Origin of the sequence: Pseudomonas sp. UBA5666, assembly GCF_002420785.1 — a bacterium.
GTDB classification, from domain to species: Bacteria; Pseudomonadota; Gammaproteobacteria; order Pseudomonadales; family Pseudomonadaceae; genus Aquipseudomonas; species Aquipseudomonas fulva.
In genome coordinates, this window is record NZ_DIIQ01000015.1 from 1 (window position 1) to 53,621 (window position 53,621).

Annotated in this window: 55 protein-coding genes and 1 pseudogene; 30 read left to right on the forward strand and 26 right to left on the reverse strand. The window is 63.1% G+C overall.

Annotated elements, in window-relative coordinates:
• Positions 1-4: 4 nt before the first annotated feature.
• Positions 5-418, reverse strand: a pseudogene (locus B2Y33_RS09440) (DUF2076 domain-containing protein); the annotation flags it as partial.
• Positions 419-585: 167 nt separating this feature from the next.
• Between B2Y33_RS09440 and B2Y33_RS09445 the strand changes: the two are divergent.
• Positions 586-1,242 (forward strand): membrane protein, encoded by a 657-nt coding sequence (locus tag B2Y33_RS09445; protein ID WP_027915224.1) that lies wholly within the window; start codon positions 586-588, stop codon positions 1,240-1,242.
• Positions 1,243-1,258: 16 nt separating this feature from the next.
• Here the strand turns inward: B2Y33_RS09445 and B2Y33_RS09450 are convergent, their stop codons facing one another.
• Complete coding sequence (locus tag B2Y33_RS09450) at positions 1,259-2,038, reverse strand: helix-turn-helix transcriptional regulator (protein WP_028687140.1); 780 nt, start codon at positions 2,036-2,038, stop codon at positions 1,259-1,261.
• A 130-nt stretch (positions 2,039-2,168) separates the two neighbouring features.
• Here B2Y33_RS09450 and B2Y33_RS09455 point away from each other — a divergent pair, with 130 nt between their 5' ends.
• From B2Y33_RS09455 to B2Y33_RS09475, 5 genes are all read left to right on the forward strand, one after another.
• Positions 2,169-2,324: a hypothetical protein gene (locus B2Y33_RS09455; protein WP_154665194.1), complete on the forward strand. Its 156-nt coding sequence runs from the start codon at positions 2,169-2,171 to the stop codon at positions 2,322-2,324.
• Positions 2,321-3,145, forward strand: coding sequence for a carbon-nitrogen hydrolase family protein (locus B2Y33_RS09460; RefSeq protein WP_027915226.1), 825 nt, complete (start codon positions 2,321-2,323; stop codon positions 3,143-3,145). The genes B2Y33_RS09455 and B2Y33_RS09460 overlap by 4 nt, the downstream gene beginning before the upstream one ends.
• Before the next feature lie 83 nt (positions 3,146-3,228).
• Positions 3,229-4,551 carry an APC family permease gene (locus tag B2Y33_RS09465; RefSeq protein WP_027915227.1) on the forward strand — a complete coding sequence of 441 codons (1,323 nt, stop codon included), beginning with the start codon at positions 3,229-3,231 and terminating at the stop codon, positions 4,549-4,551.
• Between the two features lie 364 nt (positions 4,552-4,915).
• Positions 4,916-5,644: an RHS repeat-associated core domain-containing protein gene (locus tag B2Y33_RS09470; RefSeq protein WP_081728210.1), complete on the forward strand. Its 729-nt coding sequence runs from the start codon at positions 4,916-4,918 to the stop codon at positions 5,642-5,644.
• A 242-nt stretch (positions 5,645-5,886) separates the two neighbouring features.
• Complete coding sequence (locus B2Y33_RS09475) at positions 5,887-6,102, forward strand: hypothetical protein (RefSeq protein WP_206405552.1); 216 nt, start codon at positions 5,887-5,889, stop codon at positions 6,100-6,102.
• Here B2Y33_RS09475 and hrpB read toward each other — a convergent pair.
• The gene (gene hrpB / locus B2Y33_RS09480) at positions 6,092-8,611 is read right to left on the reverse strand and encodes an ATP-dependent helicase HrpB (RefSeq protein WP_206405551.1); all 2,520 of its coding nucleotides are present in this window, start codon (positions 8,609-8,611) and stop codon (positions 6,092-6,094) included. The two genes, B2Y33_RS09475 and hrpB, sit on opposite strands and share 11 nt — an antisense overlap.
• Positions 8,612-8,730: 119 nt before the next feature.
• On the opposite strand from hrpB, the gene B2Y33_RS09485 reads away from it, so the two are divergent.
• Together B2Y33_RS09485 and B2Y33_RS09490 are read left to right on the forward strand one after the other, a co-directional pair.
• The gene (locus tag B2Y33_RS09485) at positions 8,731-9,150 is read left to right on the forward strand and encodes a hypothetical protein (RefSeq protein ID WP_027915231.1); all 420 of its coding nucleotides are present in this window, start codon (positions 8,731-8,733) and stop codon (positions 9,148-9,150) included.
• A gap of 21 nt (positions 9,151-9,171) precedes the next feature.
• Positions 9,172-10,041 (forward strand): cation diffusion facilitator family transporter, encoded by an 870-nt coding sequence (locus tag B2Y33_RS09490; protein WP_027915232.1) that lies wholly within the window; start codon positions 9,172-9,174, stop codon positions 10,039-10,041.
• 4 nt (positions 10,042-10,045) lie between these two features.
• On the opposite strand, the gene B2Y33_RS09495 is transcribed toward B2Y33_RS09490, so the two are convergent.
• Positions 10,046-10,879: a DUF6515 family protein gene (locus B2Y33_RS09495; protein WP_206405550.1), complete on the reverse strand. Its 834-nt coding sequence runs from the start codon at positions 10,877-10,879 to the stop codon at positions 10,046-10,048.
• 396 nt (positions 10,880-11,275) lie between these two features.
• Here B2Y33_RS09495 and B2Y33_RS09500 point away from each other — a divergent pair, with 396 nt between their 5' ends.
• Together B2Y33_RS09500 and B2Y33_RS09505 are read left to right on the forward strand one after the other, a co-directional pair.
• Positions 11,276-11,752: an Lrp/AsnC family transcriptional regulator gene (locus B2Y33_RS09500; protein ID WP_023534579.1), complete on the forward strand. Its 477-nt coding sequence runs from the start codon at positions 11,276-11,278 to the stop codon at positions 11,750-11,752.
• 54 nt (positions 11,753-11,806) lie between these two features.
• Positions 11,807-12,010: a DUF2788 domain-containing protein gene (locus B2Y33_RS09505; RefSeq protein WP_023534618.1), complete on the forward strand. Its 204-nt coding sequence runs from the start codon at positions 11,807-11,809 to the stop codon at positions 12,008-12,010.
• A gap of 36 nt (positions 12,011-12,046) precedes the next feature.
• Here the strand turns inward: B2Y33_RS09505 and B2Y33_RS09510 are convergent, their stop codons facing one another.
• From B2Y33_RS09510 to B2Y33_RS09520, 3 genes are all read right to left on the reverse strand, one after another.
• On the reverse strand, positions 12,047-12,685 hold the full coding sequence (locus B2Y33_RS09510) for a pseudouridine synthase (protein ID WP_088523404.1): 639 nt from the start codon (positions 12,683-12,685) through the stop codon (positions 12,047-12,049).
• A 6-nt stretch (positions 12,686-12,691) separates the two neighbouring features.
• On the reverse strand, positions 12,692-14,155 hold the full coding sequence (gene amn / locus B2Y33_RS09515) for an AMP nucleosidase (RefSeq protein WP_049696675.1): 1,464 nt from the start codon (positions 14,153-14,155) through the stop codon (positions 12,692-12,694).
• 102 nt (positions 14,156-14,257) lie between these two features.
• Complete coding sequence (locus B2Y33_RS09520; protein ID WP_104925749.1) at positions 14,258-15,901, reverse strand: acyl-CoA dehydrogenase family protein; 1,644 nt, start codon at positions 15,899-15,901, stop codon at positions 14,258-14,260.
• 297 nt (positions 15,902-16,198) lie between these two features.
• Between B2Y33_RS09520 and B2Y33_RS09525 the strand changes: the two genes are divergently transcribed.
• From B2Y33_RS09525 to B2Y33_RS09535, 3 genes are all read left to right on the forward strand, one after another.
• Positions 16,199-17,605 (forward strand): PAAR domain-containing protein, encoded by a 1,407-nt coding sequence (locus B2Y33_RS09525; protein WP_050587335.1) that lies wholly within the window; start codon positions 16,199-16,201, stop codon positions 17,603-17,605.
• Positions 17,598-17,984 carry a hypothetical protein gene (locus B2Y33_RS09530; protein WP_027915238.1) on the forward strand — a complete coding sequence of 129 codons (387 nt, stop codon included), beginning with the start codon at positions 17,598-17,600 and terminating at the stop codon, positions 17,982-17,984. The genes B2Y33_RS09525 and B2Y33_RS09530 overlap by 8 nt, the downstream gene beginning before the upstream one ends.
• A gap of 327 nt (positions 17,985-18,311) precedes the next feature.
• Complete coding sequence (locus B2Y33_RS09535) at positions 18,312-18,689, forward strand: hypothetical protein (RefSeq protein ID WP_206405549.1); 378 nt, start codon at positions 18,312-18,314, stop codon at positions 18,687-18,689.
• Positions 18,690-18,762: 73 nt separating this feature from the next.
• On the opposite strand, the gene B2Y33_RS09540 is transcribed toward B2Y33_RS09535, so the two are convergent.
• The gene (locus B2Y33_RS09540) at positions 18,763-20,748 is read right to left on the reverse strand and encodes a sensor histidine kinase (protein ID WP_206405548.1); all 1,986 of its coding nucleotides are present in this window, start codon (positions 20,746-20,748) and stop codon (positions 18,763-18,765) included.
• 262 nt (positions 20,749-21,010) lie between these two features.
• On the opposite strand from B2Y33_RS09540, the gene B2Y33_RS09545 reads away from it, so the two are divergent.
• The 8 genes from B2Y33_RS09545 to lnt all read left to right on the forward strand — a co-directional run bounded on the left by B2Y33_RS09545 (position 21,011) and on the right by lnt (position 28,658).
• Positions 21,011-21,808 (forward strand): hydroxymethylpyrimidine/phosphomethylpyrimidine kinase, encoded by a 798-nt coding sequence (locus tag B2Y33_RS09545; RefSeq protein ID WP_027915241.1) that lies wholly within the window; start codon positions 21,011-21,013, stop codon positions 21,806-21,808.
• A 12-nt stretch (positions 21,809-21,820) separates the two neighbouring features.
• Positions 21,821-22,444 carry a thiamine phosphate synthase gene (thiE, locus tag B2Y33_RS09550; protein ID WP_027915242.1) on the forward strand — a complete coding sequence of 208 codons (624 nt, stop codon included), beginning with the start codon at positions 21,821-21,823 and terminating at the stop codon, positions 22,442-22,444.
• 16 nt (positions 22,445-22,460) lie between these two features.
• Positions 22,461-23,744 carry a glutamate-1-semialdehyde 2,1-aminomutase gene (gene hemL, locus B2Y33_RS09555; protein ID WP_027915243.1) on the forward strand — a complete coding sequence of 428 codons (1,284 nt, stop codon included), beginning with the start codon at positions 22,461-22,463 and terminating at the stop codon, positions 23,742-23,744.
• A gap of 254 nt (positions 23,745-23,998) precedes the next feature.
• A complete protein-coding gene (locus tag B2Y33_RS09560; protein ID WP_027915244.1) occupies positions 23,999-24,544 on the forward strand; it encodes a tetratricopeptide repeat protein in 546 nt (181 codons plus the stop codon).
• Between the two features lie 258 nt (positions 24,545-24,802).
• Complete coding sequence (locus B2Y33_RS09565) at positions 24,803-25,801, forward strand: PhoH family protein (protein WP_027915245.1); 999 nt, start codon at positions 24,803-24,805, stop codon at positions 25,799-25,801.
• On the forward strand, positions 25,794-26,267 hold the full coding sequence (gene ybeY / locus B2Y33_RS09570; protein ID WP_027915246.1) for an rRNA maturation RNase YbeY: 474 nt from the start codon (positions 25,794-25,796) through the stop codon (positions 26,265-26,267). The genes B2Y33_RS09565 and ybeY overlap by 8 nt, the downstream gene beginning before the upstream one ends.
• A 25-nt stretch (positions 26,268-26,292) precedes the next feature.
• On the forward strand, positions 26,293-27,132 hold the full coding sequence (locus tag B2Y33_RS09575) for an HlyC/CorC family transporter (RefSeq protein WP_023534628.1): 840 nt from the start codon (positions 26,293-26,295) through the stop codon (positions 27,130-27,132).
• Positions 27,133-27,140: 8 nt separating this feature from the next.
• Positions 27,141-28,658, forward strand: a complete 1,518-nt coding sequence (lnt, locus tag B2Y33_RS09580; RefSeq protein WP_027915247.1) for an apolipoprotein N-acyltransferase — start codon at positions 27,141-27,143, stop codon at positions 28,656-28,658.
• Positions 28,659-28,705: 47 nt separating this feature from the next.
• On the opposite strand, the gene B2Y33_RS09585 is transcribed toward lnt, so the two are convergent.
• Both B2Y33_RS09585 and B2Y33_RS09590 read right to left on the reverse strand, forming a co-directional pair.
• Positions 28,706-29,467, reverse strand: coding sequence for a YdcF family protein (locus B2Y33_RS09585; protein WP_206405547.1), 762 nt, complete (start codon positions 29,465-29,467; stop codon positions 28,706-28,708).
• Positions 29,468-29,581: 114 nt separating this feature from the next.
• Complete coding sequence (locus B2Y33_RS09590) at positions 29,582-29,896, reverse strand: hypothetical protein (protein WP_027915249.1); 315 nt, start codon at positions 29,894-29,896, stop codon at positions 29,582-29,584.
• A gap of 224 nt (positions 29,897-30,120) precedes the next feature.
• On the opposite strand from B2Y33_RS09590, the gene leuS reads away from it, so the two are divergent.
• From leuS to B2Y33_RS09615, 5 genes are all read left to right on the forward strand, one after another.
• Positions 30,121-32,727, forward strand: a complete 2,607-nt coding sequence (gene leuS / locus B2Y33_RS09595) for a leucine--tRNA ligase (protein ID WP_111475495.1) — start codon at positions 30,121-30,123, stop codon at positions 32,725-32,727.
• 61 nt (positions 32,728-32,788) lie between these two features.
• Positions 32,789-33,394: an LPS assembly lipoprotein LptE gene (lptE, locus tag B2Y33_RS09600; RefSeq protein WP_027915251.1), complete on the forward strand. Its 606-nt coding sequence runs from the start codon at positions 32,789-32,791 to the stop codon at positions 33,392-33,394.
• 41 nt (positions 33,395-33,435) lie between these two features.
• Positions 33,436-34,473, forward strand: a complete 1,038-nt coding sequence (holA, locus tag B2Y33_RS09605) for a DNA polymerase III subunit delta (protein WP_023534580.1) — start codon at positions 33,436-33,438, stop codon at positions 34,471-34,473.
• 159 nt (positions 34,474-34,632) lie between these two features.
• Positions 34,633-34,797, forward strand: coding sequence for an alternative ribosome rescue factor ArfA (gene arfA, locus B2Y33_RS09610; RefSeq protein WP_027915252.1), 165 nt, complete (start codon positions 34,633-34,635; stop codon positions 34,795-34,797).
• A 60-nt stretch (positions 34,798-34,857) separates the two neighbouring features.
• Complete coding sequence (locus B2Y33_RS09615; RefSeq protein ID WP_027915253.1) at positions 34,858-36,168, forward strand: lytic murein transglycosylase; 1,311 nt, start codon at positions 34,858-34,860, stop codon at positions 36,166-36,168.
• 86 nt (positions 36,169-36,254) lie between these two features.
• Here the strand turns inward: B2Y33_RS09615 and B2Y33_RS09620 are convergent, their stop codons facing one another.
• The 13 genes from B2Y33_RS09620 to B2Y33_RS09680 form a co-directional block, all read right to left on the reverse strand.
• Positions 36,255-37,193, reverse strand: a complete 939-nt coding sequence (locus B2Y33_RS09620; RefSeq protein WP_088523395.1) for a S66 peptidase family protein — start codon at positions 37,191-37,193, stop codon at positions 36,255-36,257.
• A 108-nt stretch (positions 37,194-37,301) separates the two neighbouring features.
• Positions 37,302-38,318, reverse strand: a complete 1,017-nt coding sequence (lipA, locus tag B2Y33_RS09625; protein WP_027915255.1) for a lipoyl synthase — start codon at positions 38,316-38,318, stop codon at positions 37,302-37,304.
• 2 nt (positions 38,319-38,320) lie between these two features.
• Positions 38,321-38,968 carry a lipoyl(octanoyl) transferase LipB gene (lipB, locus tag B2Y33_RS09630; protein WP_027915256.1) on the reverse strand — a complete coding sequence of 216 codons (648 nt, stop codon included), beginning with the start codon at positions 38,966-38,968 and terminating at the stop codon, positions 38,321-38,323.
• Positions 38,968-39,243: a DUF493 domain-containing protein gene (locus B2Y33_RS09635; protein WP_027915257.1), complete on the reverse strand. Its 276-nt coding sequence runs from the start codon at positions 39,241-39,243 to the stop codon at positions 38,968-38,970. Before B2Y33_RS09635 ends, lipB begins: the two co-directional genes overlap by 1 nt.
• A 72-nt stretch (positions 39,244-39,315) precedes the next feature.
• A complete protein-coding gene (locus B2Y33_RS09640; protein WP_023534573.1) occupies positions 39,316-40,476 on the reverse strand; it encodes a D-alanyl-D-alanine carboxypeptidase family protein in 1,161 nt (386 codons plus the stop codon).
• Between the two features lie 266 nt (positions 40,477-40,742).
• A complete protein-coding gene (locus B2Y33_RS09645; RefSeq protein WP_027915258.1) occupies positions 40,743-41,750 on the reverse strand; it encodes a septal ring lytic transglycosylase RlpA family protein in 1,008 nt (335 codons plus the stop codon).
• Positions 41,750-42,760: a lytic murein transglycosylase B gene (gene mltB, locus B2Y33_RS09650; protein ID WP_027915259.1), complete on the reverse strand. Its 1,011-nt coding sequence runs from the start codon at positions 42,758-42,760 to the stop codon at positions 41,750-41,752. The genes B2Y33_RS09645 and mltB overlap by 1 nt, the downstream gene beginning before the upstream one ends.
• A gap of 17 nt (positions 42,761-42,777) precedes the next feature.
• Complete coding sequence (gene rodA, locus B2Y33_RS09655; RefSeq protein ID WP_042139378.1) at positions 42,778-43,881, reverse strand: rod shape-determining protein RodA; 1,104 nt, start codon at positions 43,879-43,881, stop codon at positions 42,778-42,780.
• A 38-nt stretch (positions 43,882-43,919) separates the two neighbouring features.
• A complete protein-coding gene (gene mrdA / locus B2Y33_RS09660) occupies positions 43,920-45,809 on the reverse strand; it encodes a penicillin-binding protein 2 (RefSeq protein ID WP_027915261.1) in 1,890 nt (629 codons plus the stop codon).
• 16 nt (positions 45,810-45,825) lie between these two features.
• Positions 45,826-46,293, reverse strand: a complete 468-nt coding sequence (gene rlmH / locus B2Y33_RS09665) for a 23S rRNA (pseudouridine(1915)-N(3))-methyltransferase RlmH (RefSeq protein ID WP_027915262.1) — start codon at positions 46,291-46,293, stop codon at positions 45,826-45,828.
• 10 nt (positions 46,294-46,303) lie between these two features.
• On the reverse strand, positions 46,304-46,723 hold the full coding sequence (gene rsfS / locus B2Y33_RS09670) for a ribosome silencing factor (protein ID WP_206405545.1): 420 nt from the start codon (positions 46,721-46,723) through the stop codon (positions 46,304-46,306).
• A 43-nt stretch (positions 46,724-46,766) separates the two neighbouring features.
• Positions 46,767-47,426, reverse strand: a complete 660-nt coding sequence (gene nadD, locus B2Y33_RS09675) for a nicotinate-nucleotide adenylyltransferase (protein ID WP_027915264.1) — start codon at positions 47,424-47,426, stop codon at positions 46,767-46,769.
• Position 47,427: 1 nt separating this feature from the next.
• Entirely contained in the window at positions 47,428-48,699 is a 1,272-nt protein-coding gene (locus B2Y33_RS09680; RefSeq protein ID WP_027915265.1) for a glutamate-5-semialdehyde dehydrogenase, read from the reverse strand.
• Positions 48,700-48,945: 246 nt separating this feature from the next.
• Here B2Y33_RS09680 and B2Y33_RS09685 point away from each other — a divergent pair, with 246 nt between their 5' ends.
• The gene (locus B2Y33_RS09685; protein ID WP_028687160.1) at positions 48,946-49,614 is read left to right on the forward strand and encodes a DNA-3-methyladenine glycosylase; all 669 of its coding nucleotides are present in this window, start codon (positions 48,946-48,948) and stop codon (positions 49,612-49,614) included.
• A gap of 3 nt (positions 49,615-49,617) precedes the next feature.
• Positions 49,618-50,934 carry a bifunctional DedA family/phosphatase PAP2 family protein gene (locus tag B2Y33_RS09690; protein WP_027915267.1) on the forward strand — a complete coding sequence of 439 codons (1,317 nt, stop codon included), beginning with the start codon at positions 49,618-49,620 and terminating at the stop codon, positions 50,932-50,934.
• Between the two features lie 13 nt (positions 50,935-50,947).
• Here the strand turns inward: B2Y33_RS09690 and B2Y33_RS09695 are convergent, their stop codons facing one another.
• From B2Y33_RS09695 to B2Y33_RS09705, 3 genes are read right to left on the reverse strand one after another with little or no spacing between them, the layout of a single operon-like run.
• On the reverse strand, positions 50,948-51,538 hold the full coding sequence (locus B2Y33_RS09695; RefSeq protein ID WP_110607094.1) for an LON peptidase substrate-binding domain-containing protein: 591 nt from the start codon (positions 51,536-51,538) through the stop codon (positions 50,948-50,950).
• 9 nt (positions 51,539-51,547) lie between these two features.
• Positions 51,548-52,264, reverse strand: coding sequence for an LrgB family protein (locus B2Y33_RS09700; RefSeq protein WP_027915269.1), 717 nt, complete (start codon positions 52,262-52,264; stop codon positions 51,548-51,550).
• The gene (locus B2Y33_RS09705) at positions 52,261-52,623 is read right to left on the reverse strand and encodes a CidA/LrgA family protein (protein ID WP_023534554.1); all 363 of its coding nucleotides are present in this window, start codon (positions 52,621-52,623) and stop codon (positions 52,261-52,263) included. Before B2Y33_RS09705 ends, B2Y33_RS09700 begins: the two co-directional genes overlap by 4 nt.
• 130 nt (positions 52,624-52,753) lie before the next feature.
• On the opposite strand from B2Y33_RS09705, the gene B2Y33_RS09710 reads away from it, so the two are divergent.
• Both B2Y33_RS09710 and B2Y33_RS09715 read left to right on the forward strand, forming a co-directional pair.
• Positions 52,754-53,209, forward strand: coding sequence for a MaoC family dehydratase (locus B2Y33_RS09710; RefSeq protein ID WP_059183423.1), 456 nt, complete (start codon positions 52,754-52,756; stop codon positions 53,207-53,209).
• 112 nt (positions 53,210-53,321) lie between these two features.
• The coding region (locus tag B2Y33_RS09715) for a 50S ribosomal protein L11 methyltransferase (RefSeq protein ID WP_288632882.1) at positions 53,322-53,621 on the forward strand (300 nt) is incomplete at its 3' end.

Genomic DNA, 53,621 nt, shown 5'->3' on the forward strand with positions numbered 1-53,621 from the left:
TCTAGAAGCCAGGTGCCGCCGGCTCGCGCCAGCCGCCACCGGCGGGTGCGGACGGCGCGACCGAGCGCTGGGGTTGAGGGGCAGGTGCCGGCGCCGAGCTGCGCCCACCAGCGCCGAAGATGCTGGACAGAAAACCGCCGCCGCCTGTGTTCTGCGAGGCGCCGGCCTGCGCAGCCTCGGCCTGGGCACGTGCCTGCTTGAGTTCGGCTTCGAGCTGTTTGTTCTGTTCGTCCAGGCGCTTGATGGCCGCTTCCTGCACCAGGATCGCCTGGGCCATGTAGTAAGGGGCCGCCGGCTGCTGGCGCACGTGCGCCTCGATACAGGCCTGTGCCTGCGCATCACGGGGCTGGCTTGGGTCTTCGGCCTGCTTGATGCGGCTGAACAGGCCATCGATCAGGGATTGTTCTTCGGTATTCATGGGGCGACCTCGTGGGTAGCGGGACAACGGACAGGCTCAAAGATGGGGCGTTAACGCGGCTGATTCAATCACTGGCGGGGTGAAACTTTTTTCAGCAAGTGACGGATCAGAGGTCGCTTTGGGCTAGAGTTAGACCCCCTGTTTCAACTGCCATGCGATGTTGACCCATGAATCCGCTGAGCGTTTTGCGCGACTCCCTCCACTTCTTCACCCGCCACCTGGCCGGTATTGCCCAACTGTGCCTGCCGCTGGTGGTGCTCGAAGCCGTGCTGACCCAGGTGCTGTATCGCCAGCTGGGCGAGCAGGCCTCGCCGGCCTACGGCATGCTGATCTACGTGCTGTGCTACCCGTTGTACAGCGCTGCACTGATCCTCTACCTCGATACCCGCAGCAATGGCCAGGCCATCGCCAAGCGCGACCTGTTTGCCCGTGCGGTGCAGCTCTGGCCGGCGCTGACGCTGCTGGTGCTGATCAGCTCGTTGCTGATCATGGCCGGCATGGCCTTGTTCGTGTTCCCAGGGGTGTGGATCATGGTCAACCTGGTGTTCGGCGAATACCTGCTGGTGCTGCGCGGCTTGCCCGTGGTGCAGGCGATGCGCGAAAGCGCCCGCATGACTACTGGCCATTTCATGCGCATTCTGGTGTGCCTGCTGGGGGTGCTGGCGTCGATCTGGCTGATCGAAGGCCTGATCCTGATGGCCATCCCCGATCCTTCCCCTGGCGTGCAACTGCTCGTGGATAGCCTGGCAGGCTTCCTGCAATTGTTCGGCACGGTGGTCATGTACCGGCTGTTCATGCTGCTCGAAGTCGAGCAGCGCACCTGAACGCAGCCGTTGGCTGCTAGCGCTGGGCCTTGAGGAACAGCGCGAACAGCTCCGACTGGGACTTGATGCCCAGCTTGCGGTAGATGTGCTTGCGATGGACCCGCACGGTTTCCGATGAAATGGCGAGTTTGCGGCCGATCTCCTTGCTGGAACAGCCGCTTAGCAGCATGCGGCCCACTTCCAGTTCGCGGGCGGTGAGCGGCGTTTCAAGGTGGCCAAAGCCCTCGGCCAAGTGGTTCTGCCACGCAGGCGCCGGGGTGACTTCGTCGACATCGTGCTCGAACCGAAAGCGCTGGCGCATGGTGGCCAGCACCCAGGGTTGCAAAAGGTGCAGCAACGCAATCTGCTCACCTGCAAAGCGTGAGCGGCTACCGAGCGACAGGCAAAGCGTGCGCCCTGCATCCAGGGCCACGTTGTACTGCACCTCGTCGGCCACCACGTTGAGGCGGAAATAACGCTGGTAGTAGTCGGTGCGCTCGAAGCATTCAGGGGCCACGTCGGCCAGTTGGACCAGGCCGCTTGCCGGTGCTTCCCGGCTGGCGATGTAGAACGGGTCCAGCAGGTAGAGGCCCTTGAGGTAATCCTGGAATAACGGGTCCAGCCCGCCGTCGCTGCCCGGGGATTCGGCATACACCAATGGGCGGTGCTCACTGAAAAGAAACGCGACCCAGCTGTCGAACGCCACGTATTGCTCCAGCAAACGCACCAGGCGCAGCCAGAAGCCGGGGTGGTCCAACGCATCGATCACCTGGCCGACCGAGCGATGCCAGGCAATGTCCTGAAGTGTAAGGTTCATGTCCGGGCTCTGTACCAAAAGGTGAGACGCAGGTCAGGGTGAATACAACCGAGCAGGCAAAGTGTACTGGAGTGCATCGGCATTGCGGCGCTGTTTTCAGCGCAGCGTCGACCAGTACCGACGGATTTGCATGGGGCTAACCCCTATGGGTTACCTCAAGGGCGTAATTACCCCGCCGCCGATGGCAGCGGCATACTCGGGCACTCACCGTGCGCCACAGCAGCTGGTTTCACGCCGCGTCGATCACCTGGCAGCCGTTGGGCTGCGCATTCAGGAGTTGCAATGAAAGTAGAACTCGTCCAGCTGGACGGTCGCGACGGCGACACCGCCTACAACCTGGAACGCACCCTCGAGGCGATCCACCGCGCAGCAGCGGATGTGGACCTGATCGTGTTCCCGGAAACCCAACTTATGGGCTTTCCAACCCATGACAACATCGCGGCTATCGCCGAGCCCCTGACCGGCCCGACGCTTGCCGCCGTCGCCCAAGCGGTGACCGACAAGGGCGTGGCAGCCGTGGTTGGCCTTGCCGAAGCGGGCGAAGACGGGCACTTCTACAACACCACCGTGTTGATCACCCCGGACGGTGTCGCGTTGAAGTACCGCAAAACCCACCTGTGGGCCTCCGACAAGGGCATCTTCACGGCGGGCGATCGCTACGCCACGGCGTTGTACAAAGGGGTGCGCGTAGGGCTGTTGATCTGCTTCGACATCGAATTCCCCGAAAGCGCCCGCGCCCTGGGCCAGCTGGGCGCCGAGCTGATCTTGGTGACCAACGGCAACATGGACCCCTATGGCCCCACGCACCGCACCGCCATCAGCGCCCGCGCCATGGAAAACCAGGCCTATGCGGTCATGGTCAATCGCGTCGGCCAGGGCGATGGCAACCTGGTCTTTGCAGGCGGCAGCGCGGTGGTCGACCCTTACGGCCAACTGTTATGCGAGGCAGGGCGCACCGCCTGCCGGCTGCAACTGGACCTCGACCTGGCGCTGATCGGGCAAGCGCGCCAGGACTACAGCTACCTGGCCGAGCGCCGCTTCGAACTGCCAGGCCAGCAGGTCGAGCACCCTGACGGCTTGCGAGAACTGATCCTGACCACCGTCTGAACCTTTGCGCCACGGCTGGCGCCCAGGGCCCAGGCCGGGCCCTGACATTGAACTCCATAAAAAACACAATCCGGAGTAACACCATGGCCCACTTGAAACGCACCCTGTCGCTGGGTGCGGTGACGCTGTTCGGCATCGCCTACATGACCCCCATCATTGTGCTGGGCACCTTCGGCATCCTCGCCGACACCACCCAGGGCGCCGTGCCCTCGGCTTATCTGGCCGCCTCCATCGCCATGCTGTTCACCGCCCTGAGCTACGGCAAGATGGCCAAGGCCTTCCCCGTCGCCGGCTCGGCCTACACCTACGTGCGCAAGTCCATCAGCCCCAAGCTGGGTTTTCTGGCCGGTTGGGCGGTGCTGCTGGACTACCTGTTCCTGCCCATGGCGATCTGGCTGATCGGCGCGGCCTACCTGCATTCGGCCTTTCCGGCGGTGCCGCACCCGGTGTGGGTGCTGGCCTTCATTGCCGTCACCACGGCCATCAACATCATCGGCCTGCAGCTGGCCAAGACCGTCAATGGCGTGCTTATGCTGCTTCAGTTCCTCGTACTGGCAGCCTTCGTGGGCCTGGCCGTGCATTACGCCACCGGCGAGCTGAACCAGCCGTTGTGGTCGCTGGCACCCTTTCATCAGGACGGTTTCCAGCTGCCCCTGATCATGAGTGGCGCCGCCATCGCCTGTTATTCGTTCCTGGGCTTCGATGCGGTCAGCACCTTGACCGAGGAGACCCATGAACCGCGCAAGACCATCCCTCGCGCCATCCTGCTCATCACCCTGCTGGGCGGTTTCATCTTCATCGTGGCCAGCTACTTCGTCCAACTCGCGCACCCAAGCGCGACCTTCAGCAACCCGGACTCGGCCGCCTACGAAATCGCGAAGGCCATTGGCGGGGACATTTTCGTGAGTTTCTTCCTGATCGGCCTGATCGTGGGCCAGTTCACCTCGGGGCTTTCCGCCCAAGCCAGTGCCTCGCGCCTGCTGTTCGCCATGGGCCGCGACGGTGTGCTGCCCAAGCGTTGGTTCGGGCGACTGAGTACGCGGTTCGGCACACCGGTCATCAGCATCGTCCTGTGTGGCGTAGTCGCGCTGCTGGCCTTGCGCATGGACGTGACGACCTCCACCTCGTTCATCAACTTCGGCGCTTTCCTGGCGTTCAGCCTGGTCAACCTGTCGGTGATCTTTCACTACTGGATCGCCCAGGGCGAGCGCGGGCTCAAAGCGGCAGCGGTGTACCTGGCCTTCCCCTTGGTCGGGCTGATGGCGGATCTGTGGCTGATGGCAAGCCTGGACCCCATGGCCATCTACCTTGGCGTGGCTTGGCTGGGCATGGGGTGCCTGTACCTGCTGGTCATCACCCGTGGGTTGCGCCAACAGCCGCCAGAGATGCATTTCGAGGAGGCTTGAGGTCGAGTGGGCAGTATGATTTGCGGGGCTTGGAGATATGCCCCGCAGGGCTTGGGTCAGGGTGGGGATCGGATGATTGCGGCCAGTGCGAAATCTGGAAAACTCGGTGGCGTTCTTCGCAGCTGGAATTCTATGAGGCTTCCGGCCGTCGACGGATAACAAATGCGTAATGGCATGGATCTTTATAACCGTTGGCATTCGTGGTTCGGCGATTGGGTTGCTCGCGATTTCGTGCGGGGCCCAAGGCCGTTCTCTAACACCTGTCAGTTTTGCCAGTGGCCGGGTGCGTACATCACCCGGATACTCAAGACGCCCGCCCTGCTAACGGGCGAAACGACAGTTCTCCAACCGCGAGCACAATCGCATGAACAGACTCGAGAGATCGGCGTACTCGCCTTACGGCTTTGCCGCAGAGATTCGATCTGCACACACGTTACTTGGCTTCAATGGTGAGCATGCGCAAGCGCTGACACCGCTCTACCTGCTTGGCTCCGGATACAGAGTCTACAACACGCGCTTAATGCGTTTTCTTTCACCTGATAGCCTAAGCCCGTTCGACGCGGGTGGCATGAATACCTACGCCTACTGTTCAAACGACCCCGTGAACCGCAGCGATCCCACTGGGCACTCTTTCCTATACCCCAACAAAAATGTGCGAAGACCAGCTATTACGCTGCCGAGTCGCGGCGAAGCAGGCAAGTGGCCGACACATCCCTCGGAGTTAGCGAAAAGGGATTTCAGCAATATGAAACTGAAGGAAATGTCCTATAAAGAGATTCAACACTGGTTCAAGATTTCCAAAGGGGAGTTAAAAGAAGCGAAACGCAATATACTGCGCAGCCCAAATGATGCTTCAGAGGCCATCGAGAAATATGTTAAAACTGAGAACCGCCACCATGTATTGACTGAAGCATTAAATTCAAAGATTACAGGACGCCTCGTACACGTTATTGAGTCGTTGTTGGAGGAAGGACTCTACAAACCAAGCATGCCGGTGGAGTCTAATGCAGAACTGGCGACATTGATGCGGAACGGCATGCCCGTTATTATCCCCAGTGTCCATGATTTTAGAACTGTCAAAATGCGTCACTAAGGCTGTACAAAACTTCGAGATACCCAACCGCTGCCCTCAAGCGCTAAGGTTCTTGAACCTTCCGCTATCGACGGAAAGGAATACTACGGCGGCTACGAACTTTGTGGGCGTCCGCTTGGATCAAGTACGAAGTCGGCACCCGTATGGTCTGCCCGCCTATGACACTGTTTTTCATCCACACGATGTCATGGGTCAGTGCTCCGACCTGCGCGCCGGTCAGGGGCACGCACAGGCTCAGATTGATGACATCCTGGCTGGCCAGGGCACTGTCCATCAGGTGGCGGCGCTGGCGTAGAGGGCTGTTTGCTGAGGACGATGTCGATGCCGACCACCGGCACCCCGGTCTGGTCGTCGCCCAGCTTGCCGGCGAGGATTTCCAGTGCGTTGTGCTCGCTCACCAAGCCGTTCTGCACACGGCGGGTGACGTTCAGTTACGTATGCGCATCGCTACTTCCTAGGCTTAGCCCTGGCAGTCGCTTCGGCCACCAGCGGGTCTTCAGGCCAATAGTGCTTCGGGTATCGCCCCTTCAGATCCTTCTTCACCTCCACGTAAGTGCTGCGCCAGAAGTTCGCCAGATCCTGGGTGACCTGCACAGGCCTGCGAGCCGGCGACAGGAGGTGCAGAACCAGCGGCTGCCTGCCCTGAGCGATGCGTGGGGTTTCTGCCAGGCCAAACAGCTCCTGAAGCCGCACGGCCAAAATTGGCGGATGCTGCGAATAGTCGATACGGATATTCGAGCCGGATGGCACCTGGATCGCCTGGGGTGCCTGGGTGTCCAGCTCCTGTGGAAGCGGCCAGGGCAGAAGGTTTCTGATGATCGAGGGCAGGTCCAGCTGGCTGAAGTGGCTGAGCCTCGTGACTTTACCCAGGTAGGGCGTGAGCCATTGGTCGAGCGTGTCCAGCAGATTGGCATCGCTCAGGTCAGGCCACTTGCTTTGTGCCTGCCCACGCTCGATATCCAGCTGGCGCAGCAGACCCACCCGGGCCTGCCACTGCCGCAGCTCGGGGTTCCAGGGCAGAAGCTCGATGCCCTTGCGCCTCACCAGGCTGACCAAGGCCAGCGAACGGGTTTGCTCGTCAAGGTTCGCCAGCGCTTTCGTCGACAGCACGAGCTGGCCTACCCGCCACTGCCGCTGCGCCTTGAGCACGCCTTCGCGCTCGTCCCAATCGACCTCATCGACCGACCTCACCAGGTCAGCCAGCTGGTTATCGAACAAGGCCGGATCGAGGTCACTCGCCAGGTAGATCCGCTCCTCGCGCTGTCCTTGCCGGCTACCCAGATCGGCCACCACCAGCCACTCATGTTTGGTGAGAGCATCGGGCTCTGAGAACACCGCAGCACGACCGTTGGAAAGACGGTATTCAGATGCAGTCGCCCGCCTCTGCAGGCCGATTCGATCAGGGTATGCGAACGCCAGCAGGCATCCTACCCACCGTGGGTGATCGAGCGCGTCTACAGGGCTCGAGGCCTTGCCACGCAGCAGCGACCGGTACTGCCGAGCAGACTGTTTCACGCGTTGCAGGGAACCGCCACTGCGACGGGCATGCTGCTCGCCCGACAGTGCGCTGAGCCGGGAGTGCAGGTCGGCACCGGCCCCACGCAGGATATCTTTCTCGCCCAGCAGAGCCGCGATGTTGCATGCCAGGTCATCCAGGCCCATCGCATTGCCCTTGATGAGCATGTGGGCGATCCGGGGGTGGGCTGGCAACGCGCTCATGGCCGCACCGTGTGGCGTGAGCTGTCCAGCATCGTCGAGCGCGCCCAGGCGCTTGAGCAGGTCTGTGGCTTGAGCGAAGGGCGCCGCTGGTGGTTGATCGAGCCAGGTCATCTCTTCCGGCTTCATGCCCCATCGAGCCAGCTGGAGCGCCAGGGCTGCCAGATCTGCCTGGAGGATTTCAGGGGTGCTGTAGCTGGCCATCTGCTCGTGCTGGGACTGCGACCACAGCCGATAGCAGACACCAGGCTCCAGGCGCCCCGCCCGTCCCGCCCGCTGGGTAGCGCTGGCCTTGGAAATGCGCTGTGTGTCGAGTCGGGTCATGCCGCTGCGGGGGTCGAACCTGGGTACTCGTTCAAGGCCACTGTCCACCACCACCCTGACCCCTTCGATGGTCAAGCTGGTCTCGGCGATGTTCGTGGCCAATACGACCTTGCGCGAGCCCTTGGGGGCCGGGTCTATCGCCGCACGCTGCGCCTGCAGGTCGAGGTCACCGTACAGCGGGCACACCATCACCTCTGGACGGCTGCCGAGATGTGCCTTGAGGTCCTCTGCCACCCGCCGAATTTCCGCCTGCCCAGGCAGGAACACCAGGATGCTGCCAGGTTGTTCATCGAGGGCGGCCAGGCACGTGTCCGTGATGCGCGCATCGATTCGCTCGCCCGGCTGATAGGGGCTGCCCCATACCGTCGAGACGGGATACATCCGCCCTTCACTGGTGACCACGGGCGCATCGTCGAGCACCTTCGAGAGGCGGGCACCCTCCAGCGTGGCAGACATCAACAGCAGCTTGAGCGGGGGCTCATCGCGCAGCAGTTCACGGGCGCTCAGGCACAGCGCCAGTGCCAGGTCGGAATCGAGGTTGCGCAGGTGGTACTCATCGAAGATGACCACGCCCACACCGTCCAGCGCCGGGTCCTCCTGAAGCCTGCGAGCCAGAATGCCTTCGGTGACCACTTCGATCTGCGTTCGCGGCCCTACCTTGCTTTCAAGGCGAATGCGGTAGCCGACCGTCTCGCCCACCTGCTCATCCAGCTCACTGGCCAAACGCTCCGCCGCTGCCCGCGCAGCCAGTCGGCGAGGTTCGAGCATCAGGATCTTTTGCCCGGCTAGCCAGGGCTCATGCAACAACGCCAGGGGCACCCGAGTGGTCTTGCCAGCACCCGGGGGCGCTTCGAGTATCACTTCATTGCGACTGGCCAGGGCCTGTCGCAGATCTGGCAATACACGGTCTATAGGTAATGAAATCATGGTGGCCCTCGAACAAGCAGGCGAGTATAACGGCGAACCGACGTTGTCCTATCATGGTCTTAACTGCGCGGGTTCAGGCGCCTTGCCTGGCCTGCCGAACGCCACGCCCGGAGATTTACATGCGCATTGCTTCCCGCCTGATCGGTGCTGCCCTCGTGGGCACCTTGCTGACGCAACTGACGGCTTGCGGCTCCATCTTCTACCCAGACCGTCGCGGCCAGATCGACGGCAAGGTCGACCCTGCGATCGCCGTGCTGGATGCCGTTGGCCTGCTGTTCTACGTCATCCCAGGGCTGATCGCCTTCGGCATCGACTTCGCCACCGGCGCCATCTACTACCCACCAGGGCAAACTGCGCAGGTGGACCCGGCCAAACTGAAGGACGCCGTCAATGCCGATGGCAGCGTGGACAATCTCAAACTGCAGGCCATTCTGGAAAGCGAACTGGGGCAGCGCCTGCCGCTGGACGACCCACGCTTGATCCAGCACCGCGGCAGTGCCGAACAATTGGCCAGCCTTGGGCTGGTACCTGCCGCCTGACGTCAAGGACGACCGCCTGAGATGACCACTTCGGCCGAACACAAACGGTTGCTCCGCCTGGCCACGCGCGCCTCCCTGGCGGTGGCCAGCATCCTGGTGGTCAGCAAGGCGCTGGCCTGGTGGTTGAGCGGCTCGGTTAGCCTGCTGGCCGGGTTGACCGATTCGGCCCTCGACGCCGTGGCGTCCTTCCTCAACCTGCTGGCTGTGCACTACGCCCTGCGCCCGGCCGATGACGACCACCGCTTCGGGCACGGCAAGGCAGAAGCCCTGGCTGGCATCGCCCAGGCGCTGTTCATCGGCGGCAGTGCCGTGCTGATTGCCTTGCAGGCGTTGGAGCGCCTGCGCAACCCGCAGCCGTTAGGCGATACCGCCATCGGCATCGGGGTGATGCTGTTGTCGTTGGTGCTGACCGTCGCGCTGCTGGCCGTGCAACGCAAGGTCATCCGCGCCACAGGTTCAACGGCGGTACGCGCCGATTCCCTGCACTACCGCTCCGACCTGCTGCTCAACGGCAGCATCTTGCTGGCGTTGCTGCTGGCGCGCTTCGGCTGGCCGCAACTCGATGCGCTGTTCGGGTTGGGCATCGCACTGTACATCCTGTGGAGCGCCCTGCAGATCGCGCGCGAAAGCACGGCGATTCTCATGGACAAGGAGCTGCCCGTGGATGTGAGCGAAGACATGGCCAGCCGCGTGCTGGCCATCGAGGGCGTGCTGGGCGTGCACGACCTGCGCACCCGGGTATCGGGCAACCAGTGGTTCGTGCAATTGCACATCGAGCTGCCTGGGCAACTGCCGCTGCATCACGCACATGGGCTGTGCGTGCAGGCGTCGGAAGTGATCCGCCAGCAGTACCCCAAGGCCGACGTGATGGTCCACGCCGACCCGGTGTAGCCCTCTAGTTGACGCTGTAGCCTCGCCCGGACAAGCACGCGCCAAGCGCCCGTTGGTAGGTACTTGCAACCGCAGGCGCCGGCGCGTAGGCCGCCATGGCAGGATCGAACCCCGACTGGCTGACCGCCCAGCGATGGCACTGGTAACGGTCCTGATCCTGCTGCTCCTGCCCCTGTCCATAGCGCGGATAAGCCACCACGTCATACCCCGACGCCGCTGTAGGCGCAGGTGCTGGGGGATTGACCACCACGTACTCGCGGCTGTTTTCCAGGTAGCGATAGTAGGTGTCGGCGACCAGGTAGATCATCGCGCCGTCCACGCGAAACTTGTGCGCATAGGGCGGCAGGTAGCTGACTCGCGCACCCGGGGGCGGCACCACGACCTGGTAACCCCTTTCCCAGGGGCGGTACCAGTACCCGCCGGAGTAGAAATAGTCCTGCCCCTGGTAGGGCACCTTCCAGAAACGGTCAACAAACCGCTCCACGGTCTGGCCAGGCCGGTAGTGCGGCCCGGGGCCCCAGCCTTCACCGTGGCCCCCAGGGCGGCCCTGCCAGCCCTCGTGAGGCGCGTAGCCAGGGCCTGGGCCATGCCAACGCGGGCCGTCATCGGGGCGGCGGGGAATGTCCTGGTAGAACCCCGGCCGTGGGGGCTGCGTCTGACCGACTTCGTCACGCGAATTGAGCGCACGCCCAGGCGCGGGCCCTGCCTCCACACCTGGCCCTGTAGCGGCGGGGGGCAAAGCACCTGGGCCGTCGTTGGGCCCGGCCGCCAGGGCTGCAACGCTGATGCCCATGCCCAGCAAACCAACACCTGCCCACTGCCAGATGTGCGACTTCATGGTAGTCCTCTCGACGGTAAAACGGCTGACTGCGCCAGTCTACCGCGCCCCATCACGCCGCCCATTAAATTTCAGCCATGAAAAAAGGGAGGCCACCTGGGCCTCCCTTCAGCAATTGTCGTCCGTGCTCGGCACTTGTGGCGCCGGCTCACCTCACACCGTCTTCTGGAAGGTGCGTAGCCCGGGGGCCTGGCCCATCCTGTTGGATGGCTTGGCCGCGAGCGCCCGTCTGGGGCGCATCGCCGTGGACTGATGTCCGGGCAGTGATTCTGGTGTTAACGATACCGGGCGCGCCCCGGCACAGGATTGCGAAGATTGCTCAGATAAATAGCACTTGCGCAATTTTTAACCCTGGATTGATAATTCGCCGCAATCCGAACAGAAAAGGCATGATTCATGAGCAAGCTGGACCGATACGACCTGAGCATTCTGGCTGAATTGCAGCGTGACGCGCGCATCTCCAACCAGGAGCTGGCCGAACGCATCGGCCTTTCACCCTCGCCCTGCTCGCGCCGCGTCAAGCAACTCGAAGACGACGGCTACATTTCCCGTCAGGTGGCCTTGCTCGATCGCAAGAAGCTGGGTTTGAGCCTGACTGCCTACGTACTCATCGGTATGGACCGGCACACCCCCGAGCGTTTCGAAACCTTCGAGGCCACCATCCGCAACCTGCCGCAGGTGCTGGAGTGCAGCCTGGTGACCGGGATGGACGCCGACTACCAGCTCAAGGTCGTCGTGCCCGACATGGACCATTACCAGAAGCTGCTGCTCGGTAGCCTCACGCGCATCGAGGGCGTCACCAGCGTGCGTTCAAGCTTCGTGCTCAACCAGGTGTTGGCCAGCACCGAGCTTCCATTGACCCACCTTCGCTGATCGGCTGCCACCTCACGGGTATACTTGCCCCCTCAACCCGCCTGGAGCACTGCAATGGATCCTGCCGTATTCGAAGAGTGGATGATGATCATCCTGGTGACCGCCTTGATCGGCTTCATGGGCTTCATCGTCTGGGACCTGGCGAAAAAATCCCAGGCGGGGCGGTTCGGCACCCTGATCCTGTTCTTCGTGCTCGGCCTGGGTGTGCTGGCGTTCATCATCAAGAGCGTGGTGGTGGGGTTCATCGAGGGGGTGTAGCCAGCGCGGTCGCCACGTGCCCGCTGGCCATGCCGCCTAGCGCCGCAGGGTCGGCGCCACCTCGCGCCAGCAGCCTTGCTCAAGCCCATCGAGTGTCCAATCGCCGATACGCACGCGCACCAGGCGCAAGGTGGGCAGGCCCACGGCGGCGGTCATTCGCCGTACCTGGCGATTGCGACCCTCGCGAATCACCAGCTCCAGCCAACAGGTCGGTACGCTTTTGCGAAAGCGTACTGGTGGGTTGCGCGGCCACAGAGCGGGGGCTTCGAGGCTGCGGGCCTCGGCGGGCAACGTTGGTCCGTCATTGAGCTGCACGCCTTCGCGCAGTTGGCGCAGCTGCTGCTCGGTGGGCTCGCCCTCGACCTGCACCCAATAGGTCTTGGGCAGCTTGTGCTTGGGGTCGGCAATACGCGCCTGCAGCGCGCCGTCATTGGTCAACAGCAACAGGCCTTCGCTGTCCCGGTCCAGCCGGCCGGCGGGGTAGACGCCCGGGATATCGATGAAATCCTTGAGCGTGGCCCGCCCCTCGCCGTCGCTGAACTGCGTCAGCACGTCGAAGGGTTTGTTGAACAGGATCAACCGCGGCTCGGCGGGTGGCGCCTTGGGCTGGCGGTGAGCGCCAGGCACAGGCCGCCCCTGAGGGCGGCGCGGCTTGGAACGGGGTGGCAGTGACATGGGTCCTCAGCGGAACGGCGGCTCGTCGAAGCTGCGCAGTTTACGCGAGTGCAGCGAATTGAGCTCGGTGCGCAACAGGTCCAGCGCCGCGATACCAATCTTCAGGTGCTGGCTGACCGCGCGGTTGTAGAACGCGTTGGCCGAGCCTGGCAGCTTGATTTCGCTGTGCAGCGGTTTGTCGGACACGCACAGCAAGGTGCCGTACGGCACCCGCAGGCGATAGCCCTGGGCTGCGATGGTGCCGCTTTCCATGTCCACGGCAACGGCGCGGGACAAGTTGATCAGCGGCCGTTCCTGGGCCCAGCGCAGCTCCCAGTTGCGGTCGTCGTAAGTCAGCACGGTACCGGTGCGCAGGCGCTTCTTGAGCTGCTCGCCCCGCTCGCCGGTCACCTGCGCAGCGGCTTCCTGCAGGGCCAGTTGCACCTCTGCCAATGCCGGGATCGGAATGTTCGGCGGCACCACGCGGTCAAGGATGCCGTCACGGCGCATGTAGGCGTGGGCCAGCACGTAGTCGCCAATGGTCTGCGACTGGCGCAGCCCGCCGCAGTGCCCGATCATCAGCCAGCAATGCGGGCGCAGCACTGCCAGGTGGTCAGTGATGTTCTTGGCGTTGGACGGGCCGACGCCGATGTTGACCAGCGTGATGCCGTCGCCGTCCCCTGCAATCAGGTGGTAGGCCGGCATCTGGTAGCGGTGCCAGACCACACCGGCGACCAGCGCCTGGGCCTCACCATGGTCCATGCTCTTCTCGATCACGACGTTGCCCGGCAACACCATGCGCACGAAGCGCGGATCATCGCGCAACTGCTCAAGGCCATGGCTGATGAACTGGTCCACGTAACGGTGGTAGTTGGTCAGCAGGATCCAGGGCTGCACGTGGCGCCAGTCACTGCCGGTGTAGTGCACCAGGCGCCGCAGCGAGAAGTCCACGCGCGCGGCATCGAACAGCGCCAGGGGCAAGGTATCGGTGCTGTCCCAGTCGTAGAGCCCATCGGCGATGTTGTCGGTGGCCGAGGACAGGTCGGTGCTGGGGAATACCCGCGCCAGCTGCGCGGCGGTGATGCCGCTGCCGGCCAGCTCGTCGCCCTGGTCGACCACGTACGGATACGGAATGGGCTGCTCGCTCACCCCCACTTCGACCGTGACGGTGTAGTCGTGCATCAACGGGCGCAATTGCTCCAGCAGGTAGCCGCGAAAAGCAGCCGGCTGGGTGATGGTGACGCTGTAGGTGCCCGCCACCTGGACCTTGGCGTAGGCCCGCGTGGTGGCAGCGACTTCGCCATTGCTGTGGTAGGTCAGGCGCAGCGCCGGGTAGCGGAACAGGTCTCGCTGCTGGGCATCGGGCTCGGTGCGGTCCTTGAGGTAACGCTTGAGGGCCTGGCTCAGGGCACCGGTGGCCTGCTCATGCAAGGCCGCCAGACGATCGACGGCCTGTTCGGGAGTATCAACGACTTCAAACGCGTGGCTCACACTGTGCTTCCTGTCTGGACATGCATGCGAACCATCTTGCCTGCCTTCTCGGGTAAATTCATCCCCTTGATGATGCAAGGCGGCGCAGCTGGGCCGAGCCGGTCAGCTGGCCATGGCCCGCGCCATCAGGGCCTGTACGTCCACACCGCGCGGCAGCGTGCCATAAGCGCGCCCTGTCCCTGTGAGGCGGCTGGCGATGAACGCATCGCTGACCGCACAATGGCCGGCCTCCAGCAGCAACTTGGCCTGCAATGCCAGGGCGATGGTCTCGGTCAGTTGCCGCGCCCGGTACTGGATGTCGCCCGTGTCGAGGAACGCATCCTTCAGGTTGACGATGCAGGTGGCCAGGCGCTTGTCGCCGTGTCCGTCCCCCAGTTCGGCGAACAACGCCTCCAGCACACCCGGCTCCTTGGACAAGGCGCGCAGCACATCCAGGCACTGCACATTACCCGAACCTTCCCAGGTCGAGTTGACGGGCGCCTCGCGGTAAAGCCGCGGCAGGATGCTGTCCTCCACATACCCCGCCCCGCCCAGGCACTCGGCCGCTTCGTTGATCATGGCCGGGGCACGCTTGCAGATCCAGTACTTGCCTACCGCCGTGACCAGGCGCGCGAAGTGCGCCTGCTGGGGGTCGTCGAGCTGCTCGAGGGCGTGGCCCATGCGCAGGCTCAGGGCCAATGCCGCTTCGCTTTCCAGCGCCAGGTCGGCGAGCACGTTCTGCATCAGCGGCTGCTCGGTCAACAGGCGGCCCGCCACCTGCCGATGCGCGCAGTGGTGCAGGGCCTGGGTCAGCGCCTGGCGCATCAGGGCACTGGAGCCGACCATGCAGTCGAAACGGGTCATGGCCACCATCTCGATGATGGTCGGTACGCCCCGGCCCTCCTCACCGATCATCCAGGCCAGCGCACCGCGAAACTCCACTTCGCTGGAGGCGTTGGAGACATTGCCCAACTTGTCCTTCAGGCGCTGGATATAGAACTGGTTACGGGTGTCGTCCGGGCGGTGGCGGGGCAGCAGGAAGCAGCTCAGGCCGTGCTCGGTCTGGGCAAGGACCAGGAAGGCATCGCACATGGGCGCCGAACAGAACCACTTGTGACCCACCAGCTCGTAGGCCTGGCCGGGCCCCGGCGCGCCGACTGGGTAGGCACGGGTGGTATTGGCGCGCACGTCCGTGCCACCCTGCTTCTCCGTCATGGCCATGCCCAACGTGACGCCGGCCTTGTGCCGGTCGCCGACGTTGCGCGGGTCATACTCACGCGACAGCGCCTTGGGCAGCCAGTAGTGGGCGATCTCGGGTTGCAGGCGCAGGGCCGGCACCGCAGCGAAGGTCATGGTCAGCGGGCAGCCCGTGCCGGCCTCGGCCTGGCTGTGCAGGTAGGTCATCGCCGCGCGGGCCACGTGGGCGCCCGGACGCGGCTCGGCCCAAGGCAGCGACGGCAGCCCATGCTCGACGGCGGTGCGCATCAACTGGTGATAGGCGGGATGAAACTCGACCAGGTCGATGCGATGGCCATAGCGATCATGGCTGCTGAACACAGGCTTGTGCGCATTGGCCAGAAAGCCTGCCTGCATCAACGGCCCACCGGCCAGCGCGCCGTACGCATCGATCCGCGACTGCGCCCAGTCGGCACCAAAGCGCCTGGACCACTCCTGTAGCGGCAGGTCCAGGCGGTACAGGTTGGCCCCGTCCAGCGGTGGCGGCTGGTTGGTGACCTCGTGGGTTTCAGCGAACTGGTGCAGGTTCATGGAGGTACTCCTGAATCCGGGCAGGCGTGAGGTTCCCAGTGAAGCACTGTCTGGTCGATGGACAAAGGGGCATTCCTGACTAAACGCAGGGGTGCGTGATGAGCGGCGCTTAGGCGGCCGGCTTCATCGGGATCGCCAGCGGCGTGTTCGTTCGACGCCCGAACCGGTGAGGCCTTCAGGAACTTGTAATCCAGTTCCCAATCGTCCGTGGGAGTCTTCCTAGAAGCTGAATCAAGCGCCTATAAAGCGGATGCCGCCTGCTACGTTGCGAGTTCTTTCTTGATCAGCAGGCAAGCCATGAGCATGCGAATCAGCATCCTGGGTCGGTACCAAGGCCTGGACAGCGATGAAACCACCACCGGCGCCATTTGCATTGCCGGGCAAGCCAGGGGGCGCGTCCATGGCCGTAACTGGCTGCTGCAAGGCGACAAGACCACGCCCTGCCCCGGCTGCGGGCAACCCGGCACGCTGGTGGAGGGCGAGCCCTATTGGAGTCAGGACGGCATACCCACGGTCCTGGACGGCGCATTGGTGGCGTGTGGGTGTCCTATAGGCAGCAACCGCGTGATTGCGGGCGGATCTGCGGCCCTTGCAACGTCCAGGGCATCTGCACCTGAACCGGTCAATGACGCCGTGCGAAACCCCGACGCCCGCGCTAGGACGATCGATCCGGAGCGGTTCCGGGACGCTGCGCCTTCAGTGGCTCAGCCCGTTAATGAACCGGGTTTCTACATCGTGCCGCGCAGCATGTCGTATGACGAGGTGCTGATAGAACTCGGTGCCCCATACGCTCACTTGTCCCGATCAGCACTGGAACGGCTCAACCCCACTTCGCGAAACGGATTCAAACCGGGCGAACTGTTCGTCGTGGGTGAAGAATCGGGGTACCCCATGTGTACCCGGCAAGAAATGTCGGTCATGGGTGCAGCGGAGCAGGCGCGTGCTGCATTGGCGGACCTCACCGAGGAGGAAGCCGGCTTCATGATGCAGTACCAGGCCGAGATCGCCGCGCTGTTTGGTGATACCAGTCTGGCCATGGGCGTAGCCGAGACGGTGGCGGGTAAGTCACTGGATGAAATCACCCGCCTCTTGCGCAAAATCGAAGACCTGCACAAAGCGCAATTCACCAAGCACGGGCACCTTCGCCACCCAGACTTCTTCGCCCAGCGCCAGCACCTGTTCAATCAGTTGAGTGCCGGTTTAAAGGCCACCTTTCTCAACAAGAGGCTCAATCTTGGGGATTACTCACGACTGCGCCGAGACTTGGGTATCTCCTCGAAAAGCCTGGTGCACCATTGGAGCAAAGCAGGCGGGCCCACCAGCATACCGGGGTATTCGACTCACTTGGATAGACTGGCGAAGATGGCCAAGTACTTGAAGGCTGGAGGGGCAGTGGGTATTACGCTCGGGGGTATTGGATCAGCGATGAACATTGCCGACGCGTGCCGGGTGGGGAATACGAAAGCATGTAGAAAAATGCGTTTTACTGAGGCTGGTAATTTTTCGGGTGGTTTAGTAGGTGGATGGGGGGGAGCGAAGCTAGCTAGCAGATTAACGCCCGGGATTTGCTGGTGGACCGGCCCAAAGGCATGGGCCTGTGGGATAGTGGTTACAGGGGCTGGAGCATTGGCTGGAAGCCTAGAAGGAATGGAATTCGGCGAATACGTAGGAGAGGTAATCTTCGAGGCTTTGCAGAATGATTGACCACCTTGACATAAAACTGAAGTTGTTTCTGCTCACTTCCCCTTTCATCATAGGCTTTATCTCACTGGCCATGGACCTGCGCATTGCATGTTCAAAAGAATACGACGTCATGATCGCAGCGCTCCAGCGCAGTGCGTGCCTAGAGTTTATTACAACACTCTGGGGAGAACAAAGCATACGCGCACGATTATTGGTGATCTCAATGGTGGGTGGGCTCATAGCATTTCCAACCTACCACATTCGCAAAGGTGCGCTTGATCCACTCGATTATCAGAATTTTCCAGCCTCCCTTAAAAAGAAGATCAACACCGCATCCTGGCTGAACACAGTAGCGTTCACTTGGCTAACAGTCGGTTACTTTTTCCTACTACCAAGGTGAAACTGTTTACTCATTACAAGCACCATGGATCCACGCTGATGATTGGGTATTCGACGCATCTGGGCGAGCTGGCAAGTAGGCCAGGTACTCGAAGCTCGCACGGCGGACGGGAATACAAAGCCATGTTGAAGAACACTATTTACTGAGCCTGACGATTTTGGCTTGCCCAAAATGGTCGGGGGCCAAAATAGCTAATGAAGTGATACTTATTCCTTCCCGAAGAACTGCCTTGACGGCGCTGCATACGGCATCTCGACCCCTGCAACAGCGCCTCTGACGGGAAGTCTTCGTGCATGCAATTAAGCGAAAACTTTCGAGGCCTTGAGAGTGATCAAGAATTTTGACATTACGTTTCAATTACTTTTTCTTGCCACTCCCTTTGCCCTCGGACTGACCGGTCTCGCCATGGATCTGCGTATCGCAGGCTCCAAAGAATACAAAGTCATGATCGGGGCCCTGCAGCGCAGTGCGTGCTTACCCTTTATTGTCACCCTTTGGGGTGAAAAGACTCTGCGTGCGAGAATGTTGGTGACATTCATGGTCGCCGGGATCGTAAAGTATCCAAAATCAAGTATTCGACGAGGCATGCTTGATGCACAGGATTATGAGCAATTTCCATCATCCATGAAAAAGCGGATAGTAATTTCCTCATGGCTAAACACTGTCGCGTTCAGCTGGTTGATCATAGGCTCTTACTTTCTTTGATGCCGTGAATCCCACGTCCACGGTATCTCGCTGCGCACATAGCTAACAGCACATCGTCCTAACCTACCGATGCTTACCGCCAACGCCGCCCCGCATGCCCCTGCACAGCCACCTGCCCCTGCGAAATCGCCAATTCCAGACTCATCTCGAACCGACTGCCCACGCCAGGCGCCGATTGATGCGATAGCCGTGCCCCCAGCAATTCGCTCATCTGCCTGCAGATGGCAAGGCCAATGCCCAACCCGCCATAGCGCCGGGTCATGGAGCCATCCACCTGAAAGAACCGCTGATAAAGAATCGACTGGTCGAGGTCTTCGAAACCGATACCCGTGTCGCTCACGGTAAACGTCAAGGCCAGTTGATTAGGGCCCCTGTGCTGCCCCCGGACCTGGATCATCACACCGCCCTGGTGGGTGAATTTCAGGCCGTTGTCCACCAGGCACCCCAGGCACCGGGCCAGCTTCGGCCCATCCCCCACCAGCCGGTCGGGCAGGTCCGCCGGCATGTCCACACTCAAGTACAGGCCCTTGCCCAGCGCCTGGCCGGCATACGTAGCGCGCAAGCCTTGCAGCAATGTCCGAAGGTCGAAGGGCGCTGGCTGCGCTCGCAGCCGCCCTGCTTGCAATTCGGACAAGGTCAGGATGTCGTCGACCATGTGCATCATGCCCTGAGCCGAGCCCACCGCCGTCTGGTGGAAGCGGGCCATTTCCGCGTCCATCGGCAGGGTATGCATCAGCTCCAGGGACCCGATCACGCCATTCATCGGGGTGCGCAGTTCATGGGTGACGCAGGCCAGAAACTCGTCCTTGAGCCGGTTGCTGTTGGCCAGTTGCTGGTTGAGCACTTCCAGTTGCTGCCCCGTCTCACGCAGGGTGCGGGCCTGCTCGTCGCGCAGCGTCTTGATGCGGTCTGCCAAGGCCAGCGATAGCAACGCCACCTCCAGCGCAGCGCCCAATTGGCTGGCATACATGGTCAGGAACATGTTCGGCAGGTAGCCCAGCACCATCAGCGTGTTGGCCAGCCCCCCGACCAGAAACGCGGTCCAGGCGATGATGAACCAGCGCGCCACGCGCAGGCCGCGCCGCCAGGCGTCGAGCCCTGCGCAGAAAACGCCCAGGCTGAACACGAGCGCCAAGGCGGTGGCAAGGCGCATGGCGAGGCCATAGGGCACGCTCACAGACAGCACCATCACCACGGCACCGCCCAGCATCAGCGCCTGCAGCAACCGGTCAAAGCCACGGCTGTTATGGCGAAGCTGCAGAAAATGCCGGGCGAACTGAGAGCCGAACAGCGCAGCTGCGCCGACGAACAACGGTGTGCAGGCATTGGCCCACCAGGGGCTGTCAGGCCACAGGTAAGCGATGCCGGCGCCGTTGACCGAGACCTGGTAAAGGCCGAAGGAGGCAATATAGAGGATGTAGTACAGGTAGCTGACGTCCCGCACGCTCAGGTACAGGAACAGGTTGTACACCAGCATCACCAACAGTACCCCGTAGATCATCCCCAGCACGTACAGGCGCGTGGCCTGGGCTTCCAGGTAAGCCTGGGGCGACCAGAGGGCCAGCGGCGCCTGCACCGAACCCTGGCTGTGCAGTCGCACAAAGACGGTGGTGACCTGCCCAGGTGGCAATTGCAGGTTGAACAGGTAGTTGTCCTGACGGATCTCCCGGCTTGAATAAGGCAACGCATCACCCGTGCGCTGGGCCAAGCGAAAGCGCCCGTCCGGGCCTGTCAGGTAAAGTTCGAGGTGATCAAGGGGTGGGTAGGCCAGCTCCAGCAACCAGTGCAGTGGCATGCCCGGCGCCGGGTCAGGGTGCAGTTCGAGCTTGAGCCAGAACACCGACGTGGAAAACCCGGCATTGAGGACGTCTTCAGGGTGGGGGCGAAAACGCTGCGCGAAGTCGGGCGCACTGACATCCGTGATGCTGGCGCTGCCGTCCGGGTCTTCATAAACCTGCATGACCTTGCCCAGAGGCAGGTGACGGGTGGCCGCGGTGATGTCCACCGCTTCGGCGAATGTGGGCAGCAAACCCATGAGCACAATCAGCAAATAGCGCATACAGCCCCAGCAAGGCCTGTCCGGTCGCGTCGCGGTTGCCCCCTTTCCGTTTGAGACGACGAAATCCTGCAGAACCTGTTTATCGATTTATCTGCGCACTCTAGCACAGCCTCAAGCTGCGTCGAGCGGCGGCACAAAACCCACAGGACCGCTCTGGAACGGGCCTTAGCGGCATTCAGGTGCGCATACCGTTCTTCGGAAAACGCACCGACCTGCACGCGCAAGGTCCGCACAAACAGGTTTGGTGGTAAGCTCGCCGACCATGAATACCTACGCCTCCCGCCCCGTTGTCCTCTGTCTCTCCGGCCACGACCCCAGTGGCGGCGCCGGCTTGCAGGCAGATATCGAAGCCCTGCTTGCACAAGGCTGTCATGCTGCGCCCGCGGTGACCGCCCTGACCGTGCAGGATACCGTCAATGTTTCCGACTTCCGCGTGCTCGACCGTGAGTGGGTGCTGGCCCAGGCCAATGCCGTGCTCACCGACTCCACGGTGGCCGCGGTCAAGCTGGGCATGCTCGGCTCGATCGACATGGTCGATACCGTGGCCGAGCTGCTGGCTGCACACCCGCACCTGCCGTTGGTGTGCGACCCGGTGCTGCGTGCAGGCGGCGGCGGCCGGCTGGGCAAGGACGAAGTAGGCTACGCCCTGCGTGAACGCCTGTTGCCGCTGGCGACCATCACCACGCCGAACCTGCCCGAAGCCCGCATTCTCGCCGAGCTGCCCGACGGCAGCGCCGACGAGTGCGCTGCCAGGCTGCTGGAGTTCTGCGAGCACGTGCTGATCACGGGCGGACACGGCGACGAGGTGGAAATCCACAACCGTCTGTACAGCCGCGACGGTCACCGCAGCACCTCGACCTGCCAACGCCTGCCGGGCAGCTACCACGGATCGGGCTGCACCCTGGCCAGCGCCCTGGCGGGTCGACTGGCCCTGGGCGAGCACCTGGAAAGCGCCGTGCGCACGGCCCTGGACTACACCTGGCGCACCCTGCGCGATGCGGAGCAGTTGGGACGAGGCCAGTTCGTGCCTCGGCGCCTGCCCCTGGATTTCTGCTCCTGACTCGAGGTGCTCATGACGCTACGCGGCCTGTATGCCATCACCGACAGCCAATTGCTGGCCGGCCGATTCCTGTCTCATGTGGAGGCAGCGCTCGAAGGGGGCGTATGCCTTCTGCAGTACCGTGACAAAAGCGACGACGCCGCGCGGCGCTTGAGAGAAGCCCAGGCGCTCCAGCAATTGTGCGAGCGCTACGGCACCCAGCTGATCATCAACGACGATGCCGAACTGGCCAGGCACCTGGGCGTGGGCGTCCACCTGGGGCAAACCGACGGGCCGCTGACCCCTGCACGCGCCCTGCTGGGCAGCGCGGCGATCATTGGCTCGACCTGCCATGCCAGCCTGGACCTGGCCGCCCAGGCAGCCCGCGAAGGCGCCAGTTACGTCGCCTTCGGCCGCTTTTTCACCTCCAGCACCAAACCCGGCGCCCCGGCTGCCGACGTCCGTCTTCTGGCGCAGGCGCGCGCCCAGGTGAACCTGCCGATCGCCGCCATCGGCGGGGTCACCCTCGACAATGCCGCTGCACTGGTGCACCACGGTGCCGACCTGCTGGCGGTGATCCACGGCTTGTTCGGTGCCGATAGCGCGCAGGAAGTCACCCGCCGCGCCCGCGCCTTCAACGCCTTGTTCGCATCCTGATTCGAGAGAATTTTCCATGTCCCGTTCCGAAGCACTTTTCGCCCAAGCCCAGAAGCACATCCCCGGTGGTGTCAACTCGCCCGTGCGCGCGTTCAAGAGCGTGGGCGGCACGCCTTTGTTCTTCAAGCATGCCGAGGGGGCCTACGTCGTCGACGAAGATGACAAGCGCTACGTCGACTACGTGGGCTCCTGGGGCCCGATGATCCTGGGCCATGGCCACCCTGACGTGCTGGACTCGGTACGTCGCCAGCTGGAACACGGGCTGTCCTATGGCGCCCCGACCGCCATGGAAACCGAAATGGCAGACCTGGTGTGCTCGCTGGTGCCTTCCATGGAAATGGTGCGCATGGTCAGCTCGGGTACCGAGGCGACCATGAGCGCCATCCGCCTGGCCCGTGGCTACACCGGCCGTGACGCGATCATCAAGTTCGAGGGCTGCTACCACGGCCACTCCGACAGCCTGTTGGTCAAGGCCGGCTCCGGCCTGCTGACCCAAGGCGTGCCCAGCTCGGCCGGCGTGCCGGCCGACTTCGCCAAGCACACCCTGACCCTGCCCTTCAACGACATCGCCGCCGTCGAGAAGACGCTGGCTGAGGTGGGCCAGACCGTGGCCTGCATCATCGTCGAGCCGGTTGCCGGCAACATGAACTGCGTACCGCCGGCGCCGGGCTTCCTCGAAGGCCTGCGCGAGCAGTGCGACAAGCATGGCGTGGTGTTGATCTTCGATGAGGTGATGACCGGTTTCCGGGTTTCGCTGGGCGGCGCGCAGGCGCACTACGGCATCACCCCCGACTTGTCCACCTTCGGCAAGATCGTCGGCGGCGGCATGCCGGTCGGCTGCTTTGGCGGCAAGCGCGAAATCATGGGCTGCATCGCCCCGCTGGGTCCGGTCTACCAGGCGGGTACGCTGTCGGGCAACCCGCTGGCCATGGCCGCCGGCCTGACCACGCTCAAGCTGATCAGTCGTCCAGGCTTCCACGCCGAGCTGACAGACTACACCAGCCGCATGCTCGACGGCCTGCAACAGCGCGCCGACGCTGCCGGCGTGCCGTTCGTGACCACGCAGGCTGGCGGTATGTTCGGCCTGTACTTCAGCGGGGCCGACGACATCGTCACCTTCGATGACGTAATGGCCAGTGACGCCAGTCGCTTCAAGCAGTTCTTCCACCTGATGCTCGACGGTGGCGTGTACCTGGCGCCGAGCGCGTTCGAAGCTGGCTTCACCTCGATCGCTCATGGCGACAACGAGCTGCAGATCACCCTGGATGCCGCTGAAAAGGCCTTCGCAGCCCTGAAGTAACCCGGCGCTTACCCACCGTGATCGCCGGTAGAACCCGCTATCACGGTGGTTGTACCGGCCATCGCCAGGGGCGTACGCCGTGTGAACGGGCGCACGTTCGATGAGGCCATACGGGTAACGAAGGACTCTTGCCATCAGCCTGTTTCGCCACGCCGACATAAATTCGAGTAAAACTTTGTAAGGTTGGCGCTGCTTATCCCATAATGTGCCACCAGAGACATTGGCCGCAGCTTTGCAGAGGTAAGTCGATCCCCATGAACCGCACCGGCCGCGCCCTCACCCTGGGCTGCCTGTTGCTTCTCCAGCCCCTGCTGGCCCTGGCGGAGGGCGGTAACTCGTTGCTCATCCCGACGACGGGTCGCTGCACCTTGAACGTGCAGCCGCAGGACCTGGCAAGCGCACTCAAGAGCTGTGAACAGGTGGCCGATGCCGGCGATGCCCAGGCACAGTTCGAGCTGGGCGAGTACTTCTATGCGCAAGCGCCAAAGAACCTCAACAAGGCACTGGACTGGTACCAGAAAGCGTCCCTGCAAGGCCACGCCGAGGCCCAGTACCGCCTAGGGTCGATGTTTTTCCGCGGCGAAGGGGTCAAGGCCAACAACGTGCAGGCCTACATTCTCTTGAAGATGGCGGCAGTCAACGGCGCTGAAGATGCTCTGGACATGGCAGATGAAGTGACAGAGCAGATGCCCAGGGACGACCTGGAGCATGCGACGCAGGTGCTCGGCCAGATCTTCCGCAAGTACCTGCTGGAGCTGCAGAACGCCGAGGGACGCTCGCCGTTCTCCCCGCTGCCCTAGGCTCTGTGTGAAAAGTCTTGAGACGAAGGTCAGGCAAGGCGAAAACGGCCGAGGAAGCGGAGTTTACGGGTTGTAAATGAGCATTCCGACCGGGCTGGCGCTCCAGGCTGTTTTCAATCACCGAGTATCAAGGCTTTTCACGCAGAGCCTGGGCTTTGCTGGGCATAACGCCGTTGAACCCATCAGGACTTTCGCCACTGCCATTCAAGGGTTATTCTTGAGTTCACACTCATTGCCGTCGGGCGGCTATAAACGACCTTGAACGCACCCATCGAACCCCATCGTTTCATCCTCGAACCTATCGAGGCCCACCGTTTCGCCAACTTGTGTGGCCAATTCGACGAGCACCTGCGCTTGATCGAACAGCGCCTGGCCATCGAGATCCGCAACCGCGGCAATCAGTTCGAACTGATCGGCGAATCCAAGACCACCCATGCTGCCGAGCAACTGCTGCGCCGTCTCTACCGTGAGACCCAGGCCACCGAGCTGTCGCCGGAAACCGTGCACCTGTACCTTCAGGAATCGGCCGTCGAGCACATCGACAACCCGGCGGTAAACGAGGTCAGCGTCTCGCTGCGCACGCGCAAGGGCAATATCCGACCACGGGGCGCCAACCAGCAGCGCTACGTCAAGGAGATCCTGGCCAACGACATCAACTTCGGCATCGGCCCGGCCGGTACCGGCAAGACATACCTGGCCGTGGCCTGTGCCGTCGACGCGCTGGAACGTGAACAGGTTCGCCGTATCCTGCTGGTGCGCCCGGCCGTTGAAGCTGGCGAGAAGCTCGGGTTCCTGCCGGGCGACCTTGCTCAGAAGATCGACCCTTATCTGCGCCCGCTTTACGACGCCCTTTATGAAATGCTGGGTTTCGAGCACGTGGCCAAACTGATCGAACGCCAGGTCATCGAAATTGCGCCGCTTGCCTACATGCGCGGTCGCACCCTGAACAACAGCTTCATCATTCTCGACGAAAGCCAGAACACCACGCTCGAGCAGATGAAGATGTTCCTCACCCGCATCGGCTTTGGCTCCACGGCGGTGATCACCGGCGACATCACCCAGGTCGACCTGCCCCGGGGCACCAAGTCGGGTCTGGCGCATGTGATCGAGGTGCTACGGGACGTGCCGGGTATCAGTTTCACCCACTTCCAGCCCAAGGACGTGGTACGTCACCCCTTGGTGCAGCGTATCGTCGAGGCCTATGACCGCTTCGAAGCCCGCCAAGCCACCCCCGAGGCACCCGGCAAAAATGCTTGAACTGGACATACAACGGGCGACCCAGGCGCTCGCCCCGATTGATGCCGACTTTCGCCGCTGGTGCGAGCTGGCCTTGCAGCAACGCAAGGCCGACTCGGAGATGACCATTCGTCTTGTCGACGAAGCGGAAGCACGCGAGCTCAATCACACGTATCGGCACAAGGACTACGCGACCAACGTGTTGTCCTTCCCGGCCGACGTGCCAGATGAGCTGCTCGATATTCCCTTGCTGGGCGACCTGGTGATCTGCGTCGCGGTGGTTGAACGCGAGGCGGCCGAGCAAGGCAAGTCGCTGGAGGCGCACTGGGCACACCTGGTCATTCATGGCTGCCTGCATCTGCTTGGCTACGACCACATCGAGGATGAGGAAGCCGAGGAAATGGAAAGCCTGGAACGAGAATTGCTGGCGCAACTGGGTCACCCGGACCCATACGCCGATGACGAAACCGAATCAACCCCACACTGATAGACCAAGGATCACGAGAACCGCCATGAGCGAAGATCGATCGAGCAACGGGCAGAAGTCCTGGCTGGGTAAACTGACCCAGGCTTTTGCCCATGAGCCGAAAAACCGCCAGGAGCTCCTGGAGCTGCTGCGCGAAGCACATCAGAACAAGCTGCTCGACAGCGAGGCGCTGACCATCGTCGAAGGGGCCATCCAGGTGGCGGACCTTCAGGTGCGTGACATCATGGTGCCACGCTCGCAGATGAACAGCATCAAGGCCGGCCAGTCACCACGCGAGTTCCTGCCGGCGGTGATCGACGCAGCGCACTCGCGCTACCCGGTAATCGGCGAAAGCCATGACGATGTGCTCGGTGTCCTGCTCGCCAAGGACCTGCTGCCGCTGATTCTCAAGGAGAACGGCGACAACTTCGACATCAAGACGCTGCTGCGCCCGGCCACGTTCGTGCCCGAGTCCAAGCGCCTGAACGTGCTGCTGCGCGAGTTTCGCGCCAACCACAACCACATGGCCATCGTCATCGATGAATACGGCGGCGTGGCTGGCCTGGTGACCATCGAGGATGTGCTCGAACAGATCGTCGGCGATATCGAAGATGAACATGACGTCGAAGAGGACAGCTATATCAAGCCGCTGCCTAACGGCGACTTCCTGGTCAAGGCACTGACGCCGATCGAGCACTTCAACGAGTCCTTCGACAGCGCGTTCTCCGACGATGAGTTCGACACCGTCGGCGGTTTGGTGATGAGTGCGTTCGGCCATTTGCCCAAGCGCAACGAAACCACCGAAATCGGTGCGTACAAGTTCCGCGTGCTCAACGCCGACAGCCGCCGGATACACCTGCTGCGCCTGACCCCGATCAACCGTTAAGGAACGACATGCGCTGGATCACCCGCCCCGGCTGGCCCGGTAACCTGCTGGCCTTGGCGGCCGGCGCTTCTACCCTCCTGGCCCTGGCGCCATTCGATCTGTGGCCACTGGCGCTGCTGTCCATCGCCATGCTCTACCTGGGCCTGCGCGAGCTTGGCCCGCGCCAGGCCCTGTGGCGTGGCTGGTGGTTCGGCTTTGGCCTTTACGGCGCCGGCACCTGGTGGATCTACGTCAGCATGACCAACTACGGCGGCGCCTCGCCGCTGTTGGCCATTGCGCTGCTGGTCGCGTTCTTTGCGGCCCTGGCCTGGTTCTTCGCGCTGCCCACCTGGTTGTGGGCGCGCTGGCTGCGGCGCAGCGAGGCGCCCCTGGCCGATGCGCTGGGCTTTGCTGCCCTGTGGGTGGCGCAAGAGGCGTTCCGCGGCTGGTTCCTCACCGGCTTCCCGTGGTTGTACGCAGGCTACAGCCAACTGGACGGCCCGCTGGCCGGCCTGGCGCCTCTGGGTGGGGTGTGGCTGGTGTCGTTTGCGTTGGCCCTGACGGCTGCGCTGCTGTGCAACCTCAACCGTTTGCGTGCCCGCCCGGGCTTTCTTGCCATCGCCTGCGTGCTGCTGCTCACCCCCTGGGCAGTGGGGTTGGCGCTCAAAGGGCATGCCTGGACCACCCCCGCAGGCGAGCCGCTCAAGGTCGCTGCCATTCAGGGCAACGTCGAACAGGACGTGAAGTGGGACCCGGCGCATATCGACGCCCAGCTGGCCCTGTACCGCGACCTGAGTTTCAGTTCAAAGCCTGCCGACTTGCTGATCTGGCCGGAAACCGCGGTACCTGTGCTCAAGGACCAGGCCCAAGGCTACATCGACGTCATGGGCCGCTTCGCCGCAGAGCGGCATTCAGCCCTGATCACTGGCGTGCCGGTTCGCGAGGTGGTGCACCGTCAGCGTCGTTACTTCAACGGCATCACCGTCACGGGCGAAGGGGACGGCACCTACCTCAAGCAGAAGCTGGTGCCCTTTGGCGAATATGTTCCGCTGCAAGACATGCTGCGAGGGCTGATCGAGTTCTTCAACCTGCCCATGTCGGATTTCGCCCGGGGCCCTGAGGACCAACCGCTGCTCCAGGCCAAGGGTTATCAGATCGCGCCTTACATCTGCTACGAGGTGGTCTACCCCGAGTTTGCCGCCGGCCTGGCAGCACGCAGCGACTTGCTGCTGACCATCAGCAACGATACCTGGTTCGGCACTTCCATAGGCCCGCTGCAGCACTTGCAGATGGCTCAGATGCGTGCGCTTGAAGCCGGCCGCTGGATGATCCGCGCCACCAACAATGGCGTGACGGCCTTGATCGACCCGTTCGGGCGCATCACGACCCAGGTGCCTCAGTTCCAGCAGGCGGTGATGTACGGCGAGGTCGTGCCGATGCAGCAGCTGACGCCTTATCTGCAATGGCGTTCGTGGCCGCTTGCGATCCTGTGTGGGTTGCTGCTGGCCTGGGCGTTGATGGCCGGGCGCGTGGCCAGGGCCGTGTGATGCGGCCTTGCAGTTGACGTTGCAAGGGGCTGCTTCGCAGCCCCCCTTCAGTAGAACAACCGATACCCCACCAGCCCTGCCACCTCGTTGAGCAACTGCCCGCTCTGCCACATCGCCCGGCTTTCCGGCAGCCAACCTCCGAATGGCCGCGCGGGATCACGGCCGAGGAAACCGACCGGCGCGGGTATCACCTCGAAACCTGCCTGCTCGAAGCTCCAGCGCGAGCGCTGCATGTGCCAGGCCTGGGTCACTACCACGACGCGGCGTATCCCCAACGGCTGAAGCACGCTCGCCGAGTACTGGGCATTTTCCCAAGTGGTGCGGCTGGCCTGCTCCAACCACGTCACCTCAACGTCGAAGTCCTCATGCAGGCTGTCAGCCATCAGCTGCGCCTCGCTGGGCGGTGTGCCGTAGTGCAGCCCGCCGCTGGTCAGCACCGGTAGCCCGGACGCCTTGGCCAGGCGAGCGGCAAGGCGCAGCCGTTCCAGGGCCGTGGGCGTCGGCTGGTCGACACCCGCCCAGGCAGGGTCGCCCCGTTCACGCCCTGCGCCCAGTACGACGATGGCATCGGCCCGACGCTTGAGGCCAGCCCAGTCCTGCCCGGCTAACGCAGGCTCGGTTTCCAGCGCTTCTGCCAGGCACTGCACGGCCACGGGCAAGCTGGTCATCCACAGCCCGCCCAGCCCTGCCACAAAGCACACAGCGGCCAGCCGGGGGCGACGCCCGCGCAGCCACCAGGCTGCAAGCAGCAGCAGAAACAGCACACCGGGGGGTAACAACCATTGCTTGATGAAATAGCGGATGGGCATGCACACCTCCTTCGAAGGTGTGCAGACTAAAAGCATCGGCGCCGGCCAACAACATGGCCGGCGTCGATCAAGGTCGGATAAATGTGCAAACCCTGGACATGTGCCGCGCAACCCCTAGCGGCGGGAGGCCTTGCGTGTGCGTGGCGTGCGCACGGTGCGCTTGATGTCCTTGAGCCAGATGATCCTGGCCGACGTAGGCTCAGCCTGCGGCCTAGGGCATGCCGCCTCGTTAGCGCGCTTCTGGAAAGTATCCAGATACGCCTTGATCACATCGAACTCAGCGCGGCTCAAGCCACGCAATTCCAACTCGGTCAGCGCCTCGTCCCGAAGCCGCATGGACGTTCTGGCCGTATCCAGGGCAAGGCCCAGCCTATCGATCAGGCGCTCATAGAGTTCTGGTTTTACTGCAGGTAGCTGCGACTCTCCCATTCGTTCACCTCATTGAAGATAACGATTATCTCCCCCACCCCAGAGCTTAGCGTCGTTGCGAAAAGCAGCCCGGCGCTGCGACCAGCGGCCATTCGCAACGAACGTTTCCCACGATGCGCGGCGCTGCTGTATGCTACGGCGTTCACTCCCGATGACACCGGAGTGCCGGACGCAGCGAGGTTCGCTGCCTGGAAAGGTCTCCTCTCTCTCAGCCAAAAGTAGCCATGCACGAACAATACACGCCCCGTGATATCGAAGCCGCCGCCCAGACGTTCTGGGACGAGCAACAATCGTTCGCTGTTACCGAACAGCCAGGCAAGGACACGTACTACTGCCTGTCGATGTTCCCGTACCCGAGCGGCAAGCTACACATGGGCCACGTGCGCAACTACACCATCGGCGACGTGATTGCCCGCTACCAGCGCATGCTGGGCAAGAACGTCCTGCAGCCGATGGGCTGGGACGCCTTCGGCATGCCCGCCGAAAACGCGGCGATGAAGAACAACGTCGCCCCGGCCAAGTGGACCTATGAAAACATCGACTACATGAAGACCCAGCTCAAGAGCCTGGGCCTTGCCATCGACTGGGCCCGCGAGGTCACCACCTGCAAGCCCGACTACTACCGTTGGGAGCAGTGGCTGTTCACCCGCCTGTTCGAGAAGGGCATCATCTATCGCAAGAACGGCACCGTTAACTGGGACCCGGCTGACCAGACCGTGCTGGCCAACGAACAGGTCATCGACGGGCGCGGCTGGCGCTCCGGCGCGCTGATTGAAAAGCGCGAAATCCCGATGTACTACTTCCGCATCACCGACTATGCCGATGAGCTGCTGGAAAGCCTCGACGAGCTGCCGGGCTGGCCTGAACAGGTCAAGACCATGCAGCGCAACTGGATCGGCAAGTCCCGCGGCATGGAAGTGCAGTTCCCGTACGATCAGGCCAGCATTGGCCACACCGGCACGCTGAAGGTCTTCACCACTCGCCCGGACACGTTGATGGGCGCCACCTACGTGGCGGTCGCCGCCGAGCACCCGCTGGCCACCCAGGCGGCCCAGGGCAACCCGGCGCTGCAGGCCTTCATCGACGAGTGCAAGGGCGGCAGCGTGGCCGAAGCGGACATGGCCACCCAGGAAAAGAAAGGCATGGCCACGTCCTTGCTGGTCGAGCACCCGCTCACCGGTGAGAAACTGCCGGTCTGGGTCGCCAACTACGTGCTGATGCACTACGGCGACGGTGCCGTCATGGCCGTGCCAGCCCACGACGAACGCGATTTCGAGTTCGCCCGCAAGTACGACCTGCCGATCAAGGCCGTGGTGCGTACCAGTGCAGGTGACGAAGTGGGCGCAGAGTGGCAGGCCGCCTATGGCGAGCATGGCCAGCTGATCAACTCCGGCGAGTTCGACGGCCTGGATTTCGCCGGCGCCTTCGACGCCATCGAAGCGGCGCTGGTGCGCAAAGACCTGGGCAAGTCCCGCACCCAGTTCCGCCTGCGCGACTGGGGCATCAGCCGTCAGCGTTACTGGGGCTGCCCGATTCCGATCATCCACTGCCCGTCCTGCGGCGATGTGCCGGTGCCGGAAGACCAACTGCCGGTTACCCTGCCTGAAAACGTGGTGCCGGACGGTGCAGGCTCGCCGCTGGCACGCATGCCCGAATTCTACGAATGCAGCTGCCCCAAGTGCGGCACTGCGGCCAAACGCGAAACCGACACGATGGACACCTTCGTCGAGTCCTCGTGGTACTTCGCGCGCTATGCCTCGCCCAACTACGAAGGCGGCATGGTAGACCCCAAAGCGGCCAACCACTGGCTGCCGGTCGACCAGTACATCGGCGGCATCGAACACGCCATCCTGCACCTGCTGTATGCGCGTTTCTTCCACAAGCTGATGCGTGACGAAGGCCTGGTCACTTCGAACGAACCGTTCAAGAACCTGCTGACCCAGGGCATGGTCGTGGCCGAAACCTACTACCGGGTCGCCAGCAACGGCGGCAAGGACTGGTTCAACCCCGCCGATGTCGAAGTCGAGCGCGACGCCAAGGCCAAGATCGTCGGCGCACGCCTGAAGACCGATGGCCTGCCGGTTGAAATCGGCGGCACCGAGAAGATGTCCAAGTCCAAGAACAACGGCGTCGATCCCCAGTCGATGATCGAGCAGTACGGCGCCGATACCTGCCGCCTGTTCATGATGTTCGCCTCGCCGCCCGACATGAGCCTGGAGTGGTCCGACTCCGGCGTAGAGGGCGCCAGCCGCTTCCTGCGCCGCGTCTGGCGCCTGGCCCAGGCCCACGTCGCCCAAGGCCTGCCTGGCAAGCTGGAGGTTGCGACCCTGGATGACGCGCAGAAAGTGATCCGCCGCGCCATCCACGCCGCCATCAAGCAAGCCAGTACCGATGTAGGCCAGTACCACAAGTTCAACACCGCCATCGCCCAGGTGATGACCGTGATGAACGTGCTGGAAAAAGCGCCGCAGGCCACTGCGCAAGACCGTGCCCTGCTGCACGAAGGCCTCGAAGCCGTCACCCTGCTGCTGGCTCCGATCACGCCGCACATCTCCCACGAGCTGTGGAAGCAACTGGGCCATGACCAGGCCGTCATCGATGCCGCCTGGCCTGTAGTGGATGAAACTGCGCTGGTACAGGACACCGTGACCCTGGTGGTGCAAGTCAATGGCAAGCTGCGTGGCCAGATCGAGATGCCGGCCGCAGCCAGCCGTGAAGAAGTCGAAGCCGCCGCGCGCAGCAACGAGAATGTCCTGCGCTTCATCGATGGCCTGGCCATCCGCAAGGTCATCGTGGTGCCGGGCAAACTGGTCAATATCGTCGCCAACTGATGGCAACGCCCGTTCGCAGGCTCTGCGCACGGGCGGAACAGGCTCACGAGGGAGCAACAACATGATCAAACGCAATCTGCTGGTAGTCGGCCTGGCGGTCATGCTCAGCGCCTGCGGGTTCCAGCTGCGCGGCACGGGCACCAGCGAACTGAGCGTCAAGGAGATGGACGTCAGCGCGCGCAATGCCTACGGCCCGACCGTGGTTCAACTGCGCGAAGTGCTCGAGCGCAGCGGCGTGAACGTTCACGCAGGCGCACCGTACCGCCTGGTGCTGACCAACGAACAGGAGCGCCAGCGCGCCGTTACCTACAACAGCGGCAACCGCACGGCAGAATTCGAGCTGACCACCGAGCTGGACTATAGCATTCAGGGCCTGAACAACCTAGAGCTGACCAGCGACAAGGTCGAAGTGCGCAAGATCTATGTGCGCGACGCCTCGAACATCACCGGTTCCGAGCAGGATGCCAAGCGCGCCCGTGACGAGATGCGCCGCGACCTGGTGAATGCCATGATCGTGCGCCTGCAGAACCTCACCCCTGCCCAGCTCGATGAGCTGCAGCGCAAGGCCGATGAGCGTGCCAAGGCCGAAGCGGATGCGCTTGAAGCTGCGCGTCGCCAGCAGGCCGAGACACCTCAGCAGTCGCCACTGGAAGTGCCGGGCAACTGAGCCCGTGCAGGGCGCCGCCAGGCGCCCTGCCCCCCAATGCCATGAAACTCGCCCCCGCTCAACTCACCAAACACCTGCAAGGCTCGCTCGCGCCCGTCTACGTGGTCAGCGGCGATGATCCGTTGCTGTGCCAGGAAGCGGCCGACGCGATCCGCAGCGCCGCCCGCCAGCAAGGCTTCGACGAACGCCAGGTGTTCAGTGCCGATGCCAACTTCGATTGGGGCACCCTGCTGCAAGCGGGTGCGAGCCTGTCGCTCTTCGCCCAGCGACGCCTGCTGGAACTGCGCCTGCCCTCGGGCAAGCCGGGCGACAAGGGTGCTGCTGCATTGCTGGAATACTGCGCCCGCCCTGCCGAAGACACGCTGCTGCTGATCAGCTTGCCAAAGCTCGATGCCAGCGCGCAGAAGACCAAATGGGGCAAGGCACTGGTCGAGGGTGATCACTGCCAGTTCATCCAGATATGGCCCGTGGACGCGCATCAGCTGCCTCAGTGGATCAATCAGCGGCTGCAACAGGCAGGCCTGAGCGCCCAGCGTGATGCCGTGGACCTGATTGCTGCGCGCGTGGAGGGCAACTTGCTCGCTGCCGCGCAGGAAATCGAAAAGCTCAAGCTGCTGGCCGAGGGCAATGTCATCACCCTGGAAACCGTCCAGGCTGCGGTGGCGGACAGCGCGCGCTTTGACGTCTTCGGGCTGGTCGACGCCATTCTCAAGGGTGAAGCCGCCCATGCCTTGCGCATGCTCGAAGGCCTGCGCGGCGAAGGGGTGGAGCCGCCGGTGATTCTGTGGGCCCTGGCCCGTGAACTGCGGCAACTGGCGGGCCTGGCCCAACTGTTCAGTCAAGGCGTTCCCCTGGACAAAGCCTTCAGCCAGGCACGCCCGCCGATCTGGGACAAACGCCGCCCCCTGGTCAGCAAGGCCCTGCAGCGGTTACCTGCGCAACGCTGGCCACAGCTGCTGCAGGACGCTCAGCGTATCGACGCCCAGATCAAGGGCCAGGCACAGGGTTCACCCTGGACGGGCCTGGCGCGCCTGGCGCTGCTGATGGCCGGCCAGCGCCTGGCACTGCCTGCCCAATAGCCGGTGCCCTGCCTGTAGCGCACGCGCTTGTTGGCCACCGCCGGCACGCCACCTCATGAAACGGCCAGATCACGCTCACCCTATAAACAATCAATTGGCCTGACCCCGGCCAACCCTGCACAATGCAGCCTGCAATGTCCGAACACAGGAACCGCCTTCATGAGCAAAAAGCCGAACAAGCAAGGCCACAACAAGGCCAAGTCCATCGTCGCCCAGCCCCTGTTCCGTTGCCGTCAGGAACGACCGGAGAAAGGCAAGGGCAGCTACCGCCGCGAAGCCTTCCAATCGAGAGATTGGGAGGCTTCTTACTTTTTGGCGGCATGAAGGCATCCGTAGCGCAGGCATGATATGGTCATCACCTGACCTGCAGACCTGGACCTGTGCATGCTCTACCGTCTTTTTCCTCGCTGGGAAACCCGCCAGCTCGTTGCGGCCTCCAGCTTCATCCTGCTCGTTGCCTGTGCGGAAAAACCCACGGCAGCCGATGCATTGCCCCTCGCCCAGGCGCAGCCGGCCCCCGTCGTAAATGCACCTGGCAAGGCGCCAGACAGCAACCCAGATATCCAGCCGTCCCAAACCTTCGCCCAGTGGCAAGCAGGTTTCCGCCAGCAGGCCCTGCAAGCGGGCATTGCCCCCGACGTCTTCGACAAGGCGTTTCTCGACGTTACCCCCGACATGGACGTGATCAAGGCTGACCGAAGCCAGCCAGAATTCACCCGGCCAGTCTGGGAATACCTGGAAGGTGCCTTGTCGCCCCTGCGCGTACGCAACGGCAAAAGGCTGCTGGAGCAGAACGCCGAGCTGCTGACCCGTCTGGAACAGCGCTATGGCGTCGATCGCCAGATCCTGGTCGCGGTATGGGGCATGGAAAGCAACTTCGGCCAGTTCCAGGGCAGCAAGTCAGTGATCCGCTCCCTGGCCACCCTGGCCTATGAAGGGCGACGTCCACAGTTTGCGCATGACCAGCTGATTGCCGCCCTGCAGATCATCCAGCACGGCGATATCCAAGCCGACGCGATGCGCGGCTCCTGGGCCGGCGCCATGGGCCAGACCCAATTCATCCCGACCACCTACAACACCCATGCCGTGGATTTCGACGGCGATGGCCGCCGCGATATCTGGAACAGCACGCCCGATGCCTTGGCCTCCACCGCACATTACCTGCAAAGCTCAGGCTGGAAGCGTGGCCAACCCTGGGGGTTCGAGGTGCAGGTACCGGCAGGCTTCGATTATTGGCAAGCTGACGGGACCTCGCGCAAGCCTATCGCCGAATGGTTGGCCATGGGCCTGACACTGCCTGCCGGTACGCAGTTGCCAGCCGGTAGCAATGAGCTGCCAGCCGCCCTGTTACTGCCCGCTGGTGCGCGAGGCCCAGCATTTCTGGTTCTCGACAACTTCCGCGCCATTCTCAAGTACAACAACTCATCGGCCTACGCGCTGGCCGTCAGCCTCCTGAGCGATCGCTTCACCGGCTGGGGCTTCATCGCTGGCAGCTGGCCCAAGGACGACACGCCCCTGAGCCGCAGCGAGCGCATGGAGTTGCAGAACTTGCTCAATGCCAAGGGTTTTGATGCGGGTAACGCCGACGGGATCATTGGCGCCAACACCCGCAAGGCCATCCGTAACGCCCAGCAGGGCCTGGGCTGGCCAGCCGATGGTTATCCGACGCACAAGCTCCTGGAGAGCCTACGGTAGCCGTAGGCTTACGCTTACTGGCGATGGTGCGGGTCAGCTACCCCAGCAACGGTAATCGTCTGCCTGGGGTGGCCTTGGCGCCAGGCTCACGCCTGGAACAGCGCCTGCTCAAGCACCAGGCGCTGCCGTTCGCTGTCCAGCGTCACTCGGGCACCCAGCGGCAGGCAGATATTGGGGTCACAGTGTCCACTGCGCCACCCGGCCAGTACTGGTACGCCCAAGGGGCCGAACGTGTCGCGCAGCAGCGGTGCCAGCGCCGCCGCGGTAATGCCAGCGAAGTCCCCTACCAGCACACCCTTGATACCTTCCAGCTTGCCGGCCAGCCGTAACTGCGTCAGCAGACGATCGACCCGGTACAACGGCTCGTTCACATCTTCGATGAACAGGATGCAGCCCTGGGTATCCAGCTCTGCCAAGGTCCCCAGGGTTGCACCCAGCATCGACAGGTTCCCCCCCATCAGCGGGCCACTGGCAAGGCCGGGGATGACGGTGTTCAAGGGGAACTGCGCCGGGTGTGTGATCGGGTCACCGGCTGCCAGGTGCCCGCTCAGCTGCGCCACCAGCGACGATTCGGTCGGTGCCTGCTTGCCCCCCAACAGGTCGGCGTTGAGCATGGCCCCGTGGAAGCTGATCATCCCTGTATGGCGGTAGAGCGCCGCATGCAAGGCGGTGATATCGCTGTAGCCGATCAAGGGCTTGGGGTGGTTTTGCAACAGCTCGAAATCGAGCCTGTCCAGCAGGCGCATACTGCCGTAGCCGCCACGCATGCACAGGACCGCGTCGATGGACGGGTCCCGGAAGGCGTCGTGCAGGTCCTGTAGTCGCTGCGCGTCGGCGCCTGCCAGGTAGCCCTCGGCCTGGGTCGCACCCGGATAGACCCGGCAGCGGTAGCCGCGCTCGGCGAACCACCGGGTCGCCTTGTGCACATCCAGACGCGCGGGGCCTGCCGGGGCAACCACGGCAAAACAGGCATCGGGCGCAATGGCCTTGCGCAGTGGCAAGGCAGAAGGTTCAACGCACTTCATCGGGCAACTCCATACGGCTTGTCCCGGACAGCTTACGGGTTGGCTGGCAGAAAAAAAAATGCCGATGCAGCCTTGCGGCGCATCGGCATTTCTATTTTCACGGTCAGATCAGAGCTTGATCTTGGCTTCGTGCGCTTGCTGGTCGGCGTGGTAGGACGAGCGCACCAATGGGCCGGAAGCGACGTTCTTGAAGCCCATGCGATAGCCTTCCTCGGCGAACCAGGCAAAGGTGTCGGGGTGCACGAAGCGCTGCACTGGCAAGTGGCTGCGCGATGGCTGCAAGTATTGACCCAGGGTGAGCATGTCGATGTCGTGTTCGCGCATGCGGTGCATGACCTCGATCACTTCTTCGTCGGTCTCGCCCAACCCGAGCATCAGGCCGGACTTGGTGGGCACATGCGGTACCAGCTGCTTGAACTTCTGCAGCAGGTCCAACGACCAGTCGTAGTCCGAACCCGGGCGAGCGGCCTTGTACAGGCGCGGCACGGTTTCAAGGTTGTGGTTGAACACATCCGGCGGCTCCTGGGCCGTGATCGCCAGCGCCACGTCCATACGGCCCCGGTAGTCCGGAACCAGGGTTTCGAGCTGCACGCCTGGCGACAAGGCGCGGATTTCGCGGATGCAGTCGGCAAAGTGCTGGGCGCCGCCATCGCGCAGATCATCACGGTCAACCGAGGTGATGACCACGTACTTCAGGCGCAGGTCGGCAATGGCCACCGCAAGGTTCTTCGGCTCGTCCAGGTCCAACGGCTTGGGACGGCCATGCCCCACGTCGCAGAACGGGCAGCGCCGGGTGCAGATGTCGCCCATGATCATGAAGGTGGCGGTGCCGCCCGAGAAGCACTCGCCCAGGTTCGGGCAGGAGGCTTCTTCGCAGACGCTGTGCAGCTTGTGCTTGCGCAGCAGTTGCTTGATGCGGTCTACCTCGGGCGAGACCGGGATACGCACGCGGATCCAGTCAGGCTTCTTGGGCAGCTCGTCGGTGGGGATGATCTTGACCGGGATGCGCGCGACCTTGTCGGCGCCTCGCAGCTTGACCCCGGCTTCGACCTTTTTGGGGGCGGAACGCGCAGTAGCGTCCTGGGTTGGGATCAGGTTCGGCACGGCTTCTTGCACAGTAGTCATATTCAGTCGATTCCGCCCGTGAGGGTCGTCTGCTCTGCGTAGTCGAGGTGCTTGACCAGCTGTTCGCGCAGCCTTGTCCTGACCTCGTCGAGTTCGATCGGGCCTGCCAGGTCACGCAGCTGGGTCATCGCCAGCCCCGCATAACCGCAGGGGTTGATTCGGCAAAAGGGCGCCAGGTCCATGTCCACGTTCAAGGCTAGGCCATGAAAGGAGCGGCCGTTGCGGATACGCAGGCCGAGCGAAGCGATCTTCGCGCCGTCTACATACACACCCGGTGCATCGGGCTTGGCAGCGGCCTGCACCGCGTAGCCATCGAGCAGGGCGATCAGGCTGCGCTCGATGCGGCTGACCAGGTCGCGTACGCCGAAGCCCAGGCGGCGTACATCCAGCAGCAGATAGGCCACCAGCTGGCCTGGCCCATGATAGGTCACCTGGCCACCCCGGTCGGTCTGCACCACGGGAATATCGCCCGGCACCAGCAGGTGCTCGGCCTTGCCAGCCTGCCCTTGCGTGAAGACCGGCGGGTGTTCGACCAGCCAGACTTCATCCTGGGTATCGGCAGTGCGCTGCTCAGTGAAACGCCGCATGGCCTCGAGCACCGGTTCATAGGGCTGCAGGCCAAGTTCGCGGACACCGAGGCAGCCGGGCATCAGAGCACCATTTTCACGATGCCGGTGGCACGCAGGGCGCTGTTGATATCGTGGAGCTGATTTTCGCTTTCGGCCACGATGTGCAATTGCACAGTGGTGTACTTGCCTTCCTTGCTCTGGCGTTCGGCCAGCGTGGAAAGATCGACCTTGGCGTGTTTGCTGAGCACTTCGATCACGGTGTCCTTGAAGCCGACACCGGTGTCACCGATGACCTTGATCGGATAATCGGCACAGGGAAATTCGATTTTGTGAGACTTGACGTCTGGTTCGCTCATGGCGGAAACGGCCTCGCAAGCCGTGGCAACAACAACACCCCCGCGATCACGCGGGGGCGTGCAGGTCACGTGTCAGTTGAACAACCCGTAGAAGAATAGACGGATGCTATCCCACATACGGCGGAAGAAACCACCTTCCTCGACGCCATCGAGGGCGATCAGGTCGGCGCTGTGAACCACTTTGTCGTCCAGTTTGACTTCAACCTTGCCGATCACGTCACCCTTGGCGATGGGGGCGGTCAGTTGCGGGTTCATGGTCATCGAAGCCTGCAGGCGCTTGAGCTGGCCCTTGGGCATGGTCATGGTCAGGTCTTCGGCAAGGCCGGCCTTGACTTCGCTGGTGGCGCCTTTCCACACAGGAGCCTTGGTCAGCTCGGTGCCCTTCTGATAGAAGGTCTGGGTTTCGAAGAAGCGGAAGCCGTAGGTCAGCAGCTTCTGGGTTTCGGCAGCGCGGGACTGCTCGCTGTTGGTACCGAACACCACGGCGATCAGGCGCTGGCCGTCACGTACGGCCGATGCCACCATGCAGTAGCCAGCCTCTTCGGTGTGGCCGGTCTTCAGACCGTCCACGGTCTTGTCACGCCACAGCAGCAGGTTGCGGTTAGGCTGCTTGATGTTGTTCCAGAAGAACTCTTTCTGCGAATAGATGGCGTAGTGAGCCGGGTCGACGTTGATGATCGCACGGGCCAGGATCGCCATGTCGTGAGCAGAGGAATAATGCTCCGGGTTCGGCAGGCCAGTGGGGTTCATGAAGTGACTGTTGGTCATGCCCAGGTCGGCAGCGGTCTTGTTCATCATGTCGGCGAAAGCGTCTTCGCTGCCGGCGATGTGCTCGGACAGGGCGACGGAAGCATCGTTGCCGGACTGGATGATGATGCCGTGCAGCAGGTCGCTGACGGTCACCTGGCTGCCCACCTTGATGAACATGCGCGAACCGCCGGTGCGCCAGGCGTTTTCGCTGACGGTCACCGGGTCGTTTTCGCCGATCTGGCCACGGCGGATGTCCAGCGTGGCGATGTAGGCGGTCATCAGCTTGGTCAGGCTGGCTGGCGGAAGACGCTCGTCACCGTTGTTCTCGACCAGCACGTTGCCGCTGGACGCGTCCATGAGTACGTAGGACTTGGCTGCCAGTTGAGGCGGCGCGGGCGTCATCTGCTCGGCCGCGAAGGCCACCGGGGTGAGCAGGAGCAATACGGGCAAGCAAAGTCGTTTGGCAAGGTTGGTGATGTTCATCCGTCTCTCGAAAATCGCTAATGGTCTGGAGATGTTTTCTGGGCAAGCACACGGCCCAGCACCGGTCAGTCTAGTTATTGGCCTGGGGCCTGGCCCGGCAACGTGCGACAGGGTGCCGCTGCGGGCAAAACCGGCATTGTACATGGCTGGGCCTGTCAATTCATGACAAAACCGCCACTTTGCACCGCTCTTGTCCATAGGTGGACCCCACCCGCAGGCTGTTCATAGCGTGCGCGAGGGGTCAGTCACCCTGTCGGGACGCCTGGTCAGTCAGCTGTGACCAACTTGGCCTGCCCCAGGTTCGCCAGGCGGATGCTGTTCTGCGCCTGCTGGACTTCACCCTCGCTGTTGATCGGCCCCAGGCGTACGCGATGCAGCGTCTGCTGGTTGCGTACGATCGAGCTGATGAACACCGGTGCGCTGACCATGCTGCTGAGCTTGGCGCGCAGCAGCTCGGCCGCATCGGGGTTGGCGAATGCGCCGACCTGCAGGAAGCTGCCGCCAGTGCCGGCAGGCACGTTGTTGCCACCGACCTGCACCGGCACCACCGGCGCCGCATGCTGCTGCGGCGGTGGCGTCCACTGCTCTACCCGACCGGAGCTGGCCGGGATCGCCTGGGTCTGGGCCACCTGGGGCTCCTTGAGCACCATGGGCGGCGTCTGGCCGCGTTGAGCCCACCATTGCTGGGGGTCGATGCCTTCGACGCGCACATGGGCAGTACCGATCTCGGCGTAGCCCAGCTTCTTCGCCGCCGCATACGACAGGTCGATGATGCGATCGGAATAGAACGGGCCGCGATCGTTCACCCGCAGGATGACGCTGCGACCGTTGGCCAGGTTGGTCACCTTTACATAGGCGGGCAATGGCAGCGTCTTGTGCGCGGCACTCATGCCGTACAGGTCGTACAGCTCGCCGTTGGCGGTGTTCTGACCATGGAACTTGGTGCCATACCACGACGCCGTGCCCTCGGCGCGGTAGTTGCGCGCATCCTGCATCGGGTAGTAGGTCTTGCCCAGGACGGTGTAGGGGTTGGCCTTGTAGTTGCCGGTGTGCAGGGTGGGCGTGGCATCGGGGATCTTGTTGACGTCCACATCCCACCACGGCGCACCGTCCTTGTGGGCACGGTTGATGTCCAGGCCGGGCTGGCTGCGCACCACGCTCGCGCCGCTGGAACTCTTGGGCGCCGGGCGGCTGGAGGAGCAACTGACCAACGCCAGGCCGATGGCGGCGCAGGTGACCAGCTTGAAGGAAGTGGTAGAGAAAATTGCGCGCATTAGTTGACGCCCCGTGCTTGGACCAGCTGTTGCGCAAGCTGATGCACCGCCATGGCATACATCACGCTGCGGTTGTAGCGAGTGATCGCGTAGAAATTCTTCAAGCCCACCCAGTACTCGGGGCCGTTCTCACCCTCCAGGCGGAAGGCCGTGACGGGCAGATCATCGCGCAGCGAATCATGAACCGACCAGCCAAGGGCACGCAACTCCCCGACCGTGCTGGCCGGCTCGATACCGGTGGTCAGGCCTTGATCGGCGCGCTCGCCCTGCACGGTGGCGCGGCTGACCACGCTCTGCCCGGCCATCCAGCCATGGCGCTTGAAGTAGTTCGCCACGCTGCCGATGGCATCATCGGGGTTGGTCCAGATGTTGATGTGCCCATCACCGTCGAAGTCCACGGCGTAGTTGCGAAAGCTGCTGGGCATGAACTGCGGCAGCCCCATGGCCCCGGCATAGGAGCCCTTGAGGGTCAGGGGATCGAGTTGTTCTTCACGGGCCAGCAGCAGGAACTCACGCAGTTCCTTGCGGAAGAATTCGGCGCGTGGGGGATAATCGAAGCCCAGGGTGGACAACGCATCAAGCACTCGGAAGTTGCCCGTGTTGCGCCCGAAGAAGGTTTCAACGCCAATGATCGACACGATGTATTGTGCCGGCACCCCATATTCCTGCTCGGCCCGCGCCAGCACGGCTTCGTGCTGGCGCCAGAAGTCCACGCCCCGCGCAATGCGCGCGTCAGTGAGGAACATCGGGCGGTATTCCTTCCAGGGTTTGACCCGTTCGGCTGGCCGCGAAATCGCATCGAGGATCGACTGCTTGCGCTGCACTTCACGGAACACGCCCATCAGTTGTTCTGGGGCAAAACCATGGTCGCGGCTCATCTGGCCAACGAATTCGGCCACCTGGGGCGAGTTGTCGTAGTCGCCGGCCTCGGCCAGCTGTACAGCGCCAAACAGGCTCACCGCACCAAACCACGGCGCACAACGGGTAGCCCAGTTACGCACTGCTTGCATGTAATTGTTCACCTTATTCAAACCTGTGCGATCCACTTTCGATGCGTGTGGATCGACATCAGAACGCCAAACGCTGACAGCAGCGTCACCAATGAAGTTCCGCCATAGCTAATGAAGGGCAAGGGCACGCCGACGACGGGCAGAAGGCCACTTACCATCCCGATATTGACGAATACGTATACGAAGAACGTCATGGTCAAGCTGCCAGCGAGCAGCTTGCCGAACAATGTCTGTGCCTGCGCCGTGATCATCAGGCCACGCCCGATCAGCAGCAGGTACACGATCAGCAACAGGCAAATGCCCACCAGGCCGAACTCCTCGCCCAGCACGGCGATGATGAAGTCGGTGTGGCTTTCAGGCAGAAAGTCCAGGTGCGACTGCGTGCCCAGCAGCCACCCCTTGCCAAATACGCCGCCAGACCCAATCGCCGCCTTGGACTGGATGATGTTCCAGCCCGTGCCCAGCGGGTCGCTCTCCGGGTCGAGGAAGGTCAGCACCCGCTGCTTCTGGTAGTCGTGCATCACGAAAAACCACATGGCCACCGCCACCGGCACCGTTGCCGCCAACACGCTGAGAATCCAGCGCCAGCGCAGGCCGCCCATGAACAGGACGAAGGCACCGGAGGCCAGAATCAGCAACGCCGTCCCCAGGTCCGGCTGGCGCACGATCAGAATGAAAGGCACGCCAATCAGTACCAGGCTGATGGCCACGTGCTTGAGGTGCGGCGGCAGGGTGCGCTTGGACAAGTACCAGGCGATGGTCGCCGGCATGATGATCTTCATGAACTCGGAGGGCTGGAAGCGAATCACCCCGGGTATGTTGATCCAGCGCGTTGCACCCATGGCGTTGTGGCCCATGACGTCCACCACCACCAGCAGCAATACCCCGGTCAGGTACGCCAGTGGCACCCAGCGCGCCATGAACCGTGGCTCGAGCTGGGCGATGACGAACATCGATACCAGGCCGATGCCAAACGAGGTGGCCTGCTTGAGCAACAGGTCCCAGTTCTTGCCGCTGGCCGAATACAGCACGAACAGGCTGCCCGCGGCCAGGGTCAGGAGGATGATCAGCAGGGGGCCATCGACGTGGATGCGCTGCAGGAAGCTGGCGCGCCGACGCATCACATCCTCGCTGGAGAGCATGCGATCGAAATTGTTCATCACAGCGGCGACTCCTGAGTAGCGGTAACCGGCGCAAGCTCAGGCTTGAGCCGGCCGTTTTCGTCCAGCAGCCAGGCATCCATGATCTGGCGCACCACAGGCGCGGCCACCCCAGAGCCCGACTCGCCGTTCTCGACCATGACCGACACCACGATCTTGGGGTCTTCTGCCGGTGCGAAGGCCACGAACAAGGCGTGGTCGCGGTGACGTTCCTGAAGTTTGTTGCGGTCGTACTTCTCGCCCTGCTTGATGGCCACCACCTGTGCGGTACCACTTTTGCCGGCGATGCGGTACTGGGCACCGATGGCAGCCTTGCGGGCGGTACCGCGCGCGCCGTGCATCACCTGCTCCATGCCGTGGGTCACACGCGCCCAATCGGCCTTGTCGCGCAGCACGATGTCCGGCATCGGGTTTTCATCCACCGGCGGTTCCCCTTCGATGGTCTTGGCCAGGTGCGGCCGGTTCCATACACCCTTGTTGGCAATCAGCGCCGTCGCCTGGGCCAGTTGCAGAGGCGTGGCCTGCATATAGCCCTGGCCGATACCCAGGATCAGGGTTTCGCCCGGGAACCAGGCCTGCCGGCGCGTAGCCCGCTTCCATTCCCGCGACGGCATCAACCCTGCGGACTCTTCGAACATGTCCAGCGACACCCGCTGACCGATGCCGAACTTGTTCATGTAGCTGGACAACCGGTCGATGCCCATCTTGTGGGCCAGGTCGTAGAAGTAGGTGTCGTTGGAGCGCATGATGGCGGTGTCCAGGTCCACCCAGCCGTCACCCGAGCGGTTCCAGTTACGGTATTTGTGATCGTAGTTGGGCAGCTGGTAGTACCCAGGGTCGAACACACGGCTGCTCGGGGTCACCGCGCCGCTGTCCAGGCCGGCGATGGCCACGGCTGGCTTGATCGTCGAACCGGGCGGATAAAGGCCGCGCAAGATGCGGTTGAACAGCGGCCTGTCGATCGAATCACGCAGTTCGGCATAGGCCTTGAAGCTGATGCCGGTGACGAACAGGTTGGGGTCGAAGCTGGGCTGGCTCACCATGGCGAGCACTTCGCCGGTACGTGGGTCGAGCGCCACCACCGCACCACGGCGCCCGGCCAAGGCGGCTTCGGCCGCTTCCTGCAACCTGATGTCCAGGCTCAGCACGATGTCCTTGCCAGGCTTGGGGTCGGTACGTTTGAGCACCCTGAGCACACGGCCGCGGGCGTTGGTCTCGACTTCTTCGTAGCCGACCTGGCCGTGCAGCGTGGCCTCGTAGAACCGCTCGATACCAGTCTTGCCGATGTGGTGCGTGCCGCTGTAGTTCACAGGGTCCAGGGTTTTGAGCTCTTTCTCGTTGATACGCCCGACGTAGCCCACCGAATGCGCGAAATGCGCCCCTTGTGGATAGTGACGCACCAGTTGGGCGACCACCTCCACCCCTGGCAAGCGGAACTGGTTCACCGCCACACGGGCGATCTGTTCCTCGTTGAGTTCGAACAGGATGGGTACCGGCTCGAACGGCCTGCGTCCCTGGCGCATGCGCTTTTCGAACAGTGCGCGGTCGTCTGGAGTGAGTTCCAGTATCTCGACGATGCTGTCCAGCACTTGCTGCCAGTCTCCCGCACGCTCACGGGTCATGGACAGGCTGAAGCTGGGCCGGTTGTCGGCGATCACTACCCCGTTGCGGTCGAAGATCAGCCCGCGTGTCGGCGGAATCGGCTGCACATGCACCCGGTTGTTCTCAGACAGCGTGGAGTGGTAGTCGTACTGGATGATCTGCAGGTAATACAGCCGCGCAATCAGCACGCAGATGAGCAGCATGACCGCCACGGCGCCGACCACGACGCGGTTGCGCACCAGACGGGCGTCTTTTTCGTGGTCCTTGAGGCGGATCGGCTGCGACATCGGGCTGCTTACAGGCTCATTTGTGGTAGGGATGCCCGGACAACACCGTCCAGGCCCGATAGACCTGCTCGCCGATGAGTATCCTGACCAGCGGGTGCGGCAAGGTCAGCGGCGACAGGGACCAGCGCTGATCGGCGCGGGCGCACACTTGCGGCGCAAGCCCTTCGGGCCCACCCACCATCAGATTCACCGTGCGCGCATCCAGGCGCCAGCGGTCCAGTTCACCTGCCAGCTGTTCGGTGCTCCACGGCTTGCCATGGACCTCCAGGGTTACGACGCGCTCCCCGGGTTGCACCTTGCTGAGCATGGCTTCGCCCTCCTGGCGAATCAGGCGGGCGACGTCGGCATTCTTGCCGCGGGTGTTCAGCGGTATTTCCACCAGCTCGAGCGATAGTTCGGCCGGCAGGCGCTTGACATACTCATGCCAGCCCTCCTCGACCCACTTCGGCATGCGCGAGCCAACCGCGATCAGGCGCAGACGCACGGCGCTTTCCTTATTCGCGATCTTTGAGCTTGTCGGAGTACTCGTGGACATGGTCCGGGCTGTGGTGCTTGCCATCGGCGGCGCGGCTCTGCTCGGCGCCCTGCCACAGGCGTTCGAGGTCGTAGAACTGGCGTGCAGCCGCAGTCATCATGTGCACGATGACATCGTTGAGGTCCAGCAGCACCCAGTCGCTGTCGCCCTTGCCTTCCTCACTCAGAGGCTGGGCGCCCTTGGCCTTGACTGCCTCGCGGACCTTCTCGGCCATGGCGTTGATCTGACGGTTGGAGGTACCGGTGGCGATGATCATGTAATCGGTCAGGCTGTGCTTGTCACGCACGTCGATGACCTGGATATCCTGGGCCTTGACGTCTTCCAGCGCTGCCGTGGTCACTGCGACCAGTTCGTCGCCGTAAATTTTCTGCTTGGTCATATAAAACTCGTTCAACTCGTAGGATGAGGTGCCAGGGGCACCGTCAGTTGGGCGCACGATACAGTTCGTGCGCCTCGATGTAGGCCAGTACGGCGTCCGGCACCAGGAACCTCACCGACCTGCCGCTGGCCAGCAGCTGTCGGATCTGTGTAGCTGACACCGCAAGCGGTGTCTGCCAGACGAACGAAATGTTTCCCGCCGGGCCGGACATGGCGGTGGGATCGCTCTGCGAACGGGCAGCCAGCAGGTTGCGCAGTTCGTCGGGGGGGTCTACATCCGCATCCGGGCGTTGCAGCACCAGGATGTGGCAGTGTTGCAGCAGTTCTTCCCAGCGGTGCCAGCCGGGCAGTCCGCAGAAGGCGTCCCAGCCCAGCACCAGAAACAACTGGTCGTCAGCGGCAAGCTCGGCACGGATCGACTCCAGCGTATCGATGGTGTACGACGGCTTGTCCCGTGCCAGTTCACGCGCGTCCACGCTCAGGCCTGCAACGCCCGCGACGGCGCCCTGCACCATGGCCAGGCGATCGTGCGCGGCCACTTGCGGCGTGTCTCGGTGCGGCGGGCGAGCATTGGGCAACAGGCGCAGCTCGTCCAGGGCCATGAACTCGGCGACTTCGAGCGCACTGCGCAGGTGGCCGATGTGGACCGGGTCGAAGGTGCCGCCAAGAATGCCGACGCGGCGAACTGCCTGGGCCTGACTCAACTCAGCAGGACTCCTGGCCGCGCAGTTGACCGTCGCCGATCACCACGTATTTCTCGCACGTCAGGCCTTCGAGGCCGACCGGGCCACGGGCGTGAAGCTTGTCGGTGGAAATGCCGATCTCGGCACCCAGGCCATATTCGAACCCGTCGGCGAAGCACGTCGGGGTGTTGAGCATGACGGAGGCCGAGTCCACTTCAGCCATGAACTGGCGCGCCTCCCCCTGATGCTCGGTGATGATCGAGTCGGTGTGATGCGAACCATAATGGTTGATGTGCTCGATGGCCTGATCCAGGCTGTCCACCACACGGATGGACAGTACGGCATCGAGGTACTCGGTGTGCCAGTCGTCCTCGCTGGCCGCGTGCGCGTCGATCAGCGCACAGGTACGCTCGCAACCGCGCAGCTCAACGCCTTTCTCCTGGAAACGGCGCGCCATTTCGGGCAGGAAGCGCTCGGCGACCAGCTGGTCCACCAGCAGCGTTTCCATCGCCCCGCAGATACCGTAGCGGTAGGTCTTGGCGTTGAACGCCACGCGCCAGGCCTTGTCCAGGTCGGCATGCTGGCTGACATGGACATGGCAGATACCGTCGAGGTGCTTGATGACCGGTACCCGTGCGTCGCGGCTGATGCGCTCGATCAGGCCCCGGCCACCGCGCGGTACGATGACATCGACGAACTCGGGCATGCTGATCAGCGCGCCCACCGCCTCGCGGTCGGTGGTTTCCACCACCTGAACCACGGCGGCGGGCAAGCCCGCCGCCGCCAGGCCGCGCTGGATACAGGCGGCAATCGCGCGGTTGGAGTGGATGGCTTCGGAGCCGCCGCGCAGAATCGTGGCATTGCCTGACTTCAGGCACAGGCTGGCTGCGTCGATGGTGACGTTCGGGCGTGATTCGTAAATGATGCCGATGACGCCCAGCGGCGTGCGCATCTTGCCGACCTGGATACCCGATGGGCGGTAGCTCATGTCGCGAATGGCGCCGACCGGGTCCGGCAGGCTGGCGACCTGCCGCAGGCCGGTGATCATGCCGTCGATGCGCGCCGGGGTCAGGGCCAGGCGGTCGAGCAACGCGGCTTCCAGCCCAGAGGCACGGCCATGGGCCAAGTCCTGCTCGTTGGCTGCGATCAGCGCGTCACGGCCTGCATCCAGCGCGTCGGCGGCAGCGTGCAGGGCACGGTTCTTCTGCGCGGTGCTGGCACGGCCGATTACCCGGGAGGCTTCACGGGCTGCGCGACCCAGGCGGGTCATGTAGTCAAGAACGGACTCAGTCATGGGCTCGGTGTCTTGGCGGTGGGGAAACGGCTGATTATAACTGTCGCGCAGGTGTACGCCCAGCGGTGGGTGGCGGATGGTAGAAAAAGCTGTGGCAAATCTGTAGGAAAGATGTAACCGGTCTTATCCATAAGGAAGCAGAACTCTGTGGAAATCTCTGCCCTGCGCCGTCACATGTTCGAAGGTTTCAGATTCGGTTAAGGTAGCGCCTGTTACCCTCATGCCTTTAGCCTGCGAAGCCCTTGCATGCCAGCACTGCCAGACAGCTTTTTCGACCGCGACGCCCAAACCTTGGCCAAAGCCCTGCTGGGCAAGGTCATTCGCCACCGCCAGGGCAACTTGTGGCTTGCCGCCCGCATCATCGAGACCGAGGCCTATTACCTCACCGACAAGGGTAGCCATGCGTCGCTGGGCTACACCGAGAAGCGCAAGGCGCTGTTTCTCGATGGCGGACACATCTATATGTACTACGCCCGCGGCGGCGACTCCCTGAACTTCAGCGCCCAGGGCCCCGGCAATGCGGTGCTCATCAAGTCCGCCTACCCGTGGCAGGACGCCCTCTCAGGGCCCGACAGCCTGGCGCAGATGCACCTGAACAACCCCGACGCCAGCGGCAACCTGCGCTCCGTCGAGCGCCTGTGCGCGGGGCAGACGCTGTTATGCCGGGCGCTGGGCCTCAAGGTGCCACATTGGGATGCGCAGCGCTTCGACCCGCAGCGGCTGTATGTGGACGACTGCGCCAACCCGGTGCCGCGGGTGATCCAGGCAGCCCGTCTGGGCATTCCCCACGGGCGTGACGAGCACCTGCCGTACCGCTTCGTCGACGCCGCATACGCCCGGTTCTGCACACGCAACCCATTGCGGCGCGGCCAGGTCGAAGGCCGTGACTTCTCCATCATCGAACAAGAGAGCTGAACCATGGAACAATGGCTCGACGGCCTGACCGGTTGGCTGGGTGCCAACCCACAGTGGCTTGGCGTCGCAATCTTCCTGGTCGCGTGCATCGAATGCCTGGCCATCGCCGGCATCATCGTTCCAGGCACGGTGCTGCTGTTTGCGGTAGCCGTGCTGGCAGGTAGCGGTGTGCTGGGCCTTGGCGAAACCTTGCTGCTGGGCTTTTTGGGCGGGTTACTGGGTGACGCGCTGTCCTACATGATCGGTAAGCATTTCCACCAGAACATTCGCCGCCTGCCGGTGTTGCGGCACCACCCGGAATGGATCGGCAGCGCCGAAACCTACTTCAAGCGCTATGGCATCGCCAGCCTGCTCGTAGGCCGTTTCATCGGCCCGTTGCGGCCCATGCTGCCAATGGTCGCCGGCATGTTCGACATGCCGCTACTGCGGTTCATCGCCGTGAGCCTGGTGGCAGCCGCAGGGTGGTCGATCGCCTACCTGCTGCCCGGTTGGGCCACCGGTGCGGCCATGCGCCTGCCCCTGCCCGAAGGCTTCTGGCCCCAGGCCGGGATCATTTTCGGCACGCTGGCGGTGATCATCGGCCTTAGCCTGAGCACCAGCATCCGCGACCGTCGCCACGGCACACGGCTGATTGGTGCCCTGTGCCTGCTGGCCTTGGCCGGGGTATTTCTTGGCTGGCCCTACCTGCACGCCTTCGACGACGGGGTGATGACGCTGGTCCAGGAGCATCGCAGCCAGGCCATCGACGGCGCTGTGGTGGTGGTGACGCGGCTCGGGGATTTTCGCACCCAGTTCTTCCTCGGCGGGCTGCTGACAGGCTTGCTGCTGGTGGTACGCCAGTGGCGGCACGCTTTCTTCGCAGCTGGGGCGCTGATGGGCACCGCCATCGCCAATGGCACGCTCAAGTGGCTGTTCGCCCGGGCCCGGCCGGAAGTGCTGACCGACCCGCTGACCAGCTACAGTATGCCCAGCGGCCACAGTTCGGCGTCGTTTGCGTTCTTTCTGGTGCTGGCGGTGCTCGCCGGCCGCGGCCAGCCACCGCGCATGCGCCTGACCTGGATCATGCTGGGTTGCATTCCGGCATTGGCCATTGCCCTGTCGCGGGTATACCTGGGTGCACACTGGCCCACCGACATCCTGGCCGGCGCCCTGCTGGCCTGCTGCGTCTGCGCGATCAGCCTGACGTTGTCCCAGTACCGTCAGACCCTGCCGGCCCTGCCCCTGAAGGTCTGGTGGCTGGTATTGCCGGCCTGCATCGCCTTGCTGGCTTTCTTTGCCACCCACGCACTGCCCCACGCCCTGCTCAGGTACCAGTACTGACGCCAGGCGCTATTCAGGCAAACAGCTCACCCTGGATGCGCTCGAGCAACCTGTGGATCTCGCCCAGCCGCTGCTCGGGCGAGTCCTGGGCCAGCAAGTCCAGCTTGTCTTGCTCGGTGAAGGGCAGCAGGTAGGCCAGTTGGTTGGCCAGCGCCTGACGCCCGTCCACAGGCCGGGGCATGTCGAGCGCCTCGACCATCGGGTGCTCGCCCAAGGCCAGCAGCAGGGCCAGCAAGTCGTCGTCCGCTTCCTGCAAGGGGCTGTCGTCAAGCTCAGGCAGCCACTGCACCTGCCCCACCAGCAGTTGATCCTTTTGCACCTCGGTGGCCTGCAGATCGAAACGCCGCACCCCTTCGACGCGAATACCCAACAGGCCATTGTCCTGCTGGACGAAATCGCGGATCACCGCTTCGCAGCCAATGGACGCCACCACGGGCGGCGCCTTGCCGACCTGCTCGCCCTCCACGATGCAGACCACGCCAAAGCCTTCGCCTTGTTTCATGCAACGCCCGATCATGTCCAGGTAGCGGGCTTCGAAAATCTGCAGGTCGAGAAAACACCCTGGGAACAGCACGGTGTCGAGGGGAAACAGCGGTAGCATAATCATCACTCCTCAAGCCACCAGGCTGACGGCCAGCGGCAGGAACACTGCCGTTGCCACGCCCATCAGGCTCATCGCCAGCGCGGCGAAGGCGCCGCATTCGTCACTTTCCTGCAAGGCCACCGAGGTGCCGACCGCGTGGGCCGTGATGCCCAGGGACATGCCCCGCGCTTCAGGGCTGAGCACACCGCAGCGGCTCAACAAGGCAGGCCCGAAAATGGCCCCGATCACCCCGGTAATCAGCACGAAGACCGCAGCCAGCGCCGCCACGCCACCGATCTGCTCGGCTACCAGCATCGCGATGGGCGAGGTGACGGACTTGGGCGCCATGGTCATCAGGATCATGTGCTCGGCGCCAAACCACCATCCCAGCAACAGGCAGCACACCGTGGCGAACAGGCCTCCGAGTACCAGCGTAGTCAAGGTCGGCCAGAACAACTGGCGAATGCGCCGCAGGTTCAGGAACAGCGGCACCGCCAAGGCCACGGTGGCAGGGCCCAGCAGGATGTTCATGATTTCGGTGCTCTTGCGGTATTCGGCGTAGTCGATGCCGCACAGCAGCAGCACGCCGATCACAAGGGCCATCGACACCAGCACCGGCTGCAGGAAGATCCAGCGGGTCTTCTCATACCCGGCCAGCACCAGCTGGTAGGCCCCCAGGGTCACGCCAATGCCGAACAATGGGTGGTGGACCACTGCATCCAATGCGCCTTGCCAGTCGAGCATCATGGCTGGTCCTCGCGCCGGGCCTGACGATGAATGAGTTTCTGCATCAGCACGCCCACCACCACCAGCGTCAGCAGGCAGGAAATCAACAGCGCACCGACGATGGCCCAGAAGTCGGCGGCGATGTCACGGGCATACACCATCACCCCCACGGCCGGAGGCACCAGCAACAGCGGCAAGTAGCGCAGCAGGCTGCCGGCAGCTTCGTTGAGGGGCGCACCCACCTCGCCGCGCACCATCAGAAAACCCAGCAATAGCAACAGGCCGATGATCGGCCCCGGCAGGACGGGAACCAACAGATGATTGACTGCCGTCCCCAACAGCTGGAACAGCACCAGCCAGGTCAAACCCCGCAACAGCATAACGTTCTCCTTCAGGCGTGCGGCTCATTATAAGCATGGGCAGGCTGCCCGCGCCGAGCGCAACTTGACCGGCCTGGCCAAGCATGCTGATCTTGCACGCGCGTGCCATTTCATACCCAGGAGGATTACCATGCCGCTAGTGCCGGCCACCGCGCTTACCCAATACGTCGGCAAGTCCCTCGGCCACTCGGCCTGGCTGACCATCGACCAGCAGCGTATCGATCGTTTCGCCGAGGCGACTGGCGATCATCAGTTCATCCACGTTGACCCGCAGCGAGCTGCGCAAACCGCGTTCGGCGGCACCATCGCCCATGGCTTTCTGACCCTGTCCCTGATTCCTACGCTGATCGAGGACATCCTGGTCTTGCCGCAGGGGCTGAAGATGGTCGTCAACTACGGCCTGGACAGCGTGCGCTTCATTCAGCCGGTGAAGGTCGACAGCCAGGTGCGCCTGCATGTCGAGCTGGCCGATGTGCAGCAAAAGCGCCCCGGCCAATGGTTGCTCAAGGCCATCGCCACGCTGGAGATAAAAGACGAGGACAAGCCCGCCTACCGGGCTGAATCCCTGTCCCTGTGCTTTGTCTAGGCACCGGCACCTGACAGGCGCAGGCGTCTCTACAAACCCTACGCACTCGCGTAAACTGCCAGGCTCCGCGCAGCCTTGGGCTGCCCTTCTGGATCTATCAAAGGTACACGCCATGCCCTGGCTGCAAGTACGTCTGGCCATCAGCCCGGAACAAGCCGAAACCTACGAAGACGCGCTGCTGGAAGTCGGCGCGGTGTCGATCACCTTCATGGACGCCGAAGATCAACCCATCTTCGAGCCAGACCTCAATACCACGCCGCTGTGGTCGCACACCCACCTGCTGGCCCTGTTCGAGGCCGACACCAACCCTGAACAGGTGTTCGCGCACCTGCGCCTGCTGACGGGCGTCGAGCTGCCCCAGCACCAGGCCGAAGTGATCGAAGACCAGGACTGGGAACGCAGCTGGATGGAC

Excerpts from the sequence above, each read along its gene's own strand:
- B2Y33_RS09500 (WP_023534579.1), top strand. The coding sequence starts at position 11,276 with ATGAGCAAGCTGGACCGATACGACCTGAGCATTCTGGCTGAATTGCAG.
- B2Y33_RS09490 (WP_027915232.1), top strand. The coding sequence starts at position 9,172 with ATGACCACTTCGGCCGAACACAAACGGTTGCTCCGCCTGGCCACGCGC.
- B2Y33_RS09635 (WP_027915257.1), bottom strand. The coding sequence starts at position 39,243 with ATGAGCGAACCAGACGTCAAGTCTCACAAAATCGAATTTCCCTGTGCC.
- B2Y33_RS09680 (WP_027915265.1), bottom strand. The coding sequence starts at position 48,699 with ATGACTGAGTCCGTTCTTGACTACATGACCCGCCTGGGTCGCGCAGCC.
- hemL (WP_027915243.1), top strand. The coding sequence starts at position 22,461 with ATGTCCCGTTCCGAAGCACTTTTCGCCCAAGCCCAGAAGCACATCCCC.
- lnt (WP_027915247.1), top strand. The coding sequence starts at position 27,141 with ATGCGCTGGATCACCCGCCCCGGCTGGCCCGGTAACCTGCTGGCCTTG.
- ybeY (WP_027915246.1), top strand. The coding sequence starts at position 25,794 with ATGCTTGAACTGGACATACAACGGGCGACCCAGGCGCTCGCCCCGATT.
- B2Y33_RS09590 (WP_027915249.1), bottom strand. The coding sequence starts at position 29,896 with ATGGGAGAGTCGCAGCTACCTGCAGTAAAACCAGAACTCTATGAGCGC.
- B2Y33_RS09505 (WP_023534618.1), top strand. The coding sequence starts at position 11,807 with ATGGATCCTGCCGTATTCGAAGAGTGGATGATGATCATCCTGGTGACC.
- B2Y33_RS09620 (WP_088523395.1), bottom strand. The coding sequence starts at position 37,193 with ATGAAGTGCGTTGAACCTTCTGCCTTGCCACTGCGCAAGGCCATTGCG.
- B2Y33_RS09545 (WP_027915241.1), top strand. The coding sequence starts at position 21,011 with ATGAATACCTACGCCTCCCGCCCCGTTGTCCTCTGTCTCTCCGGCCAC.
- B2Y33_RS09585 (WP_206405547.1), bottom strand. The coding sequence starts at position 29,467 with ATGCCCATCCGCTATTTCATCAAGCAATGGTTGTTACCCCCCGGTGTG.
- lptE (WP_027915251.1), top strand. The coding sequence starts at position 32,789 with ATGATCAAACGCAATCTGCTGGTAGTCGGCCTGGCGGTCATGCTCAGC.
- rsfS (WP_206405545.1), bottom strand. The coding sequence starts at position 46,723 with ATGACCAAGCAGAAAATTTACGGCGACGAACTGGTCGCAGTGACCACG.
- holA (WP_023534580.1), top strand. The coding sequence starts at position 33,436 with ATGAAACTCGCCCCCGCTCAACTCACCAAACACCTGCAAGGCTCGCTC.
- B2Y33_RS09640 (WP_023534573.1), bottom strand. The coding sequence starts at position 40,476 with ATGAACATCACCAACCTTGCCAAACGACTTTGCTTGCCCGTATTGCTC.
- rodA (WP_042139378.1), bottom strand. The coding sequence starts at position 43,881 with ATGCGTCGGCGCGCCAGCTTCCTGCAGCGCATCCACGTCGATGGCCCC.
- mltB (WP_027915259.1), bottom strand. The coding sequence starts at position 42,760 with ATGCAAGCAGTGCGTAACTGGGCTACCCGTTGTGCGCCGTGGTTTGGT.
- B2Y33_RS09540 (WP_206405548.1), bottom strand. The coding sequence starts at position 20,748 with ATGCGCTATTTGCTGATTGTGCTCATGGGTTTGCTGCCCACATTCGCC.
- B2Y33_RS09465 (WP_027915227.1), top strand. The coding sequence starts at position 3,229 with ATGGCCCACTTGAAACGCACCCTGTCGCTGGGTGCGGTGACGCTGTTC.
- B2Y33_RS09615 (WP_027915253.1), top strand. The coding sequence starts at position 34,858 with ATGCTCTACCGTCTTTTTCCTCGCTGGGAAACCCGCCAGCTCGTTGCG.
- B2Y33_RS09470 (WP_081728210.1), top strand. The coding sequence starts at position 4,916 with ATGAACAGACTCGAGAGATCGGCGTACTCGCCTTACGGCTTTGCCGCA.
- thiE (WP_027915242.1), top strand. The coding sequence starts at position 21,821 with ATGACGCTACGCGGCCTGTATGCCATCACCGACAGCCAATTGCTGGCC.
- B2Y33_RS09560 (WP_027915244.1), top strand. The coding sequence starts at position 23,999 with ATGAACCGCACCGGCCGCGCCCTCACCCTGGGCTGCCTGTTGCTTCTC.
- B2Y33_RS09510 (WP_088523404.1), bottom strand. The coding sequence starts at position 12,685 with ATGTCACTGCCACCCCGTTCCAAGCCGCGCCGCCCTCAGGGGCGGCCT.
- B2Y33_RS09450 (WP_028687140.1), bottom strand. The coding sequence starts at position 2,038 with ATGAACCTTACACTTCAGGACATTGCCTGGCATCGCTCGGTCGGCCAG.
- B2Y33_RS09645 (WP_027915258.1), bottom strand. The coding sequence starts at position 41,750 with ATGCGCGCAATTTTCTCTACCACTTCCTTCAAGCTGGTCACCTGCGCC.
- B2Y33_RS09700 (WP_027915269.1), bottom strand. The coding sequence starts at position 52,264 with ATGATGCTCGACTGGCAAGGCGCATTGGATGCAGTGGTCCACCACCCA.
- B2Y33_RS09530 (WP_027915238.1), top strand. The coding sequence starts at position 17,598 with ATGATTGACCACCTTGACATAAAACTGAAGTTGTTTCTGCTCACTTCC.
- B2Y33_RS09455 (WP_154665194.1), top strand. The coding sequence starts at position 2,169 with ATGGGGCTAACCCCTATGGGTTACCTCAAGGGCGTAATTACCCCGCCG.
- mrdA (WP_027915261.1), bottom strand. The coding sequence starts at position 45,809 with ATGTCGCAGCCGATCCGCCTCAAGGACCACGAAAAAGACGCCCGTCTG.
- B2Y33_RS09575 (WP_023534628.1), top strand. The coding sequence starts at position 26,293 with ATGAGCGAAGATCGATCGAGCAACGGGCAGAAGTCCTGGCTGGGTAAA.
- B2Y33_RS09495 (WP_206405550.1), bottom strand. The coding sequence starts at position 10,879 with ATGAAGTCGCACATCTGGCAGTGGGCAGGTGTTGGTTTGCTGGGCATG.
- B2Y33_RS09445 (WP_027915224.1), top strand. The coding sequence starts at position 586 with ATGAATCCGCTGAGCGTTTTGCGCGACTCCCTCCACTTCTTCACCCGC.
- B2Y33_RS09460 (WP_027915226.1), top strand. The coding sequence starts at position 2,321 with ATGAAAGTAGAACTCGTCCAGCTGGACGGTCGCGACGGCGACACCGCC.
- B2Y33_RS09485 (WP_027915231.1), top strand. The coding sequence starts at position 8,731 with ATGCGCATTGCTTCCCGCCTGATCGGTGCTGCCCTCGTGGGCACCTTG.
- B2Y33_RS09705 (WP_023534554.1), bottom strand. The coding sequence starts at position 52,623 with ATGCTGTTGCGGGGTTTGACCTGGCTGGTGCTGTTCCAGCTGTTGGGG.
- lipB (WP_027915256.1), bottom strand. The coding sequence starts at position 38,968 with ATGCCCGGCTGCCTCGGTGTCCGCGAACTTGGCCTGCAGCCCTATGAA.
- arfA (WP_027915252.1), top strand. The coding sequence starts at position 34,633 with ATGAGCAAAAAGCCGAACAAGCAAGGCCACAACAAGGCCAAGTCCATC.
- B2Y33_RS09475 (WP_206405552.1), top strand. The coding sequence starts at position 5,887 with ATGACATCCTGGCTGGCCAGGGCACTGTCCATCAGGTGGCGGCGCTGG.
- B2Y33_RS09520 (WP_104925749.1), bottom strand. The coding sequence starts at position 15,901 with ATGAACCTGCACCAGTTCGCTGAAACCCACGAGGTCACCAACCAGCCG.
- lipA (WP_027915255.1), bottom strand. The coding sequence starts at position 38,318 with ATGACTACTGTGCAAGAAGCCGTGCCGAACCTGATCCCAACCCAGGAC.
- hrpB (WP_206405551.1), bottom strand. The coding sequence starts at position 8,611 with ATGATTTCATTACCTATAGACCGTGTATTGCCAGATCTGCGACAGGCC.
- B2Y33_RS09685 (WP_028687160.1), top strand. The coding sequence starts at position 48,946 with ATGCCAGCACTGCCAGACAGCTTTTTCGACCGCGACGCCCAAACCTTG.
- leuS (WP_111475495.1), top strand. The coding sequence starts at position 30,121 with ATGCACGAACAATACACGCCCCGTGATATCGAAGCCGCCGCCCAGACG.
- B2Y33_RS09690 (WP_027915267.1), top strand. The coding sequence starts at position 49,618 with ATGGAACAATGGCTCGACGGCCTGACCGGTTGGCTGGGTGCCAACCCA.
- B2Y33_RS09525 (WP_050587335.1), top strand. The coding sequence starts at position 16,199 with ATGAGCATGCGAATCAGCATCCTGGGTCGGTACCAAGGCCTGGACAGC.
- B2Y33_RS09710 (WP_059183423.1), top strand. The coding sequence starts at position 52,754 with ATGCCGCTAGTGCCGGCCACCGCGCTTACCCAATACGTCGGCAAGTCC.